Origin of the sequence: Thermodesulfovibrio sp. 3907-1M (assembly GCF_040450955.1) — a bacterium.
GTDB classification, from domain to species: domain Bacteria; phylum Nitrospirota; class Thermodesulfovibrionia; order Thermodesulfovibrionales; family Thermodesulfovibrionaceae; genus Thermodesulfovibrio; species Thermodesulfovibrio autotrophicus.
This window is the reverse complement of sequence record NZ_CP144373.1, coordinates 1076049-1132338: the sequence shown is the minus strand read 5'-3', so window position 1 is coordinate 1132338 and position 56290 is coordinate 1076049. Positions and strand designations below refer to the sequence as shown.

Annotated in this window: 61 protein-coding genes and 1 tRNA gene (2 of these 62 only partly in view); 37 read left to right on the top strand and 25 right to left on the bottom strand. The window is 35.9% G+C overall.

The features are described from left to right. The 3 genes in view from queD to V4D30_RS05845 are tightly spaced (at most 12 nt apart) and all read left to right on the top strand, a layout consistent with a single transcriptional unit that may run on beyond the window. On the top strand, positions 1-221 hold the 3' portion of the coding sequence (gene queD, locus V4D30_RS05855; RefSeq protein ID WP_353683388.1) for a 6-carboxytetrahydropterin synthase QueD. 160 nt of this gene lie to the left of the window's left edge; the window shows 221 of its 381 coding nt (coding positions 161-381); the start codon falls outside the window, past its left edge; it ends in the stop codon at positions 219-221. Next, on the top strand, positions 184-1491 hold the full coding sequence (locus tag V4D30_RS05850; protein ID WP_353683387.1) for a TldD/PmbA family protein: 1308 nt from the start codon (positions 184-186) through the stop codon (positions 1489-1491). The genes queD and V4D30_RS05850 overlap by 38 nt, the downstream gene beginning before the upstream one ends. 12 nt (positions 1492-1503) lie before the next feature. Then, positions 1504-2664 carry an acyl-CoA dehydrogenase family protein gene (locus V4D30_RS05845; RefSeq protein ID WP_353683386.1) on the top strand — a complete coding sequence of 387 codons (1161 nt, stop codon included), beginning with the start codon at positions 1504-1506 and terminating at the stop codon, positions 2662-2664. Here the strand turns inward: V4D30_RS05845 and V4D30_RS05840 are convergent. The 4 genes from V4D30_RS05840 to V4D30_RS05825 are packed head-to-tail and all read right to left on the bottom strand — an operon-like array spanning position 2644 to position 7009. Continuing rightward, positions 2644-3696 carry an SAM-dependent methyltransferase gene (locus V4D30_RS05840; RefSeq protein WP_353683385.1) on the bottom strand — a complete coding sequence of 351 codons (1053 nt, stop codon included), beginning with the start codon at positions 3694-3696 and terminating at the stop codon, positions 2644-2646. The two genes, V4D30_RS05845 and V4D30_RS05840, sit on opposite strands and share 21 nt — an antisense overlap. After that, entirely contained in the window at positions 3696-4607 is a 912-nt protein-coding gene (gene nadA, locus V4D30_RS05835) for a quinolinate synthase NadA (RefSeq protein ID WP_353683384.1), read from the bottom strand. Before nadA ends, V4D30_RS05840 begins: the two co-directional genes overlap by 1 nt. Next, positions 4592-5263: a lytic transglycosylase domain-containing protein gene (locus V4D30_RS05830; RefSeq protein WP_353683383.1), complete on the bottom strand. Its 672-nt coding sequence runs from the start codon at positions 5261-5263 to the stop codon at positions 4592-4594. The genes nadA and V4D30_RS05830 overlap by 16 nt, the downstream gene beginning before the upstream one ends. A gap of 48 nt (positions 5264-5311) precedes the next feature. Next, positions 5312-7009: an AarF/ABC1/UbiB kinase family protein gene (locus tag V4D30_RS05825; RefSeq protein WP_353683382.1), complete on the bottom strand. Its 1698-nt coding sequence runs from the start codon at positions 7007-7009 to the stop codon at positions 5312-5314. Positions 7010-7439: 430 nt separating this feature from the next. Here V4D30_RS05825 and V4D30_RS05820 point away from each other — a divergent pair, with 430 nt between their 5' ends. The 6 genes from V4D30_RS05820 (at position 7440) to ndk (ending at position 12295) form a co-directional block, all read left to right on the top strand. Then, entirely contained in the window at positions 7440-7991 is a 552-nt protein-coding gene (locus V4D30_RS05820; RefSeq protein ID WP_353683381.1) for a DUF996 domain-containing protein, read from the top strand. A gap of 87 nt (positions 7992-8078) precedes the next feature. Then, positions 8079-8861: an electron transfer flavoprotein subunit beta/FixA family protein gene (locus V4D30_RS05815; RefSeq protein WP_353683380.1), complete on the top strand. Its 783-nt coding sequence runs from the start codon at positions 8079-8081 to the stop codon at positions 8859-8861. Next, positions 8852-10033 (top strand): electron transfer flavoprotein subunit alpha, encoded by a 1182-nt coding sequence (locus V4D30_RS05810; RefSeq protein WP_353683379.1) that lies wholly within the window; start codon positions 8852-8854, stop codon positions 10031-10033. The genes V4D30_RS05815 and V4D30_RS05810 overlap by 10 nt, the downstream gene beginning before the upstream one ends. After that, positions 10030-10947: an ACP S-malonyltransferase gene (gene fabD, locus V4D30_RS05805; protein WP_353683378.1), complete on the top strand. Its 918-nt coding sequence runs from the start codon at positions 10030-10032 to the stop codon at positions 10945-10947. Before V4D30_RS05810 ends, fabD begins: the two co-directional genes overlap by 4 nt. Then, entirely contained in the window at positions 10944-11882 is a 939-nt protein-coding gene (mdh, locus tag V4D30_RS05800; protein ID WP_353683377.1) for a malate dehydrogenase, read from the top strand. Before fabD ends, mdh begins: the two co-directional genes overlap by 4 nt. Continuing rightward, complete coding sequence (gene ndk, locus V4D30_RS05795; protein ID WP_353683376.1) at positions 11882-12295, top strand: nucleoside-diphosphate kinase; 414 nt, start codon at positions 11882-11884, stop codon at positions 12293-12295. The genes mdh and ndk overlap by 1 nt, the downstream gene beginning before the upstream one ends. On the opposite strand, the gene V4D30_RS05790 is transcribed toward ndk, so the two are convergent. Beyond that, positions 12275-12883 carry an NUDIX domain-containing protein gene (locus V4D30_RS05790; protein ID WP_353683375.1) on the bottom strand — a complete coding sequence of 203 codons (609 nt, stop codon included), beginning with the start codon at positions 12881-12883 and terminating at the stop codon, positions 12275-12277. The two genes, ndk and V4D30_RS05790, sit on opposite strands and share 21 nt — an antisense overlap. 124 nt (positions 12884-13007) lie before the next feature. On the opposite strand from V4D30_RS05790, the gene V4D30_RS05785 reads away from it, so the two are divergent. From V4D30_RS05785 to V4D30_RS05685, 21 genes are all read left to right on the top strand, one after another. Then, the gene (locus tag V4D30_RS05785) at positions 13008-13733 is read left to right on the top strand and encodes a class I SAM-dependent methyltransferase (protein WP_353683374.1); all 726 of its coding nucleotides are present in this window, start codon (positions 13008-13010) and stop codon (positions 13731-13733) included. Positions 13734-13757: 24 nt separating this feature from the next. Further along, a complete protein-coding gene (locus V4D30_RS05780; RefSeq protein ID WP_353683373.1) occupies positions 13758-14942 on the top strand; it encodes an oligosaccharide flippase family protein in 1185 nt (394 codons plus the stop codon). After that, positions 14927-15628 carry a polyprenol monophosphomannose synthase gene (locus tag V4D30_RS05775; protein WP_353683372.1) on the top strand — a complete coding sequence of 234 codons (702 nt, stop codon included), beginning with the start codon at positions 14927-14929 and terminating at the stop codon, positions 15626-15628. The genes V4D30_RS05780 and V4D30_RS05775 overlap by 16 nt, the downstream gene beginning before the upstream one ends. Before the next feature lie 299 nt (positions 15629-15927). Further along, entirely contained in the window at positions 15928-16374 is a 447-nt protein-coding gene (locus V4D30_RS05770) for an NYN domain-containing protein (RefSeq protein WP_353683371.1), read from the top strand. Continuing rightward, complete coding sequence (locus tag V4D30_RS05765) at positions 16374-17258, top strand: phosphatase PAP2 family protein (RefSeq protein WP_353683370.1); 885 nt, start codon at positions 16374-16376, stop codon at positions 17256-17258. The genes V4D30_RS05770 and V4D30_RS05765 overlap by 1 nt, the downstream gene beginning before the upstream one ends. After that, positions 17233-17490: a DUF167 domain-containing protein gene (locus tag V4D30_RS05760; protein WP_353683369.1), complete on the top strand. Its 258-nt coding sequence runs from the start codon at positions 17233-17235 to the stop codon at positions 17488-17490. Before V4D30_RS05765 ends, V4D30_RS05760 begins: the two co-directional genes overlap by 26 nt. 1 nt (position 17491) lies before the next feature. Continuing rightward, positions 17492-18343, top strand: coding sequence for a YicC/YloC family endoribonuclease (locus V4D30_RS05755; protein WP_353683368.1), 852 nt, complete (start codon positions 17492-17494; stop codon positions 18341-18343). Next, entirely contained in the window at positions 18340-18600 is a 261-nt protein-coding gene (locus V4D30_RS05750) for a DUF370 domain-containing protein (RefSeq protein ID WP_353683367.1), read from the top strand. The genes V4D30_RS05755 and V4D30_RS05750 overlap by 4 nt, the downstream gene beginning before the upstream one ends. Further along, a complete protein-coding gene (gmk, locus tag V4D30_RS05745) occupies positions 18584-19201 on the top strand; it encodes a guanylate kinase (RefSeq protein WP_353683366.1) in 618 nt (205 codons plus the stop codon). The genes V4D30_RS05750 and gmk overlap by 17 nt, the downstream gene beginning before the upstream one ends. 13 nt (positions 19202-19214) lie before the next feature. Further along, the gene (rpoZ, locus tag V4D30_RS05740; RefSeq protein WP_353683365.1) at positions 19215-19631 is read left to right on the top strand and encodes a DNA-directed RNA polymerase subunit omega; all 417 of its coding nucleotides are present in this window, start codon (positions 19215-19217) and stop codon (positions 19629-19631) included. A gap of 6 nt (positions 19632-19637) precedes the next feature. Continuing rightward, complete coding sequence (coaBC, locus tag V4D30_RS05735; RefSeq protein WP_353683364.1) at positions 19638-20837, top strand: bifunctional phosphopantothenoylcysteine decarboxylase/phosphopantothenate--cysteine ligase CoaBC; 1200 nt, start codon at positions 19638-19640, stop codon at positions 20835-20837. Beyond that, positions 20827-21879, top strand: coding sequence for a Xaa-Pro peptidase family protein (locus V4D30_RS05730; RefSeq protein ID WP_353683363.1), 1053 nt, complete (start codon positions 20827-20829; stop codon positions 21877-21879). Before coaBC ends, V4D30_RS05730 begins: the two co-directional genes overlap by 11 nt. A gap of 11 nt (positions 21880-21890) precedes the next feature. Beyond that, positions 21891-22454: an elongation factor P gene (gene efp / locus V4D30_RS05725; protein ID WP_353683362.1), complete on the top strand. Its 564-nt coding sequence runs from the start codon at positions 21891-21893 to the stop codon at positions 22452-22454. Then, a complete protein-coding gene (gene accB, locus V4D30_RS05720) occupies positions 22455-22901 on the top strand; it encodes an acetyl-CoA carboxylase biotin carboxyl carrier protein (protein WP_353683361.1) in 447 nt (148 codons plus the stop codon). 2 nt (positions 22902-22903) lie between these two features. Then, on the top strand, positions 22904-24253 hold the full coding sequence (accC, locus tag V4D30_RS05715; protein WP_353683360.1) for an acetyl-CoA carboxylase biotin carboxylase subunit: 1350 nt from the start codon (positions 22904-22906) through the stop codon (positions 24251-24253). 71 nt (positions 24254-24324) lie between these two features. Then, on the top strand, positions 24325-24879 hold the full coding sequence (locus V4D30_RS05710; protein ID WP_353683359.1) for a hypothetical protein: 555 nt from the start codon (positions 24325-24327) through the stop codon (positions 24877-24879). After that, complete coding sequence (locus V4D30_RS05705; RefSeq protein ID WP_353683358.1) at positions 24880-26010, top strand: cache domain-containing protein; 1131 nt, start codon at positions 24880-24882, stop codon at positions 26008-26010. An 11-nt stretch (positions 26011-26021) separates the two neighbouring features. After that, positions 26022-27218, top strand: coding sequence for a response regulator (locus tag V4D30_RS05700; RefSeq protein WP_353683357.1), 1197 nt, complete (start codon positions 26022-26024; stop codon positions 27216-27218). Between the two features lie 34 nt (positions 27219-27252). Then, positions 27253-27618, top strand: coding sequence for a response regulator (locus V4D30_RS05695; protein ID WP_353683356.1), 366 nt, complete (start codon positions 27253-27255; stop codon positions 27616-27618). Then, entirely contained in the window at positions 27603-28052 is a 450-nt protein-coding gene (locus V4D30_RS05690) for a chemotaxis protein CheW (protein ID WP_353683355.1), read from the top strand. Before V4D30_RS05695 ends, V4D30_RS05690 begins: the two co-directional genes overlap by 16 nt. A 15-nt stretch (positions 28053-28067) precedes the next feature. Beyond that, on the top strand, positions 28068-30308 hold the full coding sequence (locus V4D30_RS05685) for a response regulator (protein WP_353683354.1): 2241 nt from the start codon (positions 28068-28070) through the stop codon (positions 30306-30308). Here the strand turns inward: V4D30_RS05685 and V4D30_RS05680 are convergent. The 5 genes from V4D30_RS05680 to V4D30_RS05660 all read right to left on the bottom strand — a co-directional run bounded on the left by V4D30_RS05680 (position 30305) and on the right by V4D30_RS05660 (position 34262). After that, the gene (locus tag V4D30_RS05680; protein WP_353683353.1) at positions 30305-31729 is read right to left on the bottom strand and encodes a methyl-accepting chemotaxis protein; all 1425 of its coding nucleotides are present in this window, start codon (positions 31727-31729) and stop codon (positions 30305-30307) included. The two genes, V4D30_RS05685 and V4D30_RS05680, sit on opposite strands and share 4 nt — an antisense overlap. An 81-nt stretch (positions 31730-31810) precedes the next feature. Then, positions 31811-33571, bottom strand: a complete 1761-nt coding sequence (locus V4D30_RS05675; protein WP_353683352.1) for a formate--tetrahydrofolate ligase — start codon at positions 33569-33571, stop codon at positions 31811-31813. 28 nt (positions 33572-33599) lie between these two features. Further along, complete coding sequence (locus V4D30_RS05670) at positions 33600-33782, bottom strand: hypothetical protein (RefSeq protein WP_353683351.1); 183 nt, start codon at positions 33780-33782, stop codon at positions 33600-33602. A gap of 12 nt (positions 33783-33794) precedes the next feature. Next, on the bottom strand, positions 33795-34139 hold the full coding sequence (locus tag V4D30_RS05665; RefSeq protein WP_353683350.1) for an Mth938-like domain-containing protein: 345 nt from the start codon (positions 34137-34139) through the stop codon (positions 33795-33797). Between the two features lie 25 nt (positions 34140-34164). Continuing rightward, positions 34165-34262: transfer RNA gene (locus tag V4D30_RS05660), tRNA-Sec, on the bottom strand. Between the two features lie 537 nt (positions 34263-34799). On the opposite strand from V4D30_RS05660, the gene V4D30_RS05655 reads away from it, so the two are divergent. Genes V4D30_RS05655 through V4D30_RS05645 form a run of 3 tightly spaced genes read left to right on the top strand, consistent with a single transcriptional unit; the run spans position 34800 to position 37905 of the window. Continuing rightward, complete coding sequence (locus V4D30_RS05655; RefSeq protein WP_353683349.1) at positions 34800-36419, top strand: methyl-accepting chemotaxis protein; 1620 nt, start codon at positions 34800-34802, stop codon at positions 36417-36419. A 9-nt stretch (positions 36420-36428) separates the two neighbouring features. Next, entirely contained in the window at positions 36429-37202 is a 774-nt protein-coding gene (locus V4D30_RS05650; RefSeq protein WP_353683348.1) for a slipin family protein, read from the top strand. Continuing rightward, the gene (locus V4D30_RS05645; protein WP_353683347.1) at positions 37189-37905 is read left to right on the top strand and encodes a TVP38/TMEM64 family protein; all 717 of its coding nucleotides are present in this window, start codon (positions 37189-37191) and stop codon (positions 37903-37905) included. The genes V4D30_RS05650 and V4D30_RS05645 overlap by 14 nt, the downstream gene beginning before the upstream one ends. 2 nt (positions 37906-37907) lie before the next feature. On the opposite strand, the gene V4D30_RS05640 is transcribed toward V4D30_RS05645, so the two are convergent. The 10 genes from V4D30_RS05640 to V4D30_RS05595 all read right to left on the bottom strand — a co-directional run bounded on the left by V4D30_RS05640 (position 37908) and on the right by V4D30_RS05595 (position 46405). Beyond that, positions 37908-38885 carry a beta-ketoacyl-ACP synthase III gene (locus V4D30_RS05640; protein ID WP_353683346.1) on the bottom strand — a complete coding sequence of 326 codons (978 nt, stop codon included), beginning with the start codon at positions 38883-38885 and terminating at the stop codon, positions 37908-37910. Beyond that, on the bottom strand, positions 38845-39882 hold the full coding sequence (gene plsX / locus V4D30_RS05635) for a phosphate acyltransferase PlsX (protein ID WP_353683345.1): 1038 nt from the start codon (positions 39880-39882) through the stop codon (positions 38845-38847). Before plsX ends, V4D30_RS05640 begins: the two co-directional genes overlap by 41 nt. 8 nt (positions 39883-39890) lie before the next feature. After that, entirely contained in the window at positions 39891-40073 is a 183-nt protein-coding gene (gene rpmF, locus V4D30_RS05630; RefSeq protein ID WP_353683344.1) for a 50S ribosomal protein L32, read from the bottom strand. Then, on the bottom strand, positions 40066-40584 hold the full coding sequence (locus tag V4D30_RS05625) for a DUF177 domain-containing protein (RefSeq protein ID WP_353683343.1): 519 nt from the start codon (positions 40582-40584) through the stop codon (positions 40066-40068). The genes rpmF and V4D30_RS05625 overlap by 8 nt, the downstream gene beginning before the upstream one ends. Before the next feature lie 81 nt (positions 40585-40665). Then, positions 40666-41937 (bottom strand): S41 family peptidase, encoded by a 1272-nt coding sequence (locus V4D30_RS05620; RefSeq protein ID WP_353683342.1) that lies wholly within the window; start codon positions 41935-41937, stop codon positions 40666-40668. Between the two features lie 21 nt (positions 41938-41958). Beyond that, positions 41959-43113, bottom strand: coding sequence for a peptidoglycan DD-metalloendopeptidase family protein (locus tag V4D30_RS05615; protein WP_353683341.1), 1155 nt, complete (start codon positions 43111-43113; stop codon positions 41959-41961). After that, positions 43110-43973 (bottom strand): permease-like cell division protein FtsX, encoded by an 864-nt coding sequence (locus tag V4D30_RS05610; RefSeq protein ID WP_353683340.1) that lies wholly within the window; start codon positions 43971-43973, stop codon positions 43110-43112. Before V4D30_RS05610 ends, V4D30_RS05615 begins: the two co-directional genes overlap by 4 nt. Next, positions 43970-44617, bottom strand: coding sequence for a cell division ATP-binding protein FtsE (gene ftsE, locus V4D30_RS05605; protein WP_353683339.1), 648 nt, complete (start codon positions 44615-44617; stop codon positions 43970-43972). The genes V4D30_RS05610 and ftsE overlap by 4 nt, the downstream gene beginning before the upstream one ends. Continuing rightward, on the bottom strand, positions 44614-45594 hold the full coding sequence (locus tag V4D30_RS05600) for a transketolase family protein (protein ID WP_353683338.1): 981 nt from the start codon (positions 45592-45594) through the stop codon (positions 44614-44616). Before V4D30_RS05600 ends, ftsE begins: the two co-directional genes overlap by 4 nt. Beyond that, entirely contained in the window at positions 45581-46405 is an 825-nt protein-coding gene (locus V4D30_RS05595; RefSeq protein ID WP_353683337.1) for a transketolase, read from the bottom strand. The genes V4D30_RS05600 and V4D30_RS05595 overlap by 14 nt, the downstream gene beginning before the upstream one ends. A 96-nt stretch (positions 46406-46501) precedes the next feature. On the opposite strand from V4D30_RS05595, the gene polA reads away from it, so the two are divergent. The 4 genes from polA (at position 46502) to kdsA (ending at position 52228) form a co-directional block, all read left to right on the top strand. Then, on the top strand, positions 46502-48988 hold the full coding sequence (gene polA / locus V4D30_RS05590) for a DNA polymerase I (RefSeq protein ID WP_353683336.1): 2487 nt from the start codon (positions 46502-46504) through the stop codon (positions 48986-48988). Between the two features lie 71 nt (positions 48989-49059). Then, positions 49060-50427 (top strand): adenosylmethionine--8-amino-7-oxononanoate transaminase, encoded by a 1368-nt coding sequence (bioA, locus tag V4D30_RS05585; protein WP_353683335.1) that lies wholly within the window; start codon positions 49060-49062, stop codon positions 50425-50427. Between the two features lie 11 nt (positions 50428-50438). Then, on the top strand, positions 50439-51416 hold the full coding sequence (locus tag V4D30_RS05580) for a hypothetical protein (protein ID WP_353683334.1): 978 nt from the start codon (positions 50439-50441) through the stop codon (positions 51414-51416). After that, positions 51416-52228, top strand: a complete 813-nt coding sequence (gene kdsA, locus V4D30_RS05575; RefSeq protein ID WP_353683333.1) for a 3-deoxy-8-phosphooctulonate synthase — start codon at positions 51416-51418, stop codon at positions 52226-52228. The genes V4D30_RS05580 and kdsA overlap by 1 nt, the downstream gene beginning before the upstream one ends. Before the next feature lie 19 nt (positions 52229-52247). On the opposite strand, the gene V4D30_RS05570 is transcribed toward kdsA, so the two are convergent. The 5 genes in view from V4D30_RS05570 to V4D30_RS05550 are tightly spaced (at most 3 nt apart) and all read right to left on the bottom strand, a layout consistent with a single transcriptional unit that may run on beyond the window. After that, positions 52248-53081, bottom strand: coding sequence for a ParB/RepB/Spo0J family partition protein (locus tag V4D30_RS05570; RefSeq protein WP_353683332.1), 834 nt, complete (start codon positions 53079-53081; stop codon positions 52248-52250). Continuing rightward, complete coding sequence (locus V4D30_RS05565) at positions 53062-53832, bottom strand: AAA family ATPase (protein WP_353683331.1); 771 nt, start codon at positions 53830-53832, stop codon at positions 53062-53064. Before V4D30_RS05565 ends, V4D30_RS05570 begins: the two co-directional genes overlap by 20 nt. A gap of 3 nt (positions 53833-53835) precedes the next feature. Next, entirely contained in the window at positions 53836-55617 is a 1782-nt protein-coding gene (locus tag V4D30_RS05560) for a PBP1A family penicillin-binding protein (protein WP_353683330.1), read from the bottom strand. Then, complete coding sequence (locus V4D30_RS05555; RefSeq protein ID WP_353683329.1) at positions 55614-56018, bottom strand: M67 family metallopeptidase; 405 nt, start codon at positions 56016-56018, stop codon at positions 55614-55616. The genes V4D30_RS05560 and V4D30_RS05555 overlap by 4 nt, the downstream gene beginning before the upstream one ends. Then, positions 56015-56290: the end of a HesA/MoeB/ThiF family protein gene (locus V4D30_RS05550; protein WP_353683328.1), read on the bottom strand. 486 nt of this gene lie beyond the right edge of the window; 276 of the gene's 762 nt are visible here — the last part of the coding sequence; its start codon lies off the right edge, out of view — the gene reads right to left on this strand; the stop codon is at positions 56015-56017. The genes V4D30_RS05555 and V4D30_RS05550 overlap by 4 nt, the downstream gene beginning before the upstream one ends.

Sequence of the window (56290 nt, the reverse complement as noted above, 5' to 3'; positions counted from 1 at the left end):
TAAAAGGAGTTACTGAAGAGGTAATCTCAAGGCTTGACCATTCTTTTATAAATCAGATTCCTCCATTTACTGAGATAAATCCTTCAAGTGAAAATATAGCAAGATGGATATACATGTCTTTGAAAGACAAATTAAACACACTTCCTGTAAAACTCTACAGTGTTACTGTATGGGAGTCCGATCATGCTTCAGCAACATATATTGAATGCAATTTTAAATAAAATTCCTCACATTCATGCTGATTGGGAAGTTTATTTTTTAAGAAGAAAGATTTATTCAGTGGAAGGCAAGGATTTAGATATTGATAAAAAAAAGAATGCCATAAAAGAGCTTTTCTCAATAAGAGTAATAAAAGATAAAAAAGCTGGAATGTCAAGTTGCGCTACATTGGATAAAATTCCAGAGGCAATGCAGCAGGCAACTGAAATTGCCAGAATATCTGAACCGGACGAATTCTTAAATCTTCCAGAACCACAACAAATAAAGAAAATAAAAGTCTTTGACGAAGAATTAATAACCATAAGAGAAAACCTGCCTCAGATACTGATAGATATGCAAAAATCTGCTTTTTTTAACAGAAGAATTAAAAAACTCAGAAACGCAGAGATAAATATTACGATAGAGGAAAAGGGCATAATAAATTCAAAAGGACTGTCTGTTTATGAGCCTTTTACCACTGTTACAGCACATATAATTGCCATTGCTGAGGAGCATGACTCACAGATGGGCTGGGCTTACAGGGCAGAGAGATTTTTAAAAAACATTAAGTTTGAAGAAGTTGCAAAGGAAGCAGGAGAAAAAGCTTTGATGCTTCTTAATCCAAAAAAAATTAAATCTTTTAATGGTTTTGCAGTTTTAGATCCCTTTGTTGCTTCCGAATTTCTTGAACTTATAAGTCATTCTCTTTCTGCAGAAAACTATCAAATGGGTAGGTCTTTATTCACAGAAAAACTCGGACAGATGGTTATAAATGAAAAACTTAATATTATTGACAACGGATTGCTTCCTGAAAGATTTGGTTCTACACCCTTTGATGGTGAAGGCTCTCCAACTACAGAAAAATTTCTTGTGAAAAATGGTGTTTTAGTATCACTCTTGCACAATACATATACAGCACAGCGTGCAGGAACCACATCTACTGGCAATGCTGTGAGAACAGAAAGAGGAGTATCAGTAGGTCCAACGAATCTTTATATTGAAACAGCAGGAACTCGTGTAGAGAATTTAATAAAACAGGTTGACAGAGGCATCTATATTGTAGAAGTTATGGGCATGCACACAGCAAATCCTGTTAGTGGAGATTTTTCCGTTGGTATTTCTGGAATTTACGTAGAAAATGGAGAGTTAAAACACCCTGTAAAGGAAGCAGTATATTCCGGTAATGTTCAGGAGCTTTTTAAAAACATTAAAGCAGCAGGAGATGATTTGAATTTCTTTGGAAACATCGGTTCTCCAACCCTCCTTGTTGAGGGTGCAGATATATCCGGTTAAAGGAGGTCAGCGGTGGATTATTTTTTAACTGAAGAACAAAGAATGATAAAAGACCTGGCAAGGCAAATTGCAGAGGAGCATGTTAAACCTGTAAGAGCAGAGCTTGATGAAACTGGTGAATTTCCATGGGAGATTATGAAGATTTTAGCTCAGGCTGATATGTTCAGGGTATTTATTCCAGCTGAATACGGAGGATTGGGAACAGGAGCTCTTGAGCTCTGTCTTGTAGTGGAAGAACTATCCCGTGTCTGTCTTGGAGTTTCAACTACCTATGCTGCAAATGCTCTTGGAACTTATCCAATTCTTCTTTTTGGAACTGAAGAACAAAAGAAGAAATATTTACCAGATATAGCAGATGGCAAGCGCCTTGTTGCTTTTGCACTGACAGAACCAAATGCTGGAAGCGATGCAGGAGGAATTCAGACAACTGCGACAAGGGATGGAGATTACTACATTCTAAATGGTAGAAAACAGTGGATAACTAACGGTGGAGAGGCAGAAATCTATACAGTTATTGCTCTTACAGATAAAGCTAAAGGTCCAAGAGGTGCATCAGCATTTATAGTTGAAAAAGGAACTCCGGGATTTAGCTTTGGGAAAAAAGAAAATAAAATGGGAATAAGAGCATCAGCAACAAGAGAGTTGATATTTGAGGATTGCAGAGTCCCGAAAGAAAATATGCTCGGTAGAGAAGGTATGGGATTTATTGTTGCTATGAAAACACTTGATCAGAGCCGAGTTGGTGTGGGCGCACAGGGAGTTGGTGTTGCTCAGGGTGCTTTTGAAGAAGCTGCAAAGTTTGCTAAGCAGAGAATACAGTTCGGTCAGCCTGTTATAAGTTTTCAGGCAGTCCAGCACATGCTGGCAGATATGGCAATTCAGATTGAAGCTGCAAGAGCTCTTGTTTACTCTGTGGCAAGATACATTGACAGCGGAGCAAAGGATATTACAAAAGCCTCTGCAATGGCAAAGACTTTCGCAACTGATGTGGCTATGAAAGTGACAGTTGATGCTGTTCAGGTTATGGGTGGCTCAGGATATATGAAGGACTATCCTGTTGAAAAGATGATGCGCGATGCAAAAATTCTTCAGATATATGAAGGAACAAATCAGATTCAGAGAAATGTTATAGGACAGGCAATCATAAAAGAGTTAACGAAAATGGGAATCTAAATTTTTTGATAAAATTATTACTTTATGTGACTCCCCCATTCCCTGGGGGAGCACAACTCTTTTAAAAAGCTGTATTAAATTTTTTTGATAAATCTCCTTTAAAACCGCTTCATTACATAGGGAAATAAGATATTTACTCTGGGAAAAATATCCTTCACAATTAAATCCTGCCTCTTCTGCCCATTTTTTTAATGCAGTAAAATTTACATGAGCTGTTATGTCTTGCCTTCCGATGTTTATATAGGGATTTTCGTTAATTGTATGCTTATGATAGCATAGCAATGTTCCTTTCCTGTCTGGATGATAGTATTCCTGAGAGTTGTATCCGTAATCAAAGATCAGGAGATAGCCTTTTTGCAGTTTTTTACTCAGAGCATCAATGAGAGATTTCATTTTTAAATTTACTTCAGAGCGATATCCTTTTATTTTCAAAACCCCTGGAGCAAACTCTTTAATATACTGTAGAGTATCTTTCCTGCAAGGCAAAAGAGTTTCAATGAATTCATCATCTTTAAAATCTACATAAACCTCCATAACCTCTTTTGATTCATCTATCTCAAAAACTCTTACAGGTAAAGCATCGAAAACTTCGTTACATATAAATACTCCAGTAAATGGGTCTAAATCATCAATTGAGTTAACCCAGTGAGTTTTATCAAAGTGTTGTTTAAGATTTTGTTGCTGTAAATCTCTTAATGACGGATTTATTTCTACGAGATTGTATTTCAGAGGAATAGAGACTTCATCAAGAATGTCCTTAGCAAGATATCCCATTCCAGGACCTAATTCAGTCACTGTAAAATCCTGAGGACAATTAAGTTTTTGATAAATGTTTTCTACGTCTTTACTCAATAAAAAGCCGAATACTGAACCAAGATGGGATGCTGTAAAAAAGTCTCCCTCTTTTCCAATTTTTATATCAGCCCTGGTATAATAGCCGACATCTGGATAATAAAGAGCCATTTCCATGAATTCATCAAAAGGAATTGGCCCATGTTTTTTTATTTTCTCAATTATTATTTCTTTAAGCATCAAGACATAAGAGTGAACATTCTCTGAACTGCTTCATAGGCTTTTATTCTTATATCTTCAGGAACTTTAATTACATACCTGTTTTCTTTTAGTGCTGCAAGAACGCTCTCAAGGGTTGTGAGTTTCATATTTGGGCATATCATTGTGCTTTTAAGAGGATAAAATTTTTTATCAGGATTTTCTTTTTTCAGTCTGTAAAGAAGTCCAACTTCTGTGCCAATTATAAATTCCTTAGCCTGAGATGCCTTTGCAAACCTTACCATTCCACTCGTAGAGGCAACATGATCAGCAAGCTCAATAACTTCAGGACGACATTCAGGATGAACAACTACCAGAGCATCTTGATGAGCCTTTTTAGCCTGAATGACATCTTCCTTTTTTATCATTTGATGAGTTGGACAGAATCCATTCCATGCAATAATTTCCTTATATGGAACCTGTTTCTTTACCCAGTCTGCCAGGTTTTTATCAGGAACAAAGATAATTGAGTCAAAGGGAACTGCTTTTACAATCTGAGGAGCATTGGCAGAGGTGCAGCATGCGTAACTTAATGCTTTAACTTCAGCAGTGGTGTTAACATAGGAAACAACAGGTGATGAAGGATATTTTCTTATCCATTCTTTGAGTTCTTTGACATTTACCGTATCTGCCATAGGACATCCAGCCTCAATTTCAGGAAGCAGAACTGTTTTGTCAGGATTAAGTATTGCAGCAGTTTCAGCCATAAAATGAACTCCGCAGAAAACAATAACATCACATTGAACCTGAGCTGCCTGTCTGCTTAATTCAAGAGAATCTCCAACAAAATCGGCAATATCCTGTATCTCTTCCCGCTGATAATTATGGGCAAGAATTATGGCATTCCTCTGTTTTTTTAGCCTTTTTATTTCTTCTACTATTGCGTTGTCCATATGTAGAGATCCTCCCTGTTTGTGTATATAACAGTTCCGTCGGAAAGCACAACAGCTTTAATTGGTTTTTTAATTTTATAGTGTGAAGAACTTCCAGAGTATCTCAAAGAGATTTTTCTTACATAGTTCTGTGTTTCTGCAATATTGGGAATTCTTCCAAGAGCCTCAACAAGACTAGGTCCGGCATTATAAGCAGCAAGTGCAAGTTGAAAGTTGCCATTAAATTTTTCAAGGAGATATTTCATATATCTTATTCCACCATCTATATTTTGCACGGGATCAAAGGGATCTTTTACTCCCATAAGAACTGCTGTGCCTGGCATAAGCTGCATTACTCCCATTGCACCCTTTGGTGAAACTGCATTAGGATTCCAACCGCTTTCCTCCCTTATCATCTCTTTTATTAACTTGGGGTCTATTCCGTAAAATATGGATCTTTCCTCAACAATCTTTTCAAGCTCCTGTTTTGATATTGATGAAACATTGTTTGATGAAGAGAATTTTTGAGGTTTGTATGATTTTTTCAAAGATATTTTTTTCTCACATATATTTGTGTATACCTTTTCACCGTCAATTATCTTAACACAAATTCTATCAGCAAAGGCATTACAGGTTAAAAATATTAAAAATGCCACTATTTGCAGAACTATAAACATGTTAAATTATATCAAAAAATTCTTCTAACAGCAAAACAACTTCCTGCATTACAACTTTCCCGATCTGATTATTGATATAATCAGCCACAAACCAAGAAAAAAGGCAAATACTCCTGTAATAAGCCCAAAAAGAGAGATTCCATATATTAAAGGTTTTACTTCAGCGGCGTGCATTATTGCTGAACTAAGTATCATGGCACTTACAATAAGAGCAAAGGCAATCTTATTGCTTGCTTTATCAATATCTTTGATAAATTCAGGAAGATTAACATGATACATGCGAACAGTTATCTCATCCTTAACAGCCTTCTTGAGAAGTGTTTTAAGCTGAAAAGGGATATTCAGAGCAGCTTCTTTAAATTCATTCAATGCTTTAAGAGTTTTGTTCAGATAGAAATCAGGATGCAGTCTCTTAGATATGATTTTTTTTGCATAGGGCTTCAGTAGTTCAATAATAGATATTTTTGGACAAAGCTGTCTTGTTAATCCTTCAAGCATTATTAAAACTTTGTCAATCAATAGTAGTTCAGGAAGAAATCTCAGTCTGTGCTTTAATGCTACTTTCATGATTGCTTCAATAAGTTCTGATATTTTAATCTCCTCAATTCTGTAAGTATAAATTGGGAAAAGTATTTCTTCTATATCTTCCTTGAGTTCTTTTTTGAGTTTTTCTTTATCAATCTCCTCAGGAATAATACCAAGTTTTAGATACTCTGTTATTAATCTGTCAGTGTTCTGATTTATTATTGCCAGTGCTACATTTGCATAAGCTTCTTTGAATTCTTCATCAATTCTTTCAACTATCCCAAAATCAACGAGCGCTATACGGGAGTTATCCATTACAAGAATATTACCAGGATGTGGGTCACCGTGGAAAAAGCCATAATCAAAAATCTGCTTAAAATACATCTCAATTAAGGTATTTAAAAGCGTTTCAATGTCAAATCCTTTTGCTTGAAGTAATTCTACCTCATCTATTCTGATTCCATTAACTTTTTCCATAACAAGAATTTTTTCAGTGGTCAACTCTCTGAAGACATAGGGAATATAAACCTTTGGGTCATCTTTAAAATTTTCCCTGAAAACTATTGCACTGGATGCTTCTCTTTTGAAATCAAGCTCTTTTGTAATAGATCGCGAAAACTGTTCAACAATTCCAACAGGATCAAAAATTTTACTTTCAGGAACATGTTTTTCAATAAGTTTAGCAAGACTGTGAAGTATTGTAAGGTCAAGCATAATCTGTTGTTTTATACCCGGCCGTCGCACCTTTACAATGACCTCTTTACCATCTTTTAACACTGCTTCATGAACCTGAGCAATTGAGGCAGAACCAAGAGGCTCAGGATTAATAGTTTCAAAAATTTTTTTAATGCTCACTCCAAGTTCTTTTTCAATGATTTCGTAAACTTTTTCTGTTTCAAATGGAGGAACCCTATCCTGAAGTTTCTTAAATTCCTTTGCATAGGCAATGCTTATAAGGTCTGGTCGTGATGAAAGAAGTTGTCCAAGTTTTATAAAAGTAGGACCAAGCTCCTCAAAGGCAATTCTCAATCTTTCAGCAACAGTAGGGGCTTTATAATAGGGCCATCTTCCAAAACTTTTTATTCTTTTCTTTAAAGCTACGAATCTTCCGAGATGAATCTGATCAACTATCTGACCGAATCCATGTTTTATAAAGACATTGATTATTTCCTGAAACCTTTTTGCTGAATAATAGGTTTTTTTAATTCTTAAAAAATCCATTTATTGAAACTATTATAACACAGCAGATGCCATTGAAAGGATTTTCCTGAAATTGAATTAAACAGCAGAGATTGTCTCTGGCTTTGAGCCCTTCGCAATGACAAAAAAAGGACTGGGAGAGAGATCCCTCGGCTTCGCTTCGGGATAATAACCCGAGGTGTCATTCCAAATCCTTCGGCTACGCTCAGGGTAAACTCCGTGAGGAATCTTCTCCTTGTAATAGAGATTGCCACGCCCGACTCCGTCGGGCTCGCAATGACAGAAAAGAGGTGTCATTCCGAGCGCAAGCTAGGAATCTCCTCCACTTTTAACTCATTAAGAGATGTACCCCAAAAACGCTAAACCTACTCAATTCAGCTTAATCCTGACAATCTTATATAAAACAAAAAATCGTGTATAATGTATAAAAAATTTATTTAGGAGGAAAAAAATGGCACAGGCAGGTAATGAAAAAATTTTAGGAGGTCTCGGGTCTATTTTTATTATTTTTGGTTTTGTCCCCTGGATAGGCTGGCTACTTAGTATAGCAGGTATTGTTTTGTTATTTATTGCGATGAATAAACTGGCTCAGGCTTTTTCAGATAAGAACATCTTTAACAAGTTTTTAACCGGTTTTTTAGTTAGCACAGCAGGAATACTCACAGGAATTATTTTTGGAATGTTTTCAATGATACCACTGATGATGGGTAATTCTTACCATGGCATGAACTTACCATTTTCAGGTTTCATGTTGATTTTTATATTCCTTATTGTTTATGCCTTAAGCATTGTGGGTATGTATTTCTATCGCCAATGTTTTAATCTTTTACATCATTATACCCAGATAAATCTTTTCAGGCTTGCAGGTGCTTTCATGTTCTGGGGTGCTGTTGGAGTTATAGTCTTTGGTTTGGGCGCGATTGCAATCTTGGTAGGATGGATACTGCTTGCAATAGCTTTTTTCAGTCTTCCAGAGCATCATGAAGAAAAAAACACGGCATAAATTTGAAAGAGGTTTTAATTGTAAAGTATAATTTTAATTTAAGCCTTGTGCAGAGTTTTCTCTATAAAAAATTTGCTGGAGGAGCTAATGAGAATTATTGTCTGCATTAAGCAGGTTCCGGATGTTACAGAAGTAAAAATTGATCCAAAAACAAACACTCTTATAAGAGATGGTGTTCCAAGCATCATGAATCCCTATGATTTGCACGCCATTGAAGCTGCCCTGCAGATTAAAGAGGCTACATCGGGCAAAGTTACAGCTGTTACAATGGGTCCACCTCAGGCTGAAGAGGTGTTAAGGGAAGCTATATCAATGGGCGTGGATGATGCGGTCTTACTTACAGACAGGCGATTCGCAGGAGCAGACACATGGGCAACTGCCTATACCCTTTCACGGGCTGCAAGAAAAATTGGCTTTGATTTAATAATCTGTGGAAAACAGGCAATTGATGGTGATACTGCTCAGGTAGGACCTGAAATGGCTGAGTTTCTTGAGATTCCTCATGTTGCATATGTAAGAAAAATTGATAAAATTGGCTCTTCAGAAATGATTGTTGAAAGACTTATGGATGACTGTTATGAAAAGATATGGATAAAGCTGCCAGCATTGATAACAGTGGTAAAAGAATTAAATAATCCCCGCCCACCTTCAATAAGAGGTAAAATGGCAGCCAAAAAGGCATCAATTCCAAGGTGGAATGCTGATGACATTGAAGCAGAACAAGACAGGATAGGACTTAAAGGTTCTCCCACAATGGTTAAAAACATATTTGCACCTCCACCAAGAGGAGAAAGAAGAATTCTTGAAGGCACACCTGAGGAGCAGGTTAACACGCTTGTTAAAGAACTAAGGAGGTTGGGATGCTTATAAGAATTAACATAGAAAAATGCACAGGATGCGGAACATGTGTTAATGTATGTCCTTTTGGAGCAATTGAATTGAGAAGTTTTAAAGCAGTTATAACAGAATCCTGCACACTTTGCGGTGCATGTGTTGAGTCATGTCCAGAATCTGCAATAATTGACGAAAGGCAAAGAGAAGAAATAAGGCAGGAAGATTTTAAAGGAGTATGGATATTTGCAGAGCAATCACAGGGCAGAATTGCCTCTGTAGCCTATGAACTGCTTGGAATTGGAAGAAAACTTGCCGATGAGCTCCAAACAGAGCTTTCTGCAGTCCTCTTTGGAGAGTCTCCAGAAACAGAAGAGCTTATTCGCTGGGGAGCTGACAAGGTTTATTACGTTGATGCTCCTCAGTATGCTTTCTTAGATGATGAATTATACGCTAAAACTCTTGTAAAGCTGATAAATCAGCACAAACCAGCGATACTGCTTGCCGGTGCTACTGCTATAGGTCGCTCTTTTATCCCAAGAGTAGCTGCCAGACTAAGGGTTGGTTTAACAGCAGATTGCACAGGACTTGAAATTGACAAAGAAACAGGCAATCTTCTTCAGATTCGTCCTGCCTTTGGAGGAAATATTATGGCAACAATTGTCTCCCCAACGAGCAGGCCCCAGATTGCTACAGTAAGACCCAGAGTAATGAAAAGAGGTGAATACAATCCAGATAAAAAAGGTGAAATAATAAAGATTGAACCTCTTGAGCCAACAGGAAAGATTAAAGTTCTTGAAAGGGTTGAAGATACATCTTTCTGCAAAGTAAATCTTCAGGATGCAAAGGTCATTGTTTCAGGTGGTAGAGGAATTGGCGGTCCTGAAGGCTTCAAAATGCTCTGGGAACTTGCCTCTCTTTTAGGTGGCACAGTTGGAGCTTCCCGTGCAGCAGTTGACGAAGGATGGATTCCCTATGCTCATCAAGTAGGACAGACAGGGAAAACAGTATGCCCAAAGCTTTACATAGCCTGCGGAATTTCAGGTGCAGTGCAGCATCTTGTGGGAATGCAATCCAGCGATATAATTGTTGCAATTAACAAAGACGCCAATGCACCCATATTTAATGTGGCAACCTATGGAATTGTTGGTGATGTAAAAGAGATAGTGCCTTTAATGATAAAAAAACTTAAGGAAGGAGTTTCTGAATGATAGCCTTTGTTTTTCCCGGACAGGGTTCTCAATATGTTGGCATGGGTAAAGATTTATCTGAAACTGCAAAGGATTTATTTGAAATAGCCAGTGATGTTCTTGGTTTTGATCTTGCAAAGCTGTGTTTTGATGGACCTGACTCAGATTTAAATAAAACAGAAAATACTCAGCCAGCTATACTTACTGTATCTTATGCCTTACTGAGAGAGGTTTTAGCTTCAGGAATATCACCTGTTTTTGTGGCTGGACATTCACTTGGAGAATACACCGCAGCAGTTTGTGGAGGAGTTTTCTCTTTTGAGGATGCTGTGAAGATTACAAGAAAAAGAGGTGAGCTTATGCAAAAAGCTCAACCAGAAGGCAAAGGTGCAATGGCTGCTGTTTTAGGGCTTGACGCAATTACGCTGAAACAGATATGTGAGAGCATTACAGATTTTTATGTTGATCTGGCAAATTTAAACTGTCCCGGACAGATTGTAATATCTGGAGAGGCTGAAGCAGTCAAAAAAGCCTCTGAGCTTGCGAAACAAAAGGGCGCAAAAAAGGTTGTTCCTCTTCAGGTAAGTATTCCATCTCATTGCATGCTTATGAGAGAGGTGGCTCAGGAGTTTGAAAAATACTTGCAAAATTTCAATTTTAAAAATTCCAAATTTCCAATAGTAAGCAATGTGGATGCAGAGGCAGTGCAGGATGCAGAAGCTATCCTGAATGCTTTAATAAAACAGTTATACAGTCCTGTAAGATGGCAGGATTGTGTAAAATACATGATTTCCAAGGCAGTTGATACATTCATAGAGATTGGTCCTGGAAAAGTTCTTTCCGGACTCATAAAGAGAATTGACCCTTCAGTTAAAGTTTACAACATAGAAAATTTGAACGATTTAACAAGCATTAAAAAGGAGGAGTTAAAATGAGAAAAAAACTCGGAGTTGTTGGAGCAGGAAATGTAGGTGCAACTGTTGCTTTATTTGCTGTAAACAGTGGATTATGCGATGTGGTGCTCTATGACATCGTTGAAGGAATGCCTCAGGGCAAAGCTCTTGATATTCTCCAGAATACTGCTGTATTGGGTATAAAGGCATCTATTACAGGAACAAACAATCTTAATGAACTTGCAGACTCTGATATAGTTGTAATAACAGCAGGACTGGCAAGAAAACCCGGGATGAGAAGAAAAGACCTTCTCATGGCAAACGCTGAAATTGTTGGAGGAATTGTAAATAAACTTGCACCAATCTGTCCTCAGGCAATATACATAGTGGTTACAAATCCAATGGATGTAATGGCTTATGTAACCCTTGCAATTTCAGGTGTGCAAAGACAGAGGGTTATTGGCATGGGAGGAATTCTTGACTCCTCAAGGTTTAAAACATTCATCTCAATGGAACTCGGAGTCTCTCCACAAGATATAGAAACCCTTGTTCTTGGTGGACACGGTCTTTACATGGTTCCGCTTGTAAGATTTACAACTGTAAAGGGTATTCCTCTTTCAAAATGGCTTTCACAGGACAGAATTGAAGCCCTTGTGCATAGAACCCGTGAAGGTGGAGCTGAGATTGTATCTCTTCTTAAAACAGGCTCTGCCTACTATGCTCCAGCTCAATCAACCTTTGAGATGGTAAAGGCGATAATTCTTGATGAAAAAAGAGTTTTGCCATGCTCAGTTTATCTTGATGGTGAATATGGTGCAAAGGATGTATTTAATGGAGTTCCTGTTGTGCTTGGTAAACAGGGATTGGAAAAAATAGTTGAGCTTGAACTTACAGAGGAAGAAAGAACAGCTTTTGCAAACTCCACAGAGGAAGTAAGAAGCATGATAAGAATTCTCAAAGAGGAGGGAAAGATATAATGGAAAAAACTCTTGTCATAATTAAGCCAGATGCTGTTAAGAAAAATCTCATTGGAGAGATAATTTCAAGATTTGAAAAGCAGGGGCTGAGGGTTGCTGCCCTGAAAAAAATCAAGATGACAAAGGATGAGGCAAAGGGCTTTTATATTGTTCACAAGGACAGGCCATTTTATGATTCCCTTACTGACTTCATGTCTGAAGGTCCCATTGTTGTAATGGTGTTAGAGGGTGAGGATGCAATAGCAAGGGCAAGAAAAATTATGGGAGCAACAAATCCGGCTCAGGCAGAGGAAGGCACAATAAGAAGAGATTTTGCTGAAAACATTGAAAGAAATGCTGTGCATGGTTCTGATTCACCTCAGTCTGCAGCCTATGAAATTCCGTATTTTTTCTCAGCGATAGAAATTCTTTAAGAAATTCGGGTCTCCTGATAAATATGGAGACCCATTTAATTCATGCAGAGAGTAAGCAAAACTGAAAGGTATAAACGCATAAATTGAAAGATATCTTAAAAACTCTTGTTTGAAATTATCACTGAAAAAATCAAAAAATAAGGATTTCTGTATGTTTTCTATACTCCAGAAGGCAACCTCTTCAACTTCATTTTTATTGAAATCAAAAGGTCCTTCATGAACTGTCCAGTAAGTATAAACAAGCTCACTCTCATATTCGTTTGAATGAATATATGTGTAAAGAAACCTAAGATTTTCAGGAACAACTCCAAGCTCTTCAAGCATTTCTCTTTTTGCTGCAGTTAAAATATCTTCTCCAGGCTTTATGTGGCCACCAACAGAAGTATCCCACTTACCCGGTGCAACATCTTTATGAGATGCTCTTTTTTGAAGAAGTAACTCACCCTTTGAATTAAAAACCAGAACATGAACAACTTTATGAAGCATGGATGGATTACCGTGAATAAGACTTCTTGGAGCTATTGATATAATCCTACCATCCTTATCAACGATTTCAAGAAGCTCTTCCATTACGCCTATTTTTATCATAGCTTAAATATTTTACTCATTGTTTGCATATTTTTCAATAAATTTTTATGTGGTTACAATATTGTCTCTCAATTTTTTAATAAATTTGCAAATATTTGATGGAATTTGCTATATTGCTACACAAATGAATAAAAAGCACAAAGGGTATCAGGATCATATTGTAAGTGAACACAGAGTAGTTGAAAGCTTTCTTAAAAGCAAAATAAAATTCAACAGAATTCAAAAGTTTTATCATGGAATAAAAGTCAGAATCGTTAATCTGAAGCTAATTCCTAATATTAAATCTGCAAAGAAAATTTTAGATATTGGATGTGGTGAGGCAGAAACCTTAAAATTTATAAGAGAATATATGAACTCTGATGCTGAGCTTTACGGAGTGGATTTAGAAAAAAACAAGAATCTGCCTTCTTTTGTTAAATTTTATGAAGTTGATATAGAAGAGCAAAAACTTCCCTTTGAAGATGAATATTTTGATACAGTTATTTCTACATTTGTATTAGAGCATTTACAAAATCCTCAGCAATTTTTCCTTGAAACTAATAGAGTTTTAAAAAAGGAAGGGTATTTCTACTGTGTTACTGAAAATTACACTTCAGTTTTTTTACCAGGTAGATTCAATTTTTTCTCTGATCCAACCCATGTAAGACCCTGGACAAAGAAAAGTTTAAAAGCTCTTGCTGAGATATCAGGGTTTAAAGTAGTAAAAATTGGTCACTTTAGACCAGTGGAGTATTTTCTTCTTATTCCATTTGCGCCTATTTTAAGCCTGATTTTTGGTTCAGAATGCTTCATAGTAATGTATGAAGTATTTTTTAGAAAAAGTATTTATTGTATTCTGAAGAAACCTTGAAAGTTAAAAATTCATTATTAATTTATGTTTAAAGACATATCTTCTGTCACGCTTGCCTTTGTTTATGTGAATATTCTTGGATATGTTTTTCATTCTGCTGTAAGCCAAAGTCTTGGTCCCGCTGTTTACGGAGAGTTTATGGTTTTGTATTCTTTTATGTTAACAGTGGGAAATATTACAGTGCTTCTTGGAACTGTAAGCATTAAAACTATAATTGAAAACTATCAAAGTAGATTTAATTTTTTAAGCTCCTTAAGATTAACGGGACTCATGATTGGGGCAGTATTTGCTCTTACAGTCTGTGCTTTATCATCTTATCTTAGAGAATTTTTACATGTAACTGAATACTACTACTTCTTTATAGTTGCACTGGCATGGCTTGGAATGTCTTTGGTCGCTGTGGAAAGAAGCTTTCTTCAGGCAACTGGTAAATTCCCTCTCTTTGCCTTTTCTACAGCAATAGAGCTAACAGTTAGATTGATTGCAGCATTAGTAGCAATTTATGCAGGATTAAAAGTGGGTGGAGTCCTTTTTTCTACAGCTATTGGAGCATTTGCTGTATTAATAATTCTTCTTATAATCAATGGAAATTTTAAAGCCAAAAGAGCACAACTAAATATAAAGAAAATGTTAACTGTAGCTCTTTATGCTTCTCCTATTGGTTTTTTTGTTTATGCAGATAACATATTTATAAAAAGAATACTTGATGAGCATGCTGCAGGAATTTACTCGGCAGTATCAATTGTTGGAAAAGTGCTTGTATGGTTTATTTTAACAATCCTTAGTGTTTATTTCCCGAAATTTGTAGAGGCAAAAGATTCAGCATCTTTTAGAAAACTGGTATTTCATCTGTTAGCAATAGTAGTTCTATCTGAAGTAATGGCTCAAATAGCCTGTCTTTTAATTGGCAAACCCTTATTTTTACTGCTTTTTGGAGCGAAGTTTGAATCAGCTTTAAAATTTCTCCCCCTTTACCTTCTTGCTTTACTGCCTCTTCTTTTTAACATAGTTTTTATCAGTATGGCAGTAGCCTTAGAGCGATATTTTTGCATGATTTATGCGCATCTTTTTCTATTTTACGCAGGATTTCTTATTTTTCCCTTGAGAAGCATTTCTGATTATTTAGCCTACATTTTTTGCATAAATGCCTTTTTTGTTTTATTATATTTTTTGAGTTTTAAAAAGGAGTTAAAATGCATATCCTTGTAATTCTGCCAACGTACAATGAAGCGGAAAATGTAGAAAAAATAATTCCAAGACTGCTTGAGCATGAAGTGGACCTTCTTTTTATTGACGATGCATCTAATGATAATACAGCGGAAAAAATAAAAAAGTGGATGAAGGAGTCTAAAAGAGTGAACTTAATACAGAGACCTACAAAACTCGGGCTTGGAACAGCCTATGTAACAGGCTTTAAGTGGGCTTTAAACAGGCATTATGACTGTATATTTGAAATGGATGCAGACCTATCTCATGACCCTAATGATATTCCAAAATTCATAGAAAAATGCAATGAAGGATATGACCTTGTAATTGGCTCAAGATACACTCGTGGCACAATAAGTGTTGTTGGATGGGATTTTCGGAGGTTGCTACTTTCAAAATTTGCCAATAAGTATGCTACAACAATACTGGGACTCAGATTTCTCACCGATGTAACAAGCGGATATCGCTGTTACCAGAGGAGAGTGCTTGAAGCTATAAACCTTGACAGTATAAAATCAAATGGCTATGCCTTTCAGATAGAGATGGTTTATAGAGCCTATAAACTGGGATTTAAAATTGCCGAAATCCCCATAATTTTTTATGAGAGAAACAGTGGTTCCTCAAAGATGAGTAAAAAGATTGTCAGAGAAGCAGCAATCATGGTGTGGAGATTGAGATTTGGTAAATAAAAAAGTGTTATAATTCAATCATGCTTGAATACGAAAAAAGCTCACTGAAAAGAGTTACAGAAACATTAAAGAGTACATTTTCTTACAGGCTTAAAGCTGTTGTGGCTTTTGGCTCAAGGGTAAGGGGAGATTTTAACACAGTAAATATGTTGAATATTTTAAAACCCTTCTTGGTAGAAGAACAGATGTGGACTATGGAGATTTTGAGATTGTTGATAAGGAAAGGGCTGATGATTCTTTAAACAAGGCTTATGAATTTTTAATTATGGCAGAGAAGCTTTTAGAAAGATTAATGACAGATGAGTAAACTTTTAATTGACGGATATAATCTTATCGGAATTTTTCATAAAGATTTAAAAAAAGCAAGGCAGGAACTAATAGAAAAGCTTATCAAATATCGTAACAAAAAAGGACATGACATTACTGTTGTCTTTGACGGATACAAAGAAGGACCTGGAAAAGAAACTGTGCAGTATCGTGGAGGACTGAGAATAATTTACTCTGGAGCTAATGAAAAGGCTGATGATATAATAAAAAGAATACTTAGCACTGAAAAGTTTTTCTGGATTGTGATAACCTCTGATAAAGAAATAGAAAGGACAGCATGGAAGGAAAACTGCGTTGCCGTTGATTCTTCAGTTTTTTTTGATATTCTTAATGGTGAAGAGTTTTATTTTGAGCAGAAAAAAGGTATGAGTTTATCAAAAAAGCAAAAGGCAATACTAAGGGCAATATCAAAACTCTAATGATAAAGAGATTGTTCAGGCTCCAGCCGGCATTTCAACTAAACATTGTTTTTTTTACACTTCTTTGCCTGATCTTACTCATTTTTTTAGACAGACTGCCTTCTTTAAATTTTTTTATACTTTATGCCTCCATAGTTGTATTCCAGATTTTTCTTTGTAAAGTTCCAGAAAATGTCTTTATCTCTTTTATAAAAAATATTGGATTGCCCGTTTTTTCTGTTTTAATAGCCTTTGATACAATTGGCGAGCTTATTGCTTACATAAATCCAAAAGACATTGATATAGCATTGCTCAAACTTGATTATTCAATCTTAGGATTCTATCCCTATCTGTATTTTGATAGAATAGCAAATCCTGTATTAACCGAATTAATGCAGCTTTCCTACTGTTTTTATTATATTATGCCTTTTATGATTGGTATTTATCTCATTAAGAATGGAAATAAACAGGAATTTTATAGAACCCTCTTTCTTGTGCTTTTATGTTATTATCTTTCCTACATTGGATATATGCTATTTCCAGCAGTTGGTCCAAGATATAGCATTCCTTATATGTTTCAAAATGAATTAAATGGATTATTTCTGGCTCATAAAATTAAAGATTTTCTGAACTACCTTGAAGGAATAAAAAGAGATGCCTTTCCAAGCGGACATGTGGCTGTGTCACTGGTTGTATTATTTTTAATGTTAAAATATTCAAAAAAGCTATTTCTGCTGAGTTTTATTCCTGTGATGTTTTTGATACTCTCCACAATCTACTGCAGATATCACTACTTTACAGATGTTTTAGGAGGAGTTTTCCTCACAGTTGTAACTTTGCTTGCAGGTAATTTATACTATAATTTTTGGTTATCAAAAAATGGAAATACCGTTATCAAAAGGTAAAGATGGTTATACATTAAAAGTAATAGTGAAAACAGGAGCCAGAACTGCTGGTATAGAAGGAATTGAAGGAGATGTATTAAAACTTAAACTTAAATCTCAACCCCACGATGGATTGGCAAATAAAGAGCTTGTTGAAATACTTTCTGAGATATTGAATGTTCCAAAATCAAAGGTTGAAATAATAAAGGGTAAAACTTCAAGACATAAAGTTATTAAAATAAAGGAGAATTAGATTGATAGAAAGCCTTACAGGTTATGGATTTTCTGAAAAAGGAACATTCAGAGTTGAGGCAAAATCTCTAAATCACAGATTTCTTGAGATAAATTTAAAACTGCCTGCAATACTCTCAAAACATGAGATTGAAATCAGAAATCTTATAAGAAAAAATTTTCAAAGAGGCAAAATAGATCTTACTGTAACGATAAATCAGAAAGAAAAAACAGGCAGGGTTTATCTCAATAAAAATCTTGCAAAGCAGCTTTATGAAGCATTTATTGATTTAAAAAAAGAGTTAAGTATTCTCGGCTCCATTGATATTTCAATGTTTTCAAACTTCAGAGAACTCTTCATATATGAGGAAGAACAGCCTGATGTAAATACTCTTATGCTTGCCGTATCAGAGGCTCTTGAATTACTTCATGAGATGAGAAAAAAAGAAGGACAGATAATTCAGCAAACTTTAACAGAAATTACTGATAATCTTGAAAAAGACATAGCAACTTTAGAGAGTTTTGTTGATTTAAGTTATAATAACTATATTAACTCTTTAAAAAATAGAGTAAAACAGTTGATAACTGAAAACAACCTTGATGAAAAAAGGATCTTAGAGCAGATTATTTTATATGCTCAGAAGACAGACATTAAGGAGGAAGTTGATAGACTTAAGAGTCATATTATTCAGTTTAAGGAAAACATCATGAAAGGTGGCAGTGTGGGGAAAAAACTTGATTTTTTACTTCAGGAAATGAACAGAGAAATAAATACAGTGCTGGCGAAAACAGAGGATTTTCAGATCAAAACCCTTGCGATTGAGATAAAAACAAAGATTGAAAGACTTAAAGAACAGATTCAGAATATCCAATGAGTTTCATAAACATCGGTTTTGGCAATATAGTGTCTCTATCAAGGATTGTTGCTGTAGTGAATCCTGGCTCTTCGCCCATGAAAAGAATGAAAGAGGAAGCAAAAAAAAGAGGAAAACTTATTGATGTAACTGAAGGAAGAAAAACCCGTTCAATTATAATTACGGATAGTGACCATATAATACTTAGTGCTTTACAGGTTGAAACAATCTTACAAAGGATTAATGAAGCAAACATGGTGAATGATGGAACTTTATAAAAGAGGAAATATTTTTGTTATTTCTGCTCCTTCAGGCACTGGTAAAACAACATTGTGCGATAGACTGCTCAAAGCACTGACTGATTTAAAAATGAGCATTTCTCATACAACAAGAAAGCCAAGACCTGGAGAGACAGACGGAGTTGATTATTTTTTTGTGGATAAAGAAACCTTTGAAAAAATGATATCCAATGAAGAGTTTATTGAATGGGCAGAGGTTTATGGAAATTTTTATGGAACATCAAAAAATGTTATATCTCAACTAATGAAACAGGGATACGACATACTGCTTGATATTGACGCGCAGGGAGCAAAAAGCATAAAAAAACTTTATCCTGAGAGTATTTTGATTTTTATTCTTCCACCTTCTATGGAAGAACTTGAGAGAAGACTTTTACAGAGAAATGAAGATAAGGATACAATAAAAAAGAGATTGAGCAAAGCAGAAGAGGAAATCTCACAGTATAAATTTTATGACTACATTGTAATAAATGATAATATTGAAGAAGCATTAAATGACCTGCTTTGCATAGTCTGTGCTGAAAGACTTAAAACAAAAAGAATAAAACATGATGAAATAGAAAAAATCTTCAAAAAATAAGGAGGAAAATAAAATGGAAAGAAAAGAACAAACCCTTGATATTATCTCTCTACCAATAGAAATTGACAGAACTAAAATTGATTCAAGATATCGTCTTGTGCTTATAGCAGCTCAAAGAGCTGCTGAACTTTCTCTCGGTGCCACATCAAAATTAGAAAAAAAGGCAAAAAAAGTTACGACCACAGCAATTCTTGAGGTTTTATCAAACAAAATAGATTATATTACAGGTGAAGAAGCGCTGAAAGCAAAAGAAAAGATTGACCAGGTTGATGTTAAAAAACTTCTTGAAGATAAAAGAAGAGCAATTCCTGACCTCAGCGAACTTGAAAAAGATCTTAAAGTTTACTTACACGGTAAGGAATCTGCTGAAAAATTGCTTGAAGAATTGTTTTCAGAACAACCAGAACAGCATTCTGATGAACAAGAATAATTAACAGTGAAGGATTTTTTAAAAAATAGAAAAATTCTGATAGGCATAACAGGAAGCATTGCAGCTTATAAAGTATTAGAGATAATCAAACTTTTAAAAGAATCTGGTGCTGAGATCTTTCCTGTTATGACTGAAAAAGCAACTTATTTTGTTACACCTCTAAGTATTGAAATATCCTGTGGCAACAAGGTTTTGATTGATATGTTTCAGGAACCTCTCTCTCATATTGAGCTTGCAAAAAAATGCGATCTCTTTTTAATCGTGCCAGCCACTGCAAATTTAATCAATAAATATGCCTGTGGAATTGCTGATGATCTTCTTACAACAACTCTTCTTGCCTTTCGTGGTCCGGTAATCATAGCTCCTGCCATGAACTGGAGAATGTATAAGGCTTCACAGGTTCAAAAAAGCATAGATTACTTAAAAAACATAGGAGTTGAATTTGTAGGACCTGAAGAAGGTTGTCTTGCCTGTGGTGAAGAAGGGATAGGAAGGCTTGTAGGTGCTGAAAAGATTTTTGAAGCAGTAGTTTCAGCTTTAACTGAAAAGGATTTAAAAGGACAGCATGTTCTTGTAACAGCAGGACCTACACGGGGATACATTGATGCCATAAGATTTATAACGAACAGATCATCAGGTAAGATGGGTTATGCCCTGGCAAAAATTGCAAAAAGAAGAGGTGCAAAAGTAACCCTTATAAGTGGTCCTTCAAATATTGAACCTCCAGAGGTGGATAAATTTTTCAGGGTTGAAACAACTGAGGAAATGCTTGAAAAAGTCATGGAAAGTATAGATTCTGCCACAATTCTTTTAATGGCAGCAGCACCAATTGACTTTGAGCCTGAGAAATTCTACAATACAAAAATTGATAAAAACTCAATAAATTCCATATCCCTCAAGCTATGTCCTGATATCCTTAAAGAAGTTTCAAAGCTCAAGAAAAAGCCCTTTACTGTAGGCTTTTCTGCTGAAGCAGGACTCAATACAGAAAGAGCAAAGAGGAAGCTCAGGGAAAAATCTCTTGATATGATTGTTCTGAATGACATTATACAAAAAAATACAGGAATGCAGTCCGATACTAACCAGATAATAATGCTATACAAAAAGGGAAATAAATTTTTTGAAGAAAAAACTGAATTACTACCAAAAGAAGAAATAGCCAGCCTGATTCTTTCTAAAATCAAGGAGTTAAAAGTTGGCAAATAAATATGAAAAGAGATTTAAAAAAGTTCTTGATAAAATTACTTCTCCAGCATTTTTAATAACGAATCTTAAAAATATCAGATATTTAACGGGCTTTAAAGGCTCCTTTGCCGTTGTTCTTTTAACTCATAAGGGGCTTTTTCTTTTTGTTGATTTCCGTTATGTGCAACAGGCAAAAAAGGAAGCTTTTGGTGAAATTGTTTTTTTTAAAGATTCCTGGATCAATGCTTTAATAAAATTTATGAATGACTTGAACATAAAAAAAGTTTCTTTTGAAGTCACCTGCAGTGTGGAAACTTTTTTAAAACTCAGTGGCAAAATTGACCTGGTTCCCGAGTATTATGTTGTTGAGCATATTAGAGCAGTTAAGGATGAAGAAGAGATTGAAAATATAAAAGTAGCAGTTAAAATAGCTGAAGAAGCTTTTTTACGGATTAAACATCTTCTCAGACAGGGCATTACAGAAAAAACAATAGCAAGAGCTCTTGAAAATGAGATAAAAAAACAGAGCGATACTTTACCTTTTCCTGCAATCGTAGCATCGGGAGCTAACTCTTCAATGCCTCACTGGCGAAACTCTGACAAACAACTCAATTATGGTGATTTTGTTATAATTGATTGGGGTGCAGAATATGAAGGTTATTTTTCTGATATGACTAGAACATTTATAATAGGAAAGGCGGACAATAAAAAGAAAGAGATTTATGAGATAGTAAATAAGGCTAAACAGGAAGCAATCGTGGCATGTAAAGCAGGGGTGCTTGCAAAAGATATTGACCAGGCAGCAAGAAATCTGATAAAACAATCAGGTTATGAAGAAAACTTCGGGCACGCCACAGGTCATGGAGTTGGACTTGATGTTCATGAATTTCCAAAGATAAATTATCAATCTGAAGAGATAATTGAGCCTGGCATGGTTTTTACTGTGGAGCCTGGAATTTATATTGAAGGCTTCGGTGGAGTAAGAATAGAAGATATGGTTGCTGTAAGAGAAAATTCAGTGGAAATTTTGACTTCACTTTCAAGAGATTTAGAAATTTTATAGGAGGTAGAGGAATGATTTCAACATCAGAGTTTAAAAAGGGCTTAAAGATTGAATACAAAGGAGAACCATATGAAATAATTGATTTTCAACACGTAAAAATGCAACAAAGAGCACCAATTGTAAGGACTAAAATAAAAAATCTTAAAACAGGAAGGGTTCTTGAAGAAAACTTCCCTGCTGGAGAAAAATTTGAAAAACCAGAGCTTGAAGAAAAACAGATGCAGTATCTTTACTCTCACGGAGACTCCTATGTTTTTATGGATATGGAAACCTATGAACAGATTACCATACCAGCAAACAGAATTGGAGATGCGCTGGATTATATAAAAGAAGAGATGATTGTTGATGTGATTTACTACAAAGGTGAGCCTCTTGTAATTGAGCCACCAATGTTTGTTGAATTAAGAGTTGTTGAGACTGAACCAGCCTTTAAGGGTGATACAGCTTCTGGAGGAACAAAACCTGCCCGTCTTGAAACGGGTCTTACAGTAAAAGTTCCTTTCCATATTCAGACAGGTGATTTATTAAAGATTGATACAAGAACAGGAGAATATATTGAAAAGATAAAGGAGTGAATGATGGAACTTGAAGAAATAAAAGAAATTATATCCTTTTTAAAGGACACTGATGTAACAGAGTTAAATATTGAAAAGGAAGGTTTTAAAATCAGAATTAAAAGGGGATATGTCTATGCTCCTGTAGAAATTGCAAAACCCACCAAACAATCAGCAGAATCCTTACAACCTTCCTATCATGCAGAAGTTTTAAAAGAAGAGGAAGTTCTTCACACAATTACCTCTCCACTTGTTGGAACATTTTATAGAGCTTCTTCTCCTGACGCTCCACCTTTTGTTGAAGTTGGCTCAAAGGTGCAAAAGGGGCAAGTCCTGTGCATAATAGAGGCAATGAAAATTATGAATGAAATTGAAAGTGATGTTTCAGGAGTTGTGAAAAAAATACTCGTTGAAAACGGACAGCCTGTTGAGTATGGAGAACCACTATTTTTAATTGAGGTAACTTAGTAATGGAGTTATTCAAAAAAATTCTCATTGCAAATAGAGGAGAGATAGCTGTAAGAATTATCCGTGCCTGTAGAGAACTTGGTATAAAAAGCGTTGCAGTTTACTCCGAAGCTGATAAGGAATCTTTACATGTGAAACTTGCAGATGAAGCAATATGCATAGGTCCTGCAAATCCTGCTCAGAGTTATTTAAATATTACTTCAATTCTTTCTGCAGCAGACATAACAGATGCTGAAGCAATTCATCCTGGTTATGGATTTTTATCTGAAAATGCCCAATTTGCAGAGGCTTGCGTGAACTCTGGGATAGTGTTTATTGGTCCTACTCCTGAAAACATCAAAATTGGAGGAGACAAAGCAAAGGCAAGGCAGATACTCAAAAGAAAAGGTGTTCCTGTAGTTCCTGGAAGTGACGGACCGGTGAAGGATGAAGAATCCTGTATGAAGGTAATCAAAAGAATAGGACTTCCTGTAATATTTAAAGCTTCTGCAGGTGGTGGTGGAAGAGGAATGAGAATAGTAAATGATGAAAAAGACATTGAACAGGCTTTTTTCATGGCTCAGAGAGAAGCCCTCGCAGCGTTTGGAAACGGTGAACTTTATATTGAAAAGTATTTCCCGAAAGTAAGGCACATAGAAGTACAAATACTTGCTGATAAACAAGGTAATATCATTCATCTTGGCGAAAGGGACTGTACAATACAGCGCAGACACCAGAAATTGCTTGAAGAAGCTCCTTCTGCTGTTTTGAATGAAAAACTAAGAAAAAAAATAGGTGAATATGCTGTAAAAGCTGCTAAAGCGTTGAAATTCAGAAATATAGGCACTTTTGAGTTTATTGTTGATGATGAATTAAATCCTTACTTTATTGAGATAAATACCAGAGTTCAGGTAGAACATCCAGTAACAGAGGAAATTACTGATATTGACATTATTAAAGAACAGATCAGGCTTGCCAAAGGATATCCTTTGTCTTTTAAACAGTCTCAAATTAAATTTCGTGGACATGCTATAGAATGTAGAATTAATGCAGAAGACCCTGAAAAATTCATTCCCTCTCCAGGCATAGTAGAATTCATACATCTTCCAGGTGGTCCGGGCATAAGAGTTGACAGCTTCCTGTATCAGGGATGCAAAGTACCTCCTTACTATGATTCACTGGTAGCAAAAATCATCACCAAAGGAGCAAACAGACAGGAAGCAATAGACAGAATGAAGAGAGCTCTTCAGGAAACACTGATAAGAGGTATACAAACCAACATACCTCTATTTCTAAAAATTCTTGACCACCCTGATTTTATCAAAGGAAAGTTCTTTACTGATTTCATCCAGATGATGAACAGTAAGGAGTGAAGATTCTATCTATTAATTATCCCAGGTCTTGATATTGACAGGAGTAATTTGCTATTCTTTTATAGAGCTTTATGAAAAAAAATCTTGCAGATATTATTGAGAATTTATTTAAAATAAAAAGCACAGGACTGCTTACTGTAAATTTTTCATCAGAAAAAAATCTGCTCAAGTTTTACCTTAAAAATGGAGAAATCTATCATATATCCTTTGGCTTTCAAAAGGGTAGACGATGTTTGGATGAAATATCTTTCAGACAGCCAGTTTCATATAATTTTATTCCTCAAATTTCAATTGATATAACAAGCAATGATATTCCTTCAACAGAAGATATAATAAAAAATTTGCAAAAGTTGGACAAATTTGTAATTTCCTCAGATTCTTCTTTTGTTCAGGCTTCAGAGTTTCAAAAAATAAAAGATGACATAAAAACTGCATTAATCAGGCAAATTGGTCCCATTGGAGGAAAAATTACAGAAAAATATATCAATGAAAAATGGGTTCCTTCCCAGCCACCATCAAAAGAGGATTTTCTCAATTTAATTGATATGTTAAAGGAAGAGATAGAAGACCCTCAATCAAAAAGAGAGTTTTTAAACGAGGTAAATAAAATTTTAGGAGGTTTATAAATGAAAATAGAATTTGGATTAAGAACAGGAATAGCTCTTCCTCTTTTAGCAACTTTAATTGCTGGAATGAGCATATTAGTTGTTTTCAACTATATCATGCAGGTAAATCTTTTAAAAGATGAAGAAAACAGAAACATTGAAGCATCAATTAACACTGCTCAGCTTTTACTTGAAACTGCAACGATTCATTATCAACAGATGGCTAACTTAGTGGCCCAGATGTCAGATGTTCAGGAAGCTGTTAATAAAAAAGACAGAAACCGCTTAATAGACAAATTCCTGCCTGCTTTTAATTCTCTAAAAGAAAACTTTGGTCTTGCTCAATTTCACTTTCACATACCTCCTGCAGTTTCTCTTGTGCGACTTCATGATCTTAGTCATTTTGGTGATGATATCTCAAAGGAGCGTAAAACTGTAGTGCAGGTACAAACAATTCATAAAGGTACAAGGGGCATTGAGATTGGTTTAGGAGGAGTTGGGTTAAGAGGAGTTGAACCAATTTTTTACAAAGGTGAATTTGTAGGAAGCGTTGATTTTGGCGGTGGATTGAAGACGGAGATTGATCAGATTAAAAAAGCCATAAATGCTGATACAGGAGTTGCTATTTACAAGGATTTGCTCACTGGCTGGCCTGGCTTAAAAGATGTAAAACATACTTTTGGTCAATGGGTTTGTCTTTATTTTACTCAGCCAGATCCGAAACTGTTTATCTCTGAGGCTTCTTTAAAAAGGGCAGCTCAATCAAAAGGCAGATACTATACTGAAGTGGTTTCTTATGCAGGTAAAGAATATATTGTTGCTTATAGCCCTCTTAAGGATTTCTCTGGTAAAATCATAGGTTTTATATATCTTGTGAAAGAAAGAATTCTCAGCCCAGTTAAAGTTTTTACAATTCTTGGTATAAATGTTTTAGTTTATATTGTAATGCTCATAGTAATAGCTCTTTTAATTGGATATGGCATGAATAAATATGTAATAAATCCTATAGTTGCACTTACAAAGGTTACAGATGAAATATCTATGGGTAAAACATCTCAAAAAGTAGAGATTAAAGATGCTCGTGGAGAGATAGCTACACTGGCAAGGGCTGTGGAAAGAATGCGTATAACAATGAAAAAACTTCTTGAATAAGGAGTAAAAAAATGGCAGGAGAAAAAATATTAGTAATGGATGATAGCCCTCTTGTAAGAAAACTTGCAGAGGTTTCTTTGCAGGAAGCTGGATATGAAGTCTATACAGCGAGTGATGGAGAAGAAGGATTAAGACTTGCTGAAGATATCAAGCCTGATCTAATTTTAGTTGACTTTATAATGCCCAAGATGACAGGTTCTCAGGTTTGCAAACTCATAAGGGAGAATGAAACTCTTAAAGATATTCCCATTATTCTGATCACTGGGAAAGGTGAGACAGTGGGACAGACATTTATTGAAAAATATGGAATTCTGGATTATTTTATAAAACCTTTTAAATCTGAGGACCTGGTAGACAAAATCAATCAAGTCTTAAGTAAAGCGATGGAAGTTAAAGAGATCACTGAAGAAATTCCTGTTTTTACTTATGAAACACCGGAAGCAGAAATAAAGGAACTGCAAGAAACAGAGCCTATTGTATTACCTGAAACAGAAGAAGTATTCTCCATTGAAGAGAAGGAGATTGATTTAACAAAAGAAATTGAATTAAAGGAAGAAATATTTGAAAAGCCTGAACCAATGCAAAAAACACAGGATTTGTTTGAGCCAGCAGAAGTTGAACTCCCAGAACTGGAGGTGCTGGAAAAAGAGGAAAGCTTTGGAGCACAAGAAGTTAAACCTGCCCAGGATTTATTGAAAGAGCCTCCAAAAACAGAAATTGAAGAAGTTAAGCCTGCTTTGGATTTAACCATTCTGGAAAAATTAATAGAGAACAAATTTAATAGCTTTTATGAACGATTTGAAAGCTCTGTTGAAGGAGTATTAAAAAAATACGGTTTGATAAAAGATTCTTCTGTGATTCTCTCTGGCAATTTAAATCTCTTTAAAATTCAGGAAATTTTTGCTCTAATTAATTCTAATGGTTTAAATGGTATCTTTTCTGCTTACAGTAATGCAGTAGCATACGAATTTCTATTTATGGGTGGAAAGATTATCTATGGAATCTCAAACCTTCAGAAACAAAAAATTGGTGATAAACTATTAAATGAACTTTCTCAAGAAGAGATCAGGGACATTACCATTGAAGCATTGAATTCTTTAAAGAATCTTCAAAATGTAAACTTTATTTTTGAAAAGAAAGATTTGTCAGACATGAGGTTACTGAATAAGACAGGCTATAATCCATTAGAGCTTTTTAAAGAAAAATGAAAATGATATAATATAAATTTAAGGGAAGCTTAAAATGCATAGAATTCTTGTTGCAGAAGATTCGGTTACAGATGCAAAATATATTGAGTCCATTCTTAAAGAAGGTGAATATGAGCTTTTTTTTGCGAAAGATGGTGAGGAAGCTGAAGAATTGATAAAAAAAGAAAATTTTGATCTGGTTATTTTAGATGTGGTCATGCCTAAAAAAAATGGCTTTCAAATTTGTAGAGAGATAAAGAAAAATGAAAAAACAAAAGATATACCTGTAATCATTGTTAGCTCTAAAAAAGAAGAAGCTGATAAATTCTGGGGAAAGCAGCAGGGAGCTGATGAATACATTACAAAACCCTTTGAACCAATTGATCTTTTGGTGGCTATAAAGAGATGTCTGAAGAAATAAAAGAAAAAACAGAAAAATCCTATTGTGTCTTAGGCGTAGGGGAAAGAGAGTTTCTTGTCCCGAAAGAAAGCGTTGTTCAGATTCTGGATATTACGCGAATATTCCCTATTCCAGGAGCTCCTGATTACATTGTTGGAGCTTTACCTGTAAGAGGCAAAATAATTCCTGCTGTGGATCTGGCAAAGATTTACAATATTGAAAGATTAAACTATTCTGATAATAAACTGCTCGTTATTGAAGTAAAAGGTGAAAAAATAGGAATTTTATCGGATATTACGCCCTTTTTTGTTAGTTTTGACTCCGATATACCTATTGAAGATTTTATTGAGCCTGAAAAATTATTTGAACAACTTAAAGTGAGTTATCAAAAACCCGAGGAAAATTTAAAGAGTGGTTTTCCTGGTGAAACCACTATAGGGAAACAGGAAAAATGACAAAACTCAGAAAAGATGATAGATAAATCTGAGCTTATAAAATATTTTTTACTGGAAGCAGAAGAACATGTAAATACCTTAATTGAAGGTATAGAGGAGCTTGAAACTAAAGGATACAACAGAGAAACCATAGAAAGCCTCTTCAGAGCAACTCACACTCTAAAAGGTTCTGCTTCAATCGTTAAATTCAATAAAATTGCCACACTATCACATCGCCTTGAAGACCTTTTTGAAGCTCTCCTGAATGAAGAGATAAACTATGAAAATTCTCTTATTTACCACATTAAAAAAGCTATTGATGCAATAGTGGGATTTATAAATGAAATACACGAGACAGGCGAGGAAAAAAGCGAGCTTGATGAGAAATTTATAAAATCAATTGAAAATATTCTCCATAAAAAACAAGCATTTGTTGAAGAATGCGAGCCTGCAGTTTTTAAAACCGTTCCTGTTAGTAATACTGTCAGAGTTGGACTTGAAGTAATTGACCATATTCTTACTTCTTTAGGAGAAACTCTTGTCCAGAAAAATACGATAATGGACAAAGAAAAAGAACTATTAAACATTGTAGAAGAAATACACAACAGCGGAAAAAGACTTCTAAAGGAAATAACTGATTTTTCAGACAGATACTACTTATCCACTCAAAATAAAGATGAAAAAGTTATAGACAGTTTTTTTGCTGACTTCAGCGATCTTGAATTTGACCGTTATGATGAATACCATATTTTTTTAAGAAAAATTCAGGAGATAACAAATGATATAACAGAGGGTATAAATTCATTGTTTAGTTTTTCTGAAAATCTTTCATATCACTTCAAATCTCTTAACAAAGAAATCAACTATTTAAAAGACAGCCTGATTGAGATAAGAATGATACCAATTGGAAAGCTTTTGCACAGGCTTTCTGAAGCCGTGAAAGACATAGCAAAGGCTCACGGAAAAATTATTGAAATAGAGATTAAAGGAGCGGAAACAAAAATTGACAAGCCAATTTTTGATTTACTGTATGAGCCAATCCTTCATATTCTTCGCAATGCTGTACAACATGGAATTGAGTATCCTCAAGAAAGAATAAGAAAAGGAAAAGAGCAGACAGGTCACATACAAATTAATGTACAAAAAGAAGGGAAATATATTGTAATAAATATCAAAGATGACGGTAGAGGAATAGATATTGATAAAGTGAAAAGAATAGCTGTTCAGAAAAAATTTATTACTCCTGAATATGCTCCCTTTGTTTCAAAAGAAGAAATTCTATCTTACATATTTGCTCCAGGTTTTTCCACTGCAGAAGAGTTAGATTTCCAGAGTGGAAGGGGCATAGGACTTAATATTGTTAAGACAGCAATCTCAAAACTTAAAGGCACAATAGAAGTCTCTTCAAAGCTTGATAAAGAAACGAATTTTGTAATAAAAATCCCGCAATCATTAACTATAAGCAATCTTTTAGTATTTACTTCCCACAATTTGGATTTTGCTCTACCCATCAACTATATTGAAGAAATTTTAACACTGGAGGACTTTCCGCAGGCAATCATAGAAAGAAAGATTAATCATAAAAATAGAATTATTCCTCTGAAAGTATTTTCAGAAGTTTTTTTCTCTGTCAACGGTAAAAAAATTGAAAAAGGGTTTATAGTTGTTTTTAATTTTTCAGGAATAAGAAAAGGACTTATTGTTGAAGAAATTCTGGGACACGAGGAAGCAACAGTTCATAGTTTTGGAAAATTTCTTGAGGGATTAACTCAATATCTTGGCTATTTTATATCTGGCAAAGGCTCTCCAAGATATGTAATTGATCCCTTGAAGCTATTTGAAGAAGAGTTTATATTTACAACCCCATTGCCTGAGAAAATTACAGAGCCTTTTACATACAAAGGTTCTGTCCTGATTGTGGATGACTCTATAAGTGTGAGAAAGAGCTTACAAAGTATTCTTGAGGATAAAAAACTGAAAGTGTACACTGCAAAAGACGGGGCTGAAGCTTTAAATTTACTGGAAAGAAAAAAAATTGACCTCGTAGTAACTGACCTTGAAATGCCTGTAATGCACGGCTATGAACTTATCAGCAGAGTAAGAAAAAATCCAAAATTTAAAAATTTACCAATAATAGTTCTTACTTCAAGAGGAACAAAAAAACATGAAGAAAAAGCCATTGCACTGGGAGCAGATGGATATATTGTAAAGCCTTTTGATGAAAAAGCCATACAGGAGCAGATTCTTAATCGCCTTATTTATTCAGAATCGCTTTAAACTCTAAATTTTTCAGTTACATTAACGAATTCTTTTGAAGTATCTGATAGAGAACGAGATATGTCAGTAAGCTCATGGCTTATTTCATAAACATTTTCAGTCACTTCTTTCACTTTTTGAGCTGAACTTACCTGCTTATCTGTTATTTCTTTTTGTTTCATAGTGTATTCATTAATGTCATCTATAACTTGTCTTATTCTCTTTATGATTGAATCAATCTTTTCAAATATTTCTGTTGTTTGATTTACCATGTCTGTTCCCATTTCAACATAGTTTGTTTCCTCTTCAAGATTTTTTGTAACTGCTGTAGCTTCTTCCTGAATTGCTGTAATAATGTCTGCAATGTTTTTTGAAGATTTAGCTGTCTTTTCAGATAAAGTTCTTATTTCTTCAGCAATAACGACAAATCCTTTACCCTCCTCACCCGCTCTTGCAGCTTCAATTGAAGCATTTAGAGCAAGAAGATTTGTTCTGTTTGCAATATCACTAATTATTGTTGAAATTGTTCCTATCTCCATTAATTTTTCCGAAAAAAGCTTCATTCTTCTATTTATTCCCTGAACAGCTGTCCTGATTAGTTGCATGCTGTTAATTGTCTCTGTAACAATTTCATTACCCTTCAGGATTGCATCAATGGCTTCTTTTGAAACATCTGTTGCAGCAGAGGTTTTATCTCTTGTCTGTAAAGCAATGTCTGAAGCATCTTCAATAAGGGATACTATTTTTTCAATCTCCTGTTTTTGTATTTCTGCGCCTGTCTGTAATTTTTGAATTATTTCATTTAGAATGTTACTTTTCTGTCCTACATCCTCTGCTGTGTTTTTAACTTCTCTTACAAGTTCACTCAATCCATCTGTCATAAGATTAAAGGCATCTGCCAGAGAACCAAAAACATCTGGTGTGACTTCTGCTTTCTGCGTGAGGTCTCCTTCCGCTGCCTGAGTCATTATCTGTAAGAACTTTATAATATTGTTCTGCATCTCTTTTCTTTGTTCTTCTGTCTGAATTAATGTAGAAAGTTTATCCATCATTTGATTAAAAGCATCTGCAATTTTTTCAAATTCATCACCTGTTTTCAATTTTATTCTTTTTTCAAAATTTCCTTTTCTTATAGCTTCCACCGCATCTTCAATCGTTGAAAGGGGAGATATAATCTGTTTTCTAAACCATAAAACATTGGCTGTTGATATCCCTATCAATGCCAAGGCAAATACTCCCATAACAGGGGCAAATTTTAATAGACTATTTATAATTCCCATTTTTTTCATAATAAATTCTTCCCCATAAATTTCGTATCCGGTAATTATAAGTCCAGAAACAAGAATAATGGTTGAAAGAACAATGGACAGATTGAATACAATAAGAAATTTTCTATAAAGACCTTTTGGCTGTTTAAGTTTTGATTTAGATGCTTCAGGCATATACTTTCCTCCTGTTTGGAAAAATTAAAACTTATAAAGTATGTAAGAAAAATGCTTCAATTGTCAATATCTTATTATCACCTATATCCCGCTTATTTTACCTGTTTTTAGGTCAATGTCTATTCTTCTGAAATTTGGATTTGAGGCGGTTCCAGGCATCAGATTTATCTGCCCTGCTACAGGAACAATAAGTTTTGCTCCTTTAAAGATTAAGACATCTCTTACAAATAACTGCCATCCTCTTGGAACACCTCTTAATTCTGGATTGTCTGAAAGGCTCAGATGAGTTTTTGCCATACAGATGGAAAACTGTGAGAATTCAGGATTGGAGTTGATATTTTTAAGTTTGTCTAAAGCCTCTGGTGAGAATTCAATAGAATCCGCTCCATATATCTGTCTTGCAATTAATTCTATCCTTGAAATATGAGGAAGACTGCTATCATAAAGAAATTTAAACTGTGATTTACTCCTGCATGCATCAATAACCATATCAACAAGCTCCAGAGCTCCAGCACCTCCTTTTTCATAATGCTCTGAAATTGCCGCTGGAATCCTTATTTCTTCACAGGCTTTTTTAACAAATTCCAGTTCATCATCATCATCTCCATAGAATTTATTTAAACAAACAACAGGATTCAAACCTGCTTTTTTAACAATATTGATATGATGAAACAGATTTTCAAGCCCCTTTTCAAGCCATTTAAGATTTTTTTCAAAATACTTCTCTGGTAGAGGATTTCCTGAAACAATCTTTGGAGCATCTCTATCTGCTCCATGATATTTTAATGCCCTTAAAGTGGCTACGATAACAGCTGCATCAGGTTTTAATCCTGAGATTCTGCATTTTATGTTCCAGAATTTTTCAAAGCCAATATCTGCACCAAATCCGCTTTCTGTAATGTGATATTCACTGAGTTTGACTCCTATCCAGTCAGCAATAATTGAAGATTGTCCTATTGCTATATTAGCAAAGGGTGCGGCATGAACAAACACCGGCTGTCCTTCCATTGTCTGAATTAAATTGGGATTTATTGTAGGAAGCATAAAAGCTGTCATAGCTCCAGCAACTTCAAGATCTTCAGTGGTTACAGGATTCCCTGATTTTGAATAGGCTACCACAATTCTGCCAATTCGCTCTCTTAAATCCTTCAAATCTTTTACCAGTGATAGAATAGCCATCAATTCTGAAGAAGTGGCTATATCAAACCGTGATTCCATTGGTATTCCGTCTTTTTTCCCACCGATTCCAATTACGATTTTCCTCAATGCCTGAGCGCAGAAGTCAATAACCCATCCAATCTGCACTCTTTTTGGATCAATATCAAGCCTTTTTAACCCTTTTTTATTGAGAATTTCATCTGAATAGTTGGATTCATGGAGCATTCTTGCAGTCAGAGCTACCATTGCAAGATTATGAGCATTCATAACCGCATTTATATCTCCTGTAAAGCCTAAGGAAAATTCTGTTCTTGGAATGCACTGGGAAAGCCCTCCACCTGCAGCGCTTCCCTTTATGTTCATTAATGGACCTGCTGAAGGCTGTCTTATAGCACAGCTTACTTTTTTGCCTCTTTTACCGAACCCCTGGGTTAATCCAATAGTTGTTGTTGATTTTCCTTCTCCAAAGGGCGTAGGAGTTATTGCTGTCACAACAATATATTTACCATCATGATTATTTTTAATTCTTGAGTAAAGTTTTTGATAATCAACTTTTGCCATGTAATAACCAAATGGAATTAATTCATCTTTTTCAATACCTACTTCATCAGCAAGCTGAAATATTGTTTTCATTTGCTTTTCAGCTTGCTGAGCAATTAACCAGTCTGCAACCTTGGCAGGCATAAACTCTCCTGAATTAATTTTTTGGGTTTTATTCTGAAGGATTATCTATATCTGCAAGATAATCTTTAAGTTTCTCAATTAATGAATTTGGTAAAACTTCATCATAAAGCAGAGCATTCATTTCCTCAATAGTGAGTTTTTCTTTTATATCTCTCGGAAGCATTTTTACAATTGCAATTCTTTCCTTCAAAGGCTGTTTTTTATCCTCCATCTTTTCTCCTTTCTAACAGGTTAGATGAAAAGCACCTGCTATAGCTTTTCCTTCAGCTAAAAGTTGATTAAATACTGCTACAGCTTTTTCTGTTCCGTAAACAAAGGTTTCAATTCCTCTTTGTTTGAGCTCTTCTATCAAGCTTTGGGGCACCTGCATTCTTTCATAAGCTCCTGTTCCAACAATAAGAATTTTAACATCTTTTTTAAATACTTCTCCGAGGTCTTCCATGCAAAGTGAATGTCCCTGTTTTCTCCACCATGATGGGAAAACAGAATCATGAAAAACAATAATGTCCTGAGTGTATTCATTTCCATTAATCACAATTTTTCCAAAGGAATAATGAGTTATCTTCATTTCTGTGGTCCTCCCTTATAAAAGCTGGCGGGAGTGTGTGGGAATCGAACCCACCCTGCCTGCTCCTCGCAGGCAACACTGGATTTGAAGTCCAGGAGGGACACCAGAACCCCATACACTCCCAGTTATAGAATTTTACAGGATTTTAAAAAATTTTTCAAAACCTTCTAAAAATACCATTAGAATTACTCTCATGAACGTTTACTTTCTGTCATCCCGAGCCCTTTTCCCTGTCATTCTGACTTTTTCCTTTGTCATTCCGAGCCTGCCCATACTTTGTCATTCCGAGCTTTTTCCTTTGTCATTCCGACCTTTTTTCTTTGTCATTCCGACTTTTTCCTTTGTCATTCCGACCTTTTCCTTTGTCATTCCGAGCGAAGCGAGGAATCTCCTCCGCTTTTTTTTGTATTGAAAGACTCAGAGATTCCTCGGGGCATTGAGCCCCCTCGGAATGACCTTTCAATTTGTCATTCCGAGCGCAAGCGAGGAATCTCCTCTGTTTTGTGTCTTCAGTTTATCATTCTGAGCGAAGCGAAGAATCTCCTACTTTTTTATTGAAAAATAAATGAGATTACTTTATAATGAAAAAGTAGAAAAAATAGGTATTTCTCGCCTGCCTTGCAGGCTCGAGTAGTAAAACAAAAAGGGGGGGATTAAGCAGTGTTTAAGAATCTTACAATTGGTAAAAAGCTTGGGGTGGGATTTGGAGTTGTTATCCTTTTTTTAATTTTGTCAGGTTTTATAACACTTTTACAGTTATCCTCTATTAAAAGTGATATTACAGACATTGATGAAAGAATAGGCAAATTAAACGATGCCGTTAGTGTAAGAAGAGCTATTATTGGAGTGGTTGATGATGTAAAAGACATGATGCTTACTGAAGATTCAAAGGCAAAGCAGGAGCTTAAAAAAGCCATTGATGAAAACAGAGCTAAATACAGAGAAAAATTAGAAGCAATAAGAAAAAAAACCCATACAAAAGAAGGTGAACAGCATTTAAAAAACATTGAAGATGCAGTAAAAGATGCAGCTCAGGCAAACAATAAGGTAATAGAACTCGCAGTTGCAGGTAAAAATAAGGAAGCAATAGAATTATTTAATCGTGAAGTTTCACCAAAGCTTGCTCGGCTTGAAAAAGCTCTTGACGAGGAAGTAAGTTTTCACAATAAAAAGCTTGATGCAGGAATTGCAGAAATAAATTCAATTATAGTAAGGGAAATCCTTATCATTGTTATTTTCACAGCTGCCTCGGTATTGATAGGAGTTGCTTTTGCTCTGTTTATCTCCCGTTCAGTTAAAAAACCTGTTACAGAGCTTAAAGGAGTGCTTGAGAGAGTTGCACAGGGTGATTTATCGGTGGATATAAAAGTAGAAAGCAAAGATGAGCTTGGAATGATCTCTCAAAGTCTTCATGAAGCAATAGCAAGCATTAAAGCCCTTATTGCAGAGTCAAAGACGATCTCAAGCTCCCTTGCTTCATCAAGTGAACAGCTTTCAGCAACAACAGAAGAGATATCCAGAAATCTCAAATCCCAGACAGAGCGTGCAAGTCAGATTGCATCTGCTGCTGAGGAGATGAGCCAGACAGTGGTTGACATAGCAAAGAATGCATCACAGATAGCAGAAGTTTCTGTTACAACAGCCAGTGTGGCAAAAGATGGAAGAGACATGACACTTAATACTGCAAAGGAGATAAAAGTAATAGAAGGTGCCATACAGAAGCTTTCAGAGGTAATAAATGTTTTAGGAGACCGTTCCCGTCAGATTGGAGAGATTGTTACAGTAATTAAAGACATAGCTGACCAGACGAATCTGCTTGCATTGAATGCAGCAATAGAGGCAGCAAGGGCAGGTGAACAGGGTCGGGGTTTTGCGGTTGTAGCAGATGAAGTTCGCAAACTTGCAGAAAGGACAGCAAAGGCAACAGATGAGATAGCGGAGATGATAAGGGGGATACAGACAGAGGTAGATGTGGCAGAGGGTTCGATGGAAGATGCTACAAAGAAGGTGGCAAGTGGAGTTGAGCTGAGTCAGAAAGCTGCAAATATACTCGGACAGATACTTAGTAAGGCAGAGGAACTGCAGAGCATGATACAGCAGATAGCATCTGCAACAGAGGAGATGAGCTCAGTAACAGACCATATTACTCAGGACATTGGAAGTATTGCAGAGGGTTCAAAGGAGATATCTCTTGCAGTTGACCAGTCAGCACAGACAGCAAGCGATATTGCAAGGCTTGGTGCAGAGTTGAATACTGCCATAGGCAGATTTAAAGTTTAAGGAGGGTTTATGTTTTTTGAAACATCACTTTTAACTTTGATTGTAATTATTTTTCTTGCCATTTACATTCTAAGCAGCGCAATCAAAATTCTTAAAGAATACGAAAGAGGTGTAGTATTCAGACTGGGAAGAGTAATCCCAGTGAAAGGTCCAGGACTCGTCATCATCTGGCCAGTAATTGATAAAATGGTCAAAGTAAGCCTAAGAATTGTCACAATGGATGTTCCAGCTCAGGATGTTATTACAAAGGACAATGTCTCTGTTAAGGTTAATGCCGTTGTATACTTCAGACCAATTGATCCCATTAAGGCAGTTACAGCAGTTGAAGATTTTTACTATGCCACAAGCCAGATTGCCCAGACAACCCTTAGGAGCATTCTCGGACAGAGTGAACTTCAGGACCTACTTACCAATCGTGAACAGATTAATGCAGAGCTTCAAAAAGTAATTGACTCTCAGACAGAGCCATGGGGAATTAAGGTTACTGCTGTGGAGGTTAAAAATGTTGACCTTCCTCAGGAGATGCTCAGAGCAATGGCAAGACAGGCTGAGGCAGAAAGAGAGCGTAGGGCAAAAATAATCCATGCTGAGGGAGAGCTCCAGGCAGCTGAAAAGCTCACAGAAGCTGCAAGAATAATCTCCTCAGAACCAGCAGCACTCCAGCTCAGATATCTGCAAACCCTTAAAGAGATTGCATCTGAAAAAAATTCAACAATTCTTTTCCCTCTACCTATAGATTTAATAACTCCCTTTATGGAGCTCATATCTCGTGGTAAAAAATAAGATAACTTTTAAAGCACTGCTAAGAGTCTTTGCTCTGGCAGTGCTTATTGCTTTATCAGTATTTTTAGCTTACAAATTTGGAATAATTGAGTTATTTCTGAATGAGGAAAAACTCAGAAAATTCATCCAGTCTCTCGGACCATTCGGTGTTGTAGGTTTTGTAATACTTCAGGCTTTTCAGGTAGTGGCTGCACCAATTCCCGGTGAGGTTACAGGATTACTTGGAGGATATTTATACGGAACAGTTGGTGGAATAGTATTATCCACAATTGGACTTACGCTTGGTTCAGTAGTTGCATTCATTCTTGGAAGAGTATTTGGAAGACCATTTATTGAGAAAGTTGTTGATCCAGTGGTTCTCAGCAAGTTTGATTATCTACTTCATCATAAAGGTGCTTTTTTAGTATTTTTTCTTTTTCTTATTCCGGGATTTCCAAAGGACTATCTGAGTTACTTCCTCGGTTTGAGCAGACTAAGTGTGCTTGAATTTACAGTAATTGCAGGAGTTGGAAGACTTCTCGGAACAGTTCTTCTTTCTCTTGGCGGTGATTATCTGAGACATCATGAGTATGAAAAGTTTTTCAGTCTCGCAGGAGTTGCAGCAGTTACAATGATAGTAGTATGGCTATTTAAAGAGAAAATTGAACGCCTTTTAAGAATCTGGCACATAAGCAGATACAGAAAAAATAAAAGGAAAAAATAAAATTACCACTTAATTAAAGTAGTACCCCATGTCAATCCTGCACCAAAAGCCGCAAGCATAATGTAATCACCTCTTTTGATTTTACCCTGCTCATTTGCTTCATCAAGTGCAATGGGGATGGAGGCTGCTGAGGTATTGCCGTATTTATTGATATTTACCATTACTTTTTCCATTGGAAGATTAAGTCTTTTAGCCATTGCCTGAATAATTCTAATGTTTGCCTGATGGGGAACTAAAAGAGCAAGTTCTGAAGAGGAAATTCCAGCTTTTTTTAAAGTAGTATCAACAATTTCCTCAAGTGTTTTTACCGCTACTTTAAATGTTTCATTGCCTCTCATTTTTATGAAGTTAAGCCTCTGTTTAATTACATCTTCTGTAACAGGCATTTTAGAACCACCTGCTGGCATGTGGATAAAATCCCACATTGTGCCATCTGAAAAAATGTCTATTATCTTAATTCCTTCATCCTTCTTTGTTGGCTCAAGGATAACAGCACCTGCTCCGTCAGCCAGAAGAACGCATGTGGTTCTGTCAGTCCAGTCTGTAAATCTCGAAAGAGTCTCAGCACCTATGACAAGTGCTCTTTTTGATGCACCTGTTCTTATAAATTTTTCAGCCACAGCAAGGGCATATATAAAGCCAGTGCAAGCACCATTTATGTCAAAGGCTACTGCATTGGTTGCTCCAAGTTTCATCTGAAGAATGCAGGCTGCAGACGGAACAAGCATGTCTGGAGTAACTGTGGCAACGATGATTAAATCTACATCTTTTGCAGTTAAGTTTGCATTTTTTAATGCTTTCAATGAAGCTTCGTAGGCAAGGTCACTTGTTGCCTGTTCTGCTGAAGCTATTCTTCTTTCCTTTATTCCTGTTCTTTCTGTTATCCATTCATCGGATGTTTCAACCATTTTTTCAAGATCATGGTTTGTTAAAATTTTCTCAGGAATATAAGAGCCTGTTGATACTATTCTGGCTTTCATCAATTTCCTCCGTATTTTGTAAGCTTTCTGAGATTATCCTGTAAATCTCTTTTTTTGCCATTTCTGCAGCAACCTTTATTGCATTTTTTATTGCCTTTGCTGAAGACCTTCCATGGCATATTATGCTCGTACCATTAATACCGAGCAAAAGAGCACCACCATACTCGGAGTAGTCAACTTTCTTCCGAAAACTTTTTATCGCAGGTTTTATCATTATATAGCCAAGTCTTCCAGTTATAAGCTCTACAATCTCTCTTTTAAGCATCTTCATCAATGCTTCTGCAAGTCCTTCTCCTACTTTAAGAACAATGTTGCCAACAAAGCCATCACATACAACCACATCAGCAGAACCGAAAAATATGTCTTTGCCTTCAATGTTCCCAATAAAATTGAGATTTGAATCCTTTAGAAGTTTGAATGCTTCTTTTGTTGCTTCATTTCCCTTTGTTCCTTCTTCACCTATACTGAGAAGTGCTACTCTGGGGGATGAAGAGTTAAAAAGGGCTTTATGATAAGCATATCCCATATAGGCAAACTGAACCAGATGTTCTGCTTTACAGTCCACATTAGCACCTGCATCAAGAAGTATAAAATGTCCTTTAAGACAGGGCATTACTGTGGCAATAGCTGGCCTGTCCACATTTGGCAGTTTACCAAGTAAAAGAAAGCTTAAAGCCATCATTGCACCAGAATTACCAGCACTTAAAACTGCATTGGCTTTGCCTTCTTTTACAAGTTCTATGGCTTTTCTCATGGATGTGTTTTTTCTTCTGATGGCAGATGAGACATTTTCATCCATGAGAATATGGTCTTCAGTATTTAAAACAGAAACTTTGCCTTTTAAATTCCTCTTTTCTTTTAAAAATTCTTTAATTTTCTCTTCATCTCCAACAAGGATTACTTCTATCTCATTGTCTGAGACTGCTTCTATAGCGCCCAGGATATTTACCTCAGGAGCAAAATCACCCCCCATTGCATCAACCGCAATTTTTAGCATTTTTTAGCTTACTCTTCAACCTCTAAGAATTTTCTACCTTTGTAACTTCCACAGTTTGGACATACCCTGTGAGGAAGCTTTGGCTCCTTGCATTCAGGGCATTCAACAAGTGTGGGTACAGCCATTTTAAACCAGTTTGCTCTTCTTTTGTCCCTTCTTGAAGGGGTATGACGATGTCTTGGATTAGCCATTTGTCTTCATCCTCCTTAAAAGTGTTTGTAATACTGCCATTCTTGGATCTATTTCTTTAACAACACATCCGCATTCAGATTCATTTAAATCTGTTCCACAAACAGGACATAAGCCTTTACAGTTTTCCGAACACAAAGGTTTCATGGGAATATTAAGCAAAATCTGATCACGAATTATATCTGCTGTATCAATCAATCCGTCTCTGTAAAAATCTATATCCATTTCGTCCCTTTTTAGCTCCATAAGTTCTTCCTTATTCAGTTCCTCAATTGGATGATAGGTAACTTCCACCAGAGTTTTTATAGGCATTGTATATTCCCTGAGACATCTGCTGCATTGGAGTTCCACTTCTCCACTTACAATACCTTTTACAAAAACTTCCACGCCTTTTTTTTCTATTCTTAAAATCGCCTTAAATGCTTGAGTAATCTTCACTCCATCTATCTTCGGAGTTTCTTCAATTTCAATCTCAACTCCTTCATCAGGTATATCAAAGACCTCAAGTTTCATCTTAAAGACCTCAAAAATAAAATTCTCCCGTTAAACGGGAGTTAAAATATTTTAACAAAAAGTGAGGATTTCTTTACAGCCTTATGCTGCCTTTTTCAGTTTTTCCAATATTTTCCAGCTTTTCAGAATATCAATTGCTCTTTGAAGCTGGGTATCATCTTTCTCATCAACTTCTTGTGGAACTTTTTCCTGAGGTTCAACTTTCTCTCCCTTTAAGTGCTGCTCAAGTTCCTTTTCTCTTATTACAGGAACTTCTTTGCCATTCTTACTTTCAAGCTTCACAACTATGTCTGGCATGATACCAACTCCATGAATGCTTCTTCCCTTTGGTGTGTAATATTTTGCTGTGGTGAGTTTCAGAGCAGAGCCGTCACTTAAAGGTATAAGACTCTGGACAGAACCTTTCCCGAAGGTTTGAATCCCGAGAATAAGAGCTCTACGGTAGTCCTGTAAAGCTCCTGCTACAATCTCTGATGCAGAGGCAGAACCCTGATTTACAAGAACAATCATCGGTATATCTGTGTAAGAAGGTCTTAAGTTTTCCGTATAATAATCTATTTTCTCTCCTGCCCTTCCTTTAATTGATACAACAAGCTGCTTTGGAGGTAAAAACTGCTCGGAAACATCTACAGCACTCTGCAGAAGTCCTCCAGGATTGTTTCTCAGGTCAAGAATAAGACTCTGCATTCCTGACTCTTTAAGACTTTGTAAGGCATTTGCCAGATCCTGTGCAGTGCCTTCCTGAAATTGAATGAGTTTTATGTAACCGATCTCTTTGTCAATCATTTTGTATTTAACGCTTTTAATTTTAATAATATCTCTCACAATTGTTATATCTTTTGGCTCTTTCCATTCATCTCTCTGAATTGTCAGTGTAACAGGCTTTCCCTTTGGTCCACGCATCTTTGATACAGCATCATTTATATTCATGTCTTTTGTTGATTGCCCGTCAATTTTCATTATTTTATCTCCTGCTTTAATTCCAGCTTTCCATGCAGGCGTGTCTTCAATTGGAGCAATTACTGTTAAAACGCCATCTTTTATTCCGATCTGAATTCCTATTCCTCCAAATTCGCCCTTGGTTTCTGTCTGAAATTCTTTATAAGCCTCTGGAGTTAAATAGGCAGAGTGGGGATCAAGAGAGTTGACCATTCCTTTGATTGCTGATATTATGAGTTCATGGGGATTAACATCTTCAACATAATTTTTCTTTATTGTCGTAAAAACCTCGGTAAATGTGCGTAAGTCCTCGTAAATACTATCTGTATTCTGTGCTGCCGACCATCTACCTATCATTATTCCGGTAAGGGCAATAATCAAAATTAATGCTGAAACTACGATTTTTCTCTTCATCCTTTATTTTTTCCTCCTTTTTTATTTTCTTAACCAATGTTCTGGATTAAGTGGTTTTCCTCTGTATCTAATCTCAAAATAAACTGCTGGAGTATCTATGGCTGAAGCAGTTCCAACACTTCCGATAACCTGTCCTGTTTTTACATAAACGCCTTCTTTAACATTCATAGAACCAAGATTTCCATATACTGTGTAGTAGCCATCTCCATGACTTATTATAACAAGGTTTTCATATCCTTTGAAATAGCTGGCATAAACTACTCTTCCTTCAGCAGATGCTTTTACTGGAGTACCGGGTTGTGCCTGAATATAAATTCCGCTTCTCATGATGGGAACATTAAAAACAGGGTCCTTCTGACTGCCATAGTGAGCCACCACAGGACCGCTCACAGGCCATAAAAGTGTCCCCCTTTTTTTAGTAAAACCTCCTTCTGGTAAAGATTCTATTTTACCTGTCCTTTTTTCTTTTTTTTCTGTTTCCTGAAGGAGTCTTGTAAGTCTCCTTGCATTTTCTTCAAGTTCTTTGATTTTTTTCTCATACAGTGCTTTATTCTGTCTTACTCTGGCAAGTAAAATCTCCTTTTCTTTCTTCTTTTGCCTTTGAGCCTCTTCTGCTTTTTTTAATGCTTCCTCTTCCTGTTTTAATGAAGCATAAAGTTTTTTCAGTTCAGTTTGTTGAACAACTAAGTTATTGAGCTCGGCTCTGTATTGTTGTATAAGGTTTTTATCAATATTCATAATTTTTTGAGTATTTCTTATCAGACGGAATGCCTTTGTTGTGTCTTCTTCCAGCAAAATTATTAAGGCTGGGTGAGGTTGATTATTCAGTCTCTGAATCCCCTTTATTTTGCTTATAAGATTGCTTTTTCTTTCTTCAAGTTGAGCACTGTAAATTTTTATCCCCTTTTCTGTTTCTGCAATTTTTATCTGTAGATTTTTTATTTTTGCCCGATGATTTTTTATTTTCCCTTCTATCTCATTAAGCTCCTTTGAAACCCTCTTTAAATCTTCAAGCACATTCTGTTCAATTTTCTTTGTTTCTTTAAGCTTTCTTTTGTGAATGTCAATCTCTTTTTTTATCTCCCTTAATTCTTCCTTTGGCTGGGCAGCATAACTCAGCGAACTCACAACAATAAAAATTAATAGCAGAATATGTAGATTTTTTACCATCTTCATTGATATTTTATTCTGCCAAGTGCAAAAAAGGAAGAAAGCATTCCAAAAACTATACCAAAAACTGGCAATGTATAAAAAGTTTCAAAGGGAAAAGCAATCTGTGTAATTGCTGGCATATACGCTGAAATCTCCTTTGATTGCAAAGAAAAGTATATTAAAATCATTAAAACAACTGCAAAAAGACTTCCTCCAAGCCCCAGAATTCCTCCTTCAATTAAAAAAGGAAGCCTTATATAGGATGGAGTTGCTCCAAGAAGTTTCAGAATTTCTACTTCCTCAGTTTTCTTCCAGTAAAAACTCTTGACAGTGGCATAAATTATGAATAAGATTGCAATTGAAATAAGAAAAGCAACAACTACAGCAAGATTGCGCAAAGTTACTCTTACTGTTTTCAATCCCGTTATGATTTTAGCTGGATAATAAACATCGTCAACCATCTGCAATGCTTTTATCCTTTTCGTTATTTCGTTAATATTCTGAAGATTTTCTTCTTTTATAAAAGCCTCTACTGTGTCGGAAAGAGGATTGTATCCAATAAGTTCTATAAGTTGAGAATCAATAAGGTTTCTCATTTCTTTTAAAGCTTCATCCTTTGAGATATACTGAATCCTGGAAAAAACTCCCATTTTTTTAAGCTCAGAAATTATGGAAGAAGTTTCAGCCTCAGTTGTATTGTCCTTTAGATATATAACTATAGCAGCTTTTTCAGAAAGTTTTTTTGTAAATATCTCAAGATTGTACAAAAGCAAAAATACTCCAGTTAAAATAAAAAAACATATACCGATACTGACTATCGCCAGTAAAGTTGACCATCTGTTAAACCACAATCCTTTAATTGCTGATTGAACATGCATCTTCATTGAATTCTTCCCTCTTTTAAGGTTAAAACTCTGTAAGGAGAATTTTTAAAAAGTTCTGAATTATGGGTAGCTATAACAACAGTGCATCCTTTATTATTTATTCTTTTAAAAAGGTTCATTACATCCTCTGATGCCTCTGGATCAAGATTTCCTGTGGGCTCGTCAGCAAGAATAATCTGTGGTTCTGTAATAATGGCTCTTGCTATGGCAACCTTTTGCTGTTCTCCACCAGAAAGAGTTTTTACAATACTGTCTGCTTTATGTCTTGAAGCCACATCTTTCAAGGCATCAAAAACTTTTATTTTAATATCCCTCTGGTTTTCTCCAATAACTCTCAAAGGAAGTGCCACATTTTCAAAAACTGTTAAATCCTGTCTTAATCTGAAATCCTGAAAAACAAAGGTCACAGCTCTTCTTAATTTTGGGATATCTTTTTGTTTTATCCTTGTGAGTTCAAAGTCTGCTACTTTTATTTCACCTTCATCAGGGAATTCGCTTCCAAATATTAATTTTAAAAGAGTTGTTTTGCCTGCTCCAGAAGCACCTGTTATGAATACGAGCTCTCCTTTTTCTATATTAAATGAAACATTCTGTAAAACAGCGATACCACTGTAATATTTATAAACTCCTTGAAAGGTTATCATCTCTTAAAAAAATCTTTCACTGTTTGAACAATGTTTTCTGCTGTAAGCCCATAAAATTTAAGCAATTCTTTCCACGAGCCAGAACAACCAAATGTATCCTTTATTCCAATTCTTTTTACAGCCACAGGATAGTTTTCAGAAACAAACTCAGCAACAGCTGAACCAAGACCTCCTATTATTGAGTGTTCCTCTGCGGTTACAATTAATTTTGACGATTTTGCAATTTTTATTAATGCTTCCGTATCAAGAGGCTTTACAGAGGAAAAGTTTGCCACACCTGTGTCAATACCTTCTTTATTCAGTATTTCTGAAGCTTTTAACGCTTCTGAGACCATTATTCCATTGGCTATTATATTTACATCTTTGCCAACTCTGAATAAATGAGATTTTCCAATCTGAAACTTATAGCTTTCAGGCATTACTGAAGGGACCTTTGCTCTCCCAAGTCTTATGTAAACCGGTCCGGAGTATTCTGCTGCTACTGCTATAGCCTGTGCAGTTTCATAGGCATCAGCAGGTACAATTACGCTCATTCTTGGAATAACTCGCATAAGTGCAATGTCCTCAACTGCCTGATGAGTTGCTCCATCCTCTCCAACTGTAATTCCTCCATGGGTTGCAACAATTTTTACATTGGCATAGGAATAACAGACAGTCTGCCTAATCTGCTCCCATGCTCTTCCAGTGGCAAAGATTGCAAAGGTGGAGGCAAAAGGTATTTTTCCTGTAAGAGCCAGTCCAGCAGCCACTCCAATCATATCCTGTTCAGCAATTCCAATGTTAAAAAATTTTTCTGGAAAGGCTTTTGCGAACTTGGCAGTCTTCGTTGAACAGCTTAAATCAGCATCAAGAACGACTATATTGGGATTTTTCTTCCCCAGTTCAACCAGTGTAATGCCATAGGCATCTCTTGTTGCCATCTCTTTTCCATAAACCTGAGACACATCCAATAGGCAACTGCATTCAGTTTTGCCCATCTTTCAACTCCTTAAGCGCAATTTCAAGCTCCTCAGGCGTGGGAGCTACTCCATGATACTGAACTTTTCCTTCAAATATTGAAACTCCTCTTCCTTTAACAGTATTCGCCACAATCATTGTTGGTTTCTCCTTTATTTTTTCAGCTTCATTCAAGGCATCTACGATTTCCTGCATATTATGACCGTCTATTGTTAATACATTCCAGCCAAAGGCAGTGAATTTGGGTTCTAAAGGCTTTATGTTCATTACCTCTGTGCATGCTCCATCAATCTGAAGATTGTTGTGATCAATAATGGCACAGAGATTATCCAGTTTATAATGAGAAGCAGTCATAGCAGCTTCCCATACCTGACCTTCCTGTATTTCTCCATCTCCTAAAAGGCAGTAAACTCTTGCAGGAATTCTGTCAAGCTTTAGTCCAAGAGCCATTCCACAGGCAACAGAAAGTCCCTGACCGAGAGAGCCTGTTGAAACTTCAATCCCTGGCAATTCTCTGCAGCAGGGATGTCCCTGAAGAGGAGAGCCAAGCCTTCTCAATGTACCAAGAAGGGATTTGTCAAAATATCCTGAAAGAGCCAGTGCAGCATAAAGAACTGGTGCAGCATGACCTTTTGAAAGAACAAATCTGTCACGATTCTGCCATTGAGGATTTTTCGGATCATGTCTCATCTTATAAAAATAAAGAGCAGTTACAATATCTGCTGCAGAAAGGCTTCCTCCTGTATGCCCGGAGCCTGCCTGAGCAAGCATTTTAACAATCTCAACTCTTAATTGCCTCGCCTTTTCCTTTAAGACTTCTATGTTTACCAATCCCTCACCTCAATTTTTATTAATTAAGACTGAATCAATTTTTAATTATAAATCAAAATCACAAAAAAAGACACCTACATGTGGTATTCTAAAAATATGCAAGAAATTTATCTGCTTGATGGAAGCTGCTTTATTTACAGAGCATATCATGCCATAAAGGGATTAAGTAACAGTCGTGGTATTCCAACAAATGCTGTTTATGGTTTTACAAGAATGCTTCTTAAGCTTCTTAAAGAAAAAAATATTGAATACATGCTCTGCGCATTTGACAGTCATCATCCAACAAAAAGGCATAAGATATATGAAGAGTATAAAATAACAAGACCTGAGACACCCAAGGACTTGCCTGTCCAGATTGAATATATAAAAGAGATTGTTGATGCTTTGGGTGTCAAAAGAATAGAAATTCCCGGATACGAAGCCGATGACATAATAGCCTCTGTCATCTTTAAACTTCAGCCTTCAGCCTTTTTTTATATCGTTAGCCTTGACAAAGACATGCTACAGCTTGTCTCGCAGAATGTAAAAATCTATGATCCTTTCAATAACATTATAGTTGACGAAAAATATGTCATTAATAAATACGGAATTTCTCCTGAAAAACTTAATGATTTTATGGCTATGGTTGGTGACGCTATTGACAACATTCCAGGAGTAAAAGGAATTGGAGAAAAAACAGCTTTAGAGCTTTTAAAGAGATATGGCTCTGTAGAAAACATCATTAAAAATCTTGATATTATAAAACCTTCAAAAGTGGCAGAAATTTTAAGAAAAAACATTGAAGCTGTCAAGCTCAGTAAAGAACTTGTAATTTTAAAAAAGGATGCTCCTATTGAAATTAAGCTTGAGGAGCTTAAAATAAAGGAACAGAACAGGGAAAAACTTGCTGAGATTTTTCGTGAACTTGAATTCACAAGCCTTCTAAAGCAGACAATGCAACTTTATATAAAGCCTCAGATAGAAAAGTCAGAAAACAAAAAAACTGATGTTCAAACATTATTTGAGAAAATTAAAGAAAGAGGAATTTTTTCAGCATCAATTCATGAAAATGCTCTTAATGTTGGTATTAATAGAGATGTCTATGAAATATTCCTTGATGATTCAGAATTGATTTTGTCCTGTCCAGCATTAAAGGTGTTATTCAATGTAAAAGAAACACTTAGGAGATTGAAAAATTCATGCATCAGACTTGAGCCTCCTTACTTTGATCTTATGATAGCAGCATATCTTATAAATCCAAACAGAGGTAAATATAATTTTGATGAGCTTGTGCTTGAATATCTTGGCAAATTCTATGATGATTCTGAAAAATCCGTTGTTTACATGCTTGAACTTTATGAAAAGTTAAAGGAGGAATTAAAAGAAAAGGAGCTTGAAAAGCTTTATTTTGATATTGAGATGCCTCTTATTGAAGTGCTCTTCCACATGGAGGAAGCAGGAATAAAGGTTGATCTTGAAAAACTTGAAGCTCTTACCAGAGTTGTCTCTACAGAGATTGATAAAATCAAGGAAAAAATTTACAGAATTGCAGGGACAGAGTTCAATATTAACTCGCCAAGACAGCTCGCAGAAATTTTATATGACAGGCTTGGACTTAAGAGCAGAAAGAGAGGTAAAAAGGCTCGTTCAACAGAAATGGAGGTTCTTGAAGAGCTTGCCACAAAGCATGAACTGCCTCAGGAAGTAATCAATTATCGCACGCTAAATAAGCTTTTGACAGCTTATTTAATCCCTCTCAGAGATTGTATAAATCCTGAAACACAAAGAATTCATACAAAATGGTCTCAAACCGTAGCAGGAACAGGAAGACTCATAAGCAGTGAGCCTAATTTACAGAATATTCCTATAAAGGGACAATGGGCAGAGTTCTTAAGAGAAGTCTTTATCCCTGAAGATGGATATCTGTTTCTAAGTGCTGATTATTCGCAGATTGAGTTAAGACTTCTGGCTCATATGAGTGAAGATGCCTCTTTAGTTAAAGCATTTCATGAAGGAAAGGATATTCACAGAGCAACAGCATCTGAGATCTTTTCAATACCTGAAGAAGCTGTTACAGAGGATCATAGAAGAATTGCAAAGACCGTAAATTTCGGCATTTCTTATGGAATAAGTCCCTTTGGACTGTCTGACTCAATAAAAATTCCCTATGAAAAGGCTCAGGAACTGATTGATCTGTATTTTTTAAGATATCCAATGGTGAAAAGATTTATTGAAGAAACAATTTCCTTTGCAAGAAAAAATGGCTACGTAAGAACTCTTTTTGGAAGAATTCGCCCCCTGCCAGAAATTAACAGCCCAAATCAGTTTTTAAGAATGCAGGCAGAAAGAATAGCAGTCAACGCTCCTATTCAGGGAACTGCAGCAGACATTATAAAAATTGCAATGATAAGAATATACAGACATCTTAAAACCAAGAATATGAATGCAAAGCTCATTCTTCAGATTCACGATGAGATAGTGCTTGAAGTGCAAGAAAGTATCATTGAAGATGTTAAAGAAATTGTCCAGAATGAGATGAAAAATTTTGATCTCAAAGTGCCTCTTGAGGTCAACATTTTTACAGGTAGAAATCTGAATCTATAAGTGAAAAGGCTCAAGAATAGTCTCTCTATTGGGCAATTTTATTTTGTATTATAATAAATCTGGAGGGTGATATGGATAAAAAAACTCTCATTGAGTGGGATAAAAAATACATATGGCATCCTTTTACACAGATGAAGCAATGGCTTACTGAAGAGCCAGCAATATTTATTGAAGGCAGAGACTGCTTCTTAAAGGATATTGATGGAAAGTGGTATCTTGATGGAGTATCATCTCTCTGGGTAAACATTCACGGGCATAGAAGAGCTGAAATTGACGAGGCAGTCAAAGCACAGATTGACAAACTCGCGCACTCCACACTGCTTGGTGCATGTAATGAGCCAAGTATAGTGCTTGCAAAAAATCTTGCTGAAATGCTAAGCAACAGCCTTCCATGGGGTGAACCTCTTACAAAGATATTTTACTCTGACAATGGCTCAACAGCCGTTGAGATTGCTTTGAAAATTGCCTATCAATACTGGATTAATCAGGGCATAAAGAAAAAAAATACGTTTGTAAGTCTCAAGGAAGGCTATCATGGAGATACGATAGGAGCGGTAAGCGTTGGAGGAGTTGAGCTTTTTCATGAGGTTTACAAACCCTTGCTAAGCAAATCAATTCAAGCACCTTCACCTTACTGCTATCGCTGTGAATTAAAGTTAAACTTTCCATCCTGTGGAGTTGCTTGTCTTAGTGAAATGGAAAAAATAATAAGACAAAATCATGAAAGAGTTGTGGCTGTAATAGTTGAACCTCTTGTTCAGTGTGCTGGAGGCATAATTGTATGGCCCCCGGGATATTTAAAAGGGCTCAGAGAGCTCTGCAATAAATATGAAGTTCTTTTAATTGCCGATGAAGTAGCAACAGGCTTTGGAAGAACAGGCAGGATGTTTGCCTGTGAACATGAAGAGGTAACTCCTGATATAGTATGCCTTAGCAAAGGAATAACAAATGGTTACATGCCTCTGGCAGTTACTGCAGTAAACGAAAAAATCTTTAACGCTTTTTTAGGTGAAATTGAAGAAAGAAAAACATTTTATCACGGGCATTCCTATACAGGAAATCCCTTAGCCTGTGCAGCAGCCATTGCAAGTCTTGAGATATTCAAAAAAGACAGAACATTGGAGAATCTTCCACCGAAAATTGAATTACTGAAAAATAAGCTTTTAGAGATAGCAGAGCTTTCCCATGTAGGAGATGTAAGACAAAAAGGAATGATTGCAGGGATAGAACTTGTAAGGGATAAAAAAACAAGAGAGCCTTTTTCATGGAAAGAGCAGACTGGCTGGAAAGTGGTCAAATTAGCAAGAAAATACGGAGTGTGGCTCAGACCTCTTGGTGATGTTATAGTAATCATGCCTCCACTTGTTATTTCAGAGGAAAATCTTGAAAGGTTGCTTGAGGTAGTCAAAGATTGTATAATAAGGATTAGTTCAGATTAAGGAGGTTAAAAATGGGAAGATTATTTTTAGCAATACTTATAGTTTTTGCTATTGGATGTACACAGCAGGTAAAAACAGATATTGCGGGAGTTGGAGAGACTGTTCCTACGGCTCCATCAGCAATTGCATGGGATGGTAAAAATATTATAATTGCAAAGGAAGGCATAATTGTTTTTTTAGAAAACATAGATACAGCTACTGCCGGCTCTTTCATAGGATATGAGGGTCACTATTTTCTAAATAACTACCCAATAACAATAACATCAAAGGAAAATCCACCATATATAACAGGACTTGCATGGCAGAAAAGAGCAGATACCGGCTTCATATGGGCAGCAGATGCAGCGAATAAAAGACTTATTAAACTGACTCCCCAGGGAGAAACAGTTAAGATGATTCAATTAAACAAAATCTATCCTGAAGACATGACATTTGATGGACAATTTCTCTGGATTGCTGACCCTAAAAGAGGAAAGATATTTAAAATAACTACAGAAGATGGCTCAGTAATTGAAGAATATCTCTCACCTGTTAGCTATCCTACTGCTTTAGCATGGGATGGAAAATATTTGATAGTCGCTGGAATTATAAATCCTGCTCTTCCATCTGATTCATCGGATAATGTAAAAATCGTAAGATTAGATACTATAACTGGAAGAGTCATTGAAGACATAACAAATTCTCGTTATGTTTCTTCTCCTTCAGCAATGGTATGGATTGATGGAAAACTATGGATATGTGATAAAAACTCCGGTTATATTGTAAAAATTAGTGATTGGGGTAGCCCTTCAGCAGATGAAAAAAATTATAAACTGGCAACAACTCCCTCTATAATGAAAACAATTGAAACAAAAGAGGAGAAAAAAGAAACTGGAAAAGAGATAGAGGAGGCAAAAAAAGCTGCTCAGGAAGCAAGAAAGGCTGCAGAAGAGGCAAAACAGGCTGCAGAGGCAGCTAAAAAGGCTTTTGAATTACAGCAGAAAAAATAATGTTTTCTATTGGTAACATTGAAATAAAAAGAGACGAACTGTTTGTCATAGCAGGTCCCTGTGTTATAGAGACTGAAGAAATATTATTTAAAACTGCTGAGAAACTAAAGGAAATTACTCAAAGCTTGAAGATTCCGTTAATATTTAAATCTTCCTATGATAAAGCCAATCGGTCATCAATAAAGTCTTACAGAGGTCCTGGTATAAGAAAGGGGCTTGAAATATTAAAGAAAGTGAAAGAAGAATTTGATCTACCAATTCTGAGCGATGCTCATTCAGTGGAAGAGATAAAAATCGTTAAAGATGTCCTTGACGTTATTCAGATTCCTGCCTTTTTATGCAGACAGACAGACATGATTCTGCAGGCAGGAAAAACTGGAAAACCTATAAATGTAAAAAAAGGACAGTTTCTTGCTCCATGGGATGTGAAAAATATAATTGAAAAGATTGAATCTACGGGGAACAAAAAAATAATCATTACAGAAAGAGGGACAAGTTTTGGCTATAATAATCTAATCGTTGATTTCCGCAGTTTTCCAATAATTCGCTCAATGGGTGTGCCTGTGGTTTTTGATGCAACGCATTCAGTTCAGCTCCCAGGGGGGGCTGGAACATGCTCATCAGGGCAGAGAGAGTTTATTCCTTATCTTTCTCGGGCAGCTGTTGCCTGTGGAGTTGACGGATTGTTCTTTGAAGTCCATCCAGAGCCTGACAGAGCTTTATGCGATGGTCCGAACATGCTTCCTCTTAGAGATTTCAATGAGCTTCTCAAAACCCTCATTGAAATTCATAACACAGTAAAAAAGTTTTAAAAACTTGATGCCAATGGATTTATAAATCCAGGAAAGATTTTCTAAATATTCTCTGAACAATACCATCAAGTTCATCAAGGGAGTTGTAAAATATTTGTAGTTTACCTTTTTTGCCCTTGTGTAAAATTTTAACTTTATAGCCCAGTTCTGAAGTAAGTTTATCCTCAAGTTCTGCTATTTCTGGAACAATCTTTCTTGGAGGCTTTTGTTTATCTATTTTTTTTACAAGCTCTTCAGTCTGCCTTACTGACAATGACTTTTTTATAACCATATTTGTGATTTGTATCTGTTTCTGAGAGTCTTCAACTGAAAGAATTGCCTTTGCATGCCCCATTGTTATTGTTCCATTTTTAAGATGCTGTCTTACTTCATCAGGAAGTCTTAGAATTCTCAAATAATTTGCAATTGTTGCTCTGTCTTTTCCAACTCTTTTTGAAAGCTCTTCCTGCGTAATGTTAAACTCTTTAAGAAGCCTTTCAAAAGCAGAAGCTGTTTCAACAGGATCAAGGTCTTCTCTCTGAATATTTTCAATTAATGCAATTTCCACAGCTTCCGAAGGAGAAACATCTTTTATAACAGCTGGAATTTTTTCAACTCCTGCAATTTTTGCTGCTCTCCATCTCCTTTCTCCAGCAATTATTCTGAAAGTTCCATCACCAACACGGGATACAACAATGGGTTGAATAATTCCCTTTTCCTTGATAGATTGAGCAAGTTCCTTTAAGGATTCCTCATTAAAATCTGTTCTTGGTTGAGCTTCACCTGGTATTATTCGTTCTATTTCAATCTCAAGAAGTGTTTCTTCTTTTTTTGGAATTAAAGCATCAAGTCCCTTACCGAGCGCTTTCTTCATTTAAAAACTCCATGGCAAAACTTATATAACTCTGTGAACCCTTTGATTTTATATCATAAAAAACAGCAGGCTTTCCATGACTTGGAGCCTCTGCCAGCGTAACATTTCTTGGTATCATTGTATTATAAACTTTTTTACCAAAAAAACGCCTTACTTCTTCAGCCACCTGTCTTGAAAGAGTATTTCTTACATCAAACATGGTAAGCAAAATCCCTTCAATTTTAAGCTCAGGATTTAGTTTGCCTTTCACAAGTTCCACTGTCCTCATAAGCAATCCTAATCCTTCAAGAGCATAATACTCACATTGCACAGGAATTAAAAGTGAGTTAGCTGCCACAAGGCAGTTAAGCGTCAATAATCCCAGTGATGGAGGTGCATCAATAAAAATATAGTCAAAATCTGAAGTTATTGAAGCTAAGGCATTTTTTAATATAAACTCTCTATTGGATTTCTGAACAAGCTCTACTTCAACTCCCACAAGGTCTATTGTTGATGGAATTATCCAGAGATTTTCAAAGGCTGTACTGATTTTTACAGTTTCAGCAGAATGTGAATTAATATATAAGTCATAAAGGCTAAAGTTAAGTTTCTGCCTGTCTATTCCTGCACCTGTGGTTAAATTTCCCTGAGGGTCTGAATCTACTAAAAGAACTTTTTTGCCCTCAATACTGAGACAGGCACCCAGATTTAAAGCTGTAGTGGTCTTTCCAACCCCACCCTTCTGATTTGCTATTGCTATTATTTTACCCACATTTTATTTTAACATTTGCCCTGCTTCTTTCATAAAATCTATCCATATTGGAAGGGCTGCTTTTGCCCCTGCTTCTTTTGGTCCAATTGGCTTGTGATTGTCCCTTCCTACCCATACGCCAACCAGTAAATTATCATCAAATCCAACAAACCATGCATCGGAAAAATCATTGGTTGTCCCGGTTTTTCCATAAACTTCTCTTCCAATCTCCTTTGCTCTCTGAGCAGTTCCTGAAAGAACAACTTCTCTCAATAGCTCTCTCATCTGCTCTACTATTTCCTCTGGCAGTATTGTTTCTATCTCTGGTTTATTTTCTTCAATTGTGACACCATTATGGTCAGTGATTTTTTCATAAAAAATTGGCTTTATTTTTTTACCTGTGGCAAAAACTGAATAGGCTGCTGTAAGTTCTATGGGTTTAACATCAGAGGCACCAAGGGCAGTAGATAGATAGGGATGAATTTTTGTTGTTAAACCACACTCCTGGGCAAATTCAACAACTTTTTTAATACCCACCTGAGAGGCTAATCTAACAGTGGCTGAATTTAAGGAAAGAGCAATTGCTTTACGAAGTGTAACCTCACCATAATATTCGTTATTGTAGTTTCTTGGACTCCAGCTTTTTCCCTGAACTGCTCCTGGAAAGCTCACGGGAGTATCAAGAATTGTGTCATCAGGACTCCACCCTTCCATAAGAGCTGTAGCATAAACAAAGGGTTTAAAAGCACTTCCAGGCTGTCGCACAGAAAATACTCTGTTGTACTGGGTCTCCCAGAAATCATTTCCTCCTACCAGAGCTCTTACATAACCTGTTTTAAGGTCAAGGGCAATCAATGCTGCCTGCACAGAAGGTTTAACTCTTTTATGAATTTCCGTTAATCCCTTTTTTACAGCTTCTTCTGCCTTTTTCTGTAGAGCATAATCAATGGTTGAATATATTCTTAAGCCATCTTTATAAAGTCTCTCTCCATACTTTGCCTCAAGCTCCTGCCTTAAAGTTTCAACAAAGTAAGGAGCTTCAAATCGCCTCCAGTGAGGATGTTCTGGAAGAGGTTCTTTCAATGCTTCATTGTACTGCTCTTTAGAGATAAATCCTTCTTGCAGCATTTTCTGTAAAACAATGTTTCTTCTTTTTAATGCTACTTCAGGCTTTCTAAAAGGATTAAAGGCTGAAGGAGCCTTGGGCAAAGAAGCAAGTAATGCAATCTCAGCAGTATTTAAATCTTTATATGACTTTCCAAAATAAGCCTCTGCTGCAGCTGCTATCCCATAGGCTCTATTTCCAAAATAAGCTTGATTTAAGTAGAGTCCAAGTATTTCATCCTTTGTGTATTTTTTCTCAATCTGTATTGAAAGTATTGCCTCCTTTAACTTTCTTGTAATGCTTTTTTCTGGTTTTAAAAACAGCATCTTTGCAAGTTGCTGTGTGATTGTGCTTCCTCCTTCAACAATCCCACCAGCTTTAATATCTCTGTAAAGAGCACGCATTATCCCAATAACATCAACTCCAGGGTGCTTATAAAATCTTACATCCTCTGCAGCAACAAAGGCTTTTTTTATCAGATCAGGGATTTCATAATGGGGAACGAACTTTCTTCTCTCATAGAAAAACTCTGTAAGAACCTGACCATCAGAGGAATAAACAATAGATGCTTCCAGAGGTCTATAACCCTCTAAGGCTTTTACATCTGGCAAATCTGAAAAAAGCCAGTATATATAGCCTGCAAATGCACCAATGAGAAAAAGAAAGAAAAAAATGGCAGTATACAATATTTTTGCTTTCATTGCTCAATAATTAATTCTTCCTCATAAACTTTTCCATCTTTTATCTTAAAACATTTTGCTTCAAAGATAAGATTATCCCCATAAGGATTAAGAGCAATTATCACATGGTAAACATCATAAAAAGACAGCTCTATATCTTTGCTGGACGGATAGGCAGAGCCAAAGGGATGACTATGAAATATAGCGATCATATCAAGTCCTTTACTTTTCATATCCTTCATTGCCTTTAGCTGCTCTTCTGGCTCCATAAAGTAGCTCACAGAAGAAGCTTCTGTATTTTTTATTTTATAAATTTCTGTTGCCATGTCATTTTTCCCTCCAATAATTCCACAGGCTTCATAGGGAAAACAGGACTTACAGTGCTGTATCATCTCATCAAAGACTTGTTTTTTGATTTTCATTTACAGATTCTGCAGGATGGATTTTTTGAAAATTTTACATCCCTGAAGACTCCATTCAGGGCATTATAAATAATCATCCTGCCATGCAAAAGCTCTCCAAAACCAATCAAGATTTTTATTGCTTCTACAGCCTGAATTGAACCAATTACTCCTGCTACTGGCGCTAAAATTCCTCTGGAGGTTTTTTCATCCTCTGCCTCTTCAAATATGCAATTATAGCATGGTCCATAAGGAGGAATTATATCAAAAACCTGCCCTTCAAACTCTGATAC

Excerpts from the sequence above, each read along its gene's own strand:
- V4D30_RS05850 (WP_353683387.1), top strand. The coding sequence starts at position 184 with ATGCTTCAGCAACATATATTGAATGCAATTTTAAATAAAATTCCTCAC.
- V4D30_RS05840 (WP_353683385.1), bottom strand. The coding sequence starts at position 3,696 with ATGCTTAAAGAAATAATAATTGAGAAAATAAAAAAACATGGGCCAATT.
- nadA (WP_353683384.1), bottom strand. The coding sequence starts at position 4,607 with ATGGACAACGCAATAGTAGAAGAAATAAAAAGGCTAAAAAAACAGAGG.
- V4D30_RS05830 (WP_353683383.1), bottom strand. The coding sequence starts at position 5,263 with ATGTTTATAGTTCTGCAAATAGTGGCATTTTTAATATTTTTAACCTGT.
- V4D30_RS05825 (WP_353683382.1), bottom strand. The coding sequence starts at position 7,009 with ATGGATTTTTTAAGAATTAAAAAAACCTATTATTCAGCAAAAAGGTTT.
- V4D30_RS05820 (WP_353683381.1), top strand. The coding sequence starts at position 7,440 with ATGGCACAGGCAGGTAATGAAAAAATTTTAGGAGGTCTCGGGTCTATT.
- V4D30_RS05815 (WP_353683380.1), top strand. The coding sequence starts at position 8,079 with ATGAGAATTATTGTCTGCATTAAGCAGGTTCCGGATGTTACAGAAGTA.
- V4D30_RS05810 (WP_353683379.1), top strand. The coding sequence starts at position 8,852 with ATGCTTATAAGAATTAACATAGAAAAATGCACAGGATGCGGAACATGT.
- fabD (WP_353683378.1), top strand. The coding sequence starts at position 10,030 with ATGATAGCCTTTGTTTTTCCCGGACAGGGTTCTCAATATGTTGGCATG.
- mdh (WP_353683377.1), top strand. The coding sequence starts at position 10,944 with ATGAGAAAAAAACTCGGAGTTGTTGGAGCAGGAAATGTAGGTGCAACT.
- ndk (WP_353683376.1), top strand. The coding sequence starts at position 11,882 with ATGGAAAAAACTCTTGTCATAATTAAGCCAGATGCTGTTAAGAAAAAT.
- V4D30_RS05790 (WP_353683375.1), bottom strand. The coding sequence starts at position 12,883 with ATGATAAAAATAGGCGTAATGGAAGAGCTTCTTGAAATCGTTGATAAG.
- V4D30_RS05785 (WP_353683374.1), top strand. The coding sequence starts at position 13,008 with ATGAATAAAAAGCACAAAGGGTATCAGGATCATATTGTAAGTGAACAC.
- V4D30_RS05780 (WP_353683373.1), top strand. The coding sequence starts at position 13,758 with ATGTTTAAAGACATATCTTCTGTCACGCTTGCCTTTGTTTATGTGAAT.
- V4D30_RS05775 (WP_353683372.1), top strand. The coding sequence starts at position 14,927 with ATGCATATCCTTGTAATTCTGCCAACGTACAATGAAGCGGAAAATGTA.
- V4D30_RS05770 (WP_353683371.1), top strand. The coding sequence starts at position 15,928 with ATGAGTAAACTTTTAATTGACGGATATAATCTTATCGGAATTTTTCAT.
- V4D30_RS05765 (WP_353683370.1), top strand. The coding sequence starts at position 16,374 with ATGATAAAGAGATTGTTCAGGCTCCAGCCGGCATTTCAACTAAACATT.
- V4D30_RS05760 (WP_353683369.1), top strand. The coding sequence starts at position 17,233 with ATGGAAATACCGTTATCAAAAGGTAAAGATGGTTATACATTAAAAGTA.
- V4D30_RS05750 (WP_353683367.1), top strand. The coding sequence starts at position 18,340 with ATGAGTTTCATAAACATCGGTTTTGGCAATATAGTGTCTCTATCAAGG.
- gmk (WP_353683366.1), top strand. The coding sequence starts at position 18,584 with ATGATGGAACTTTATAAAAGAGGAAATATTTTTGTTATTTCTGCTCCT.
- rpoZ (WP_353683365.1), top strand. The coding sequence starts at position 19,215 with ATGGAAAGAAAAGAACAAACCCTTGATATTATCTCTCTACCAATAGAA.
- efp (WP_353683362.1), top strand. The coding sequence starts at position 21,891 with ATGATTTCAACATCAGAGTTTAAAAAGGGCTTAAAGATTGAATACAAA.
- accB (WP_353683361.1), top strand. The coding sequence starts at position 22,455 with ATGATGGAACTTGAAGAAATAAAAGAAATTATATCCTTTTTAAAGGAC.
- accC (WP_353683360.1), top strand. The coding sequence starts at position 22,904 with ATGGAGTTATTCAAAAAAATTCTCATTGCAAATAGAGGAGAGATAGCT.
- V4D30_RS05710 (WP_353683359.1), top strand. The coding sequence starts at position 24,325 with ATGAAAAAAAATCTTGCAGATATTATTGAGAATTTATTTAAAATAAAA.
- V4D30_RS05705 (WP_353683358.1), top strand. The coding sequence starts at position 24,880 with ATGAAAATAGAATTTGGATTAAGAACAGGAATAGCTCTTCCTCTTTTA.
- V4D30_RS05700 (WP_353683357.1), top strand. The coding sequence starts at position 26,022 with ATGGCAGGAGAAAAAATATTAGTAATGGATGATAGCCCTCTTGTAAGA.
- V4D30_RS05695 (WP_353683356.1), top strand. The coding sequence starts at position 27,253 with ATGCATAGAATTCTTGTTGCAGAAGATTCGGTTACAGATGCAAAATAT.
- V4D30_RS05690 (WP_353683355.1), top strand. The coding sequence starts at position 27,603 with ATGTCTGAAGAAATAAAAGAAAAAACAGAAAAATCCTATTGTGTCTTA.
- V4D30_RS05685 (WP_353683354.1), top strand. The coding sequence starts at position 28,068 with ATGATAGATAAATCTGAGCTTATAAAATATTTTTTACTGGAAGCAGAA.
- V4D30_RS05680 (WP_353683353.1), bottom strand. The coding sequence starts at position 31,729 with ATGCCTGAAGCATCTAAATCAAAACTTAAACAGCCAAAAGGTCTTTAT.
- V4D30_RS05675 (WP_353683352.1), bottom strand. The coding sequence starts at position 33,571 with ATGCCTGCCAAGGTTGCAGACTGGTTAATTGCTCAGCAAGCTGAAAAG.
- V4D30_RS05670 (WP_353683351.1), bottom strand. The coding sequence starts at position 33,782 with ATGGAGGATAAAAAACAGCCTTTGAAGGAAAGAATTGCAATTGTAAAA.
- V4D30_RS05665 (WP_353683350.1), bottom strand. The coding sequence starts at position 34,139 with ATGAAGATAACTCATTATTCCTTTGGAAAAATTGTGATTAATGGAAAT.
- V4D30_RS05650 (WP_353683348.1), top strand. The coding sequence starts at position 36,429 with ATGTTTTTTGAAACATCACTTTTAACTTTGATTGTAATTATTTTTCTT.
- V4D30_RS05640 (WP_353683346.1), bottom strand. The coding sequence starts at position 38,885 with ATGAAAGCCAGAATAGTATCAACAGGCTCTTATATTCCTGAGAAAATT.
- plsX (WP_353683345.1), bottom strand. The coding sequence starts at position 39,882 with ATGCTAAAAATTGCGGTTGATGCAATGGGGGGTGATTTTGCTCCTGAG.
- rpmF (WP_353683344.1), bottom strand. The coding sequence starts at position 40,073 with ATGGCTAATCCAAGACATCGTCATACCCCTTCAAGAAGGGACAAAAGA.
- V4D30_RS05625 (WP_353683343.1), bottom strand. The coding sequence starts at position 40,584 with ATGAAACTTGAGGTCTTTGATATACCTGATGAAGGAGTTGAGATTGAA.
- V4D30_RS05620 (WP_353683342.1), bottom strand. The coding sequence starts at position 41,937 with ATGAAGAGAAAAATCGTAGTTTCAGCATTAATTTTGATTATTGCCCTT.
- V4D30_RS05615 (WP_353683341.1), bottom strand. The coding sequence starts at position 43,113 with ATGAAGATGGTAAAAAATCTACATATTCTGCTATTAATTTTTATTGTT.
- V4D30_RS05610 (WP_353683340.1), bottom strand. The coding sequence starts at position 43,973 with ATGAAGATGCATGTTCAATCAGCAATTAAAGGATTGTGGTTTAACAGA.
- ftsE (WP_353683339.1), bottom strand. The coding sequence starts at position 44,617 with ATGATAACCTTTCAAGGAGTTTATAAATATTACAGTGGTATCGCTGTT.
- V4D30_RS05600 (WP_353683338.1), bottom strand. The coding sequence starts at position 45,594 with ATGGGCAAAACTGAATGCAGTTGCCTATTGGATGTGTCTCAGGTTTAT.
- polA (WP_353683336.1), top strand. The coding sequence starts at position 46,502 with ATGCAAGAAATTTATCTGCTTGATGGAAGCTGCTTTATTTACAGAGCA.
- bioA (WP_353683335.1), top strand. The coding sequence starts at position 49,060 with ATGGATAAAAAAACTCTCATTGAGTGGGATAAAAAATACATATGGCAT.
- V4D30_RS05580 (WP_353683334.1), top strand. The coding sequence starts at position 50,439 with ATGGGAAGATTATTTTTAGCAATACTTATAGTTTTTGCTATTGGATGT.
- kdsA (WP_353683333.1), top strand. The coding sequence starts at position 51,416 with ATGTTTTCTATTGGTAACATTGAAATAAAAAGAGACGAACTGTTTGTC.
- V4D30_RS05570 (WP_353683332.1), bottom strand. The coding sequence starts at position 53,081 with ATGAAGAAAGCGCTCGGTAAGGGACTTGATGCTTTAATTCCAAAAAAA.
- V4D30_RS05560 (WP_353683330.1), bottom strand. The coding sequence starts at position 55,617 with ATGAAAGCAAAAATATTGTATACTGCCATTTTTTTCTTTCTTTTTCTC.
- V4D30_RS05555 (WP_353683329.1), bottom strand. The coding sequence starts at position 56,018 with ATGAAAATCAAAAAACAAGTCTTTGATGAGATGATACAGCACTGTAAG.